Here is a 57,671-nt window from a genome sequence, read left to right as displayed (position 1 = left end):
GCGGTGTTGATCTGGTTGGGGATCACCTTCCTGCGGGTGGTGGAGCTGAACCCGGAGGCGCACCGGGATCTGTCCTGGACAGAGATGTTCTCCCCACCCCTGCTGGGATACTTCGTCGCGCCTGCGGACTCGTGGCTGTGGGGCGACCACTTCGCGGCCGCCCGCGCCCAGCTGTCCTGGCCTCCGGAGATGGCGCTGCTGCCGGGCGTCACGTTGATCGTGCTGGCCGTGGCCGGGCTGAGCTACTCGACGTTCCGGGTGCGCCACCGCGTCCTGCTCGGGCTCGGCGTGCTGGTCAGCGGCGCGCTCGGACTGGGCAGCAATCTCGTCGGTCAGGGCGACCCGGGATACCTGACCCTGTCCCGACTGCTGCCCGGATGGGACGCGCTACGAACCCCGGGTCGGCTGATGGTGTGGACGAGCCTGCTGCTCGCCATTCTCGCAGCAGGAGCGATTAGCGAATTCGGACGAAATCGCCCCAAGGTCGGGTGGCCGAAGCCGGTGAGCGCGGTCGTGCTCCTGCTGCCCCTGCTGCTGGTCCTGGTCGAAGGGGTCAACCGGACACCACATCCCACCGTGCCCACCGCCCCGCCAGCGTTCCAGGCGGCGGACGACCCGATGCTGGTCCTGCCCAGCAACGGCGTGGCCGAATCCGACATCATGCTCTGGTCCACCGAGGGATTTCCCCGCGTCGCCAACGGGTCGGTCACCTTCCTGCCGGCCAGTCAACAACAGATCCGCGCGGTGACCACGACCTTCCCCGATCCGGGCAGCATCGCCTTCCTCCGGCAGATCGGCATCCGGTCGGTGGTCGTCCTGCCGGACAGGCTCGCCGGAACGCCCTGGGACGGCCTGCCCGCCCGGCCGGTGGACGGCCTCGGCATCACCCGGGAGGAGATAGCCGGCGCGTGGGTCTACCGCCTCGACTGAGGCGGGCCCAAACTACTGCTTGTCACTCCCGGGTGGCGCCCATGGGCTCGCGGATCAGGGCGCCGTCGATGTAGCAGTACCGCCAGTCCTCGCCCTCCTCCAATGACCGGATCAACGGATGGCCGGTCTGCCGGTAGTGCTCCTCCGCGTGGTTGTTGACCGAGTCACTGCAACAGCCCACCGCGCCGCAGGTCAGACACATCCGCAGCTGCACCCAGTCGTCGCCGCTCTCCACACACTGCGGGCACGCGTCCGCGTCGGACTCGGTGATGTGGATCCGGTCGAGGTGCGTGCAGGCGGTGCTTATCGTCTCCTCACGCACGTACCGCCAACTGGAGTGCAGCAGCCGGTCCGGGATCATCCGAGCCAGGAAACGTGAATTCGCCGCGAGCAGCGGGCTCGCCACGGCCAGGATCAGCACGTACAGGGCGATGAACGGACCGAGTCGGTCGTCCAGGCCGGCGGCGATGGCGAGGGTGGCCAGGATCAGCGAGAACTCGCCCCGGCCCAGCACGGTCAGGCCGACGTTGGCGGCCCCGCGCTGGTTGAGCCCGAACAACCGGCCGGCGATCAGGCCAGCCACCACGTTGGTGACGATGCTCATCAGTACGGCGAGCAGCACCGGCAGCGCCACCGAGCCGAAGTCGCCGACGTCGATGCTCAGCCCGAACACCAGGAAGAAGACGGCCGCGAAGACGTCACGCAGCGGCAGCACCAGACGTTCGACCCGTTCGCGGATGGGAGTACGGGCCACCACGAGACCGATCATCAGCGCGCCGATCGCGTCGGAGACGCCGATCTCGGCCGACACCCCGGCGACGAGCACGACCAACCCGACCATCAGGATGGCCAGCAGTTCGTCCTCGTTGCTGTCGATCACCTTGCCGACCAGGCGGGCGCCGAAGCGGGCGACGGCGAAGAGCACCACCAGGTAGGCGAAGCTCAGGCCGATGCGCAGCACCAGTTCCCCGGCGGACCCGGCACCGGACAGCAGCGGCGAGAGCAGCGCCAGATACAGCGCGAGGAACAGGTCCTCGATCACGATGATGCCGAGAATGACAGGCGTCTCCGCGTTGGCCAGCCGCCGGAACTCGATGAGCAGTTTCGTCACGATCGCCGACGAGGAGATGCCGAGCGCACCGGCGATCACGAACGCCTCGTAGCCACCCCAACCGAGGGCGAAGCCGAAGAGCAGCCCCGCACCGACGTTGAGGCCGATGTACGAACCGGCGGCGACGAACAGTCGTTTACCGCTGCCGAGCACCTGGTCGACCGGGAACTCGACGCCCAGATGGAACAGCAGCAGGACCAGGCCGAGGGAGGCGAGCAGGCTCAGGTCCTCGGGATGAGCGATCAGCACCGGCCCCGGGGTACCGGGCCCGAGCAGGATGCCCGCCAGCATGAAGAACGGCACGGTGGGCAGGTTGATCCGACGACCCGCACGGGCCAGCAGGCCCGCGATCAGTACGAGGGCCCCAAAGCCCACGAGGTCAGCATGCACGGCGAGGACTCCTGGAGCGGACTGAGCGAGGGCGCAAGACGCGGAACGGCTACTCGGAGAAGTACGTGCCGGCCAGCAGGGCGCCCACCTTACGCGCCTGCTTCTCCGACATCTCGATCACGGCGACCGGATCATCCTGCCCGGCGGCGAAGACGTAGAGGTCACGGTTGCCGTCCCGGCGTACCACCACCGAGATCCGTTGGGTGTTGCTACCCAGGTCGACGTCGTACCGCTTGCCGATACCTGGCAGTTCCTGCACATAAATCCCTTTGCCCATGGCCCCTCCCGCTGCGCGGTCCACGATCTCTGCGCAATGGTACGAGGCAGCCGGCGCGGGCCGGCTGAATCACCACCTGCTTGGTCTGCGGCAGGGCGTCGATCAGGGGCTGGGACACGTTGATCGTGTCGGAGATGTGCCGGCGGTGCGTACCTGATGCGGGCCGGGGCCTGAGCCAGCATCCGGTGCTCGGAGCTGCGCGGCGCCCGGGACATTGCGTCGCAAACGGCGAGAGAGCCCGCGATCCGTCCGCTGGCGTACCCCGTTCATGGACACGGGTGAGGCAAGTCCCGGCCGATCAGCGCACCGGAGCACCCGCGAAGGCGGTTCGTCCCGATTCACCCGCACGTGGGCTTCGCGGTGATCGCCCCGGTGCCGATTCGCTGACGGAACCGTCGACGCGCACCCGTTGGCGAACGGTTACGAGGTGAGGCGGAACGTGGCGTCGGCGCGTGCCTGGGCGTCGTTGATCGGGTCGAGTCGCAGCTGGTAGTTGTAGTGCCGGACGTACCTGTCGGGGTAGTTGTACGACCGGAACGACGACCAGGACGTGTTGCCGAGGCCGGCGACCTGCCGGAAGGTGGCGTCGGCGGCGAAGACCGAGCTTCCGTCGTTGGCCGCCAACACGAAGTCGAAGCCGTAGTGCCGCAGGTAGTGGCCGGGATAGTTGACCGATTCGAACGACACGCCGGCGGCGTCGGCCAGCCCGGGCACCACCCGGAACTGGGCGTCCTGGGCCGGGCTGACGTTCGCGTCGATACGTACGTCGTAGTTGGCGTGCCGCACGTACCGGTCCTGGTGGGTGTACGCCTGGATCCGGTTGGCCGGGGTGGTGGCGCCCCAGCGTCCCAGCACCGCACTCTCCTCGGCGGCGGTCAGGTTCAGGATCGAGCCGTGTCGTTTACGGCTGGCACCCAGCTGGTAGTCGGTCCGGGTCCGGAAGTTCGTGACGCTGCCCAGGTTGGTGGAGGTGACCGGCATGTAACCACGCCCGGTGGCGTACTGGTCGAGCCAGAGCGCCCACTCGTTACGACCGTTGAACTGCATCCACATCGGCCCTTCGACCACGTTGCCGCCGCCGGTGCCGTTGGAGATGCCCAGGTGGGAGAGGTTGCCCAGCGTCGTCCACGAGCCGAGGATCGAGTTGCTGCCCTCGATGGTGATGTGCCCGTCGGCCGACGCCCGGTAGTAGCGGTACCCGCCGACGGACCCCGGTACCTCGACGATCTGGGTGTCGATGATGCCCTGCCCACCGCCGGGGCGTTCGATGTAGAGCTGGGGCGCGGTGAAGCTGCGGAAGTCGCTGGTGCGGACGTACCAGATGCGGTGCTTGGTCACGCCGTCGCGCAGGGAGTTCGTCGCCCAGTAGACGACGTAGTCACCGGTCGCCGCGTTGTAGATGGCCTCCGGCGCCCAGGCGTTGCCGGCGCCCGGGATGGCACCGGCGACGTTGATCAGCCAGGGTGCGGACCAGTTCACCAGGTCGCGGGACTCCCACACCACAAGCGACCTGCTGCCCCGGTTCGCCGCGTCGTTCCACGAGGTGCCGCTGGCGATCCGCAGATCGGTGGCGACGATCCAGTACCGGTCGCCGGCGGGCGAACGGACGATGGAGGGATCGCGCACCCCCCGGGTGCCGACCGTGGACAGCAGCACGGGTGCGCCGTTGTTCAGGTCGCGCCAGTTCAGCCCGTCCCGGCTGTGGGCGAAGTAGACCTGCTCGCCGGTGGCCGACTCGCCGGTGAAGTGCGCCATCAGGTAGCCGGCGAACGGGTCGAGCGCGGCGGCCTCGGCACGCGGTGCCTGTGCCGCCGGCAGCAACAGCAGACACAGGGCGGCGAGCAGAGCGCTCGCCCTGGTCAGGACTTTGGACATGCGACTCTCCGTCCGTCCGGCGCGGCCGACGTTAGCGCTAACATCACCCGCGCCCGGACGGCCCTGGTCACTGTTTCGGGGGTGTTACGCAGTCTCCGCTTGAAATCGACACCCGTCAAGACAGTGACCGCTTCCACGCCGTCGCCTACGCCAACGGCGACGGGCCGGCGGCGGCCGCCCGGTCTCGGCATCCGGCCGGTCTCGGCACCCGGCGCTGGCACGGAAACGTGGGTGACGGTACAGAACAGCACCGACAGAATGTTCCGGTGCAGATCCGAGAGGTGCGTCAGGACGAGCTACCCATCCTGCAGGACATCGAACGCGCCGCCGGACAATGCTTCCGCGACGTCGGTATGCCGCAGATAGCCGACGATGCACCGCTGCCGTTGGACATCCTCGGCCGCTACCGCGAGGCAGGCCGTGCCTGGGTTGCCACCGACACGACCGAAAGGCCGGTCGGCTACCTCATCGCCGACCTCGTCGACGGCAACTTCCACATCGAACAGGTCTCCGTACATCCCGACGCCGCCCGTCGCGGGATCGGACGTCAGCTCATCGACCACCTCGCCGACCATGCGATGGCCAGCGGCATCCCCGCCCTGACCCTCACCACGTTCACTCAGGTGCCGTGGAACGCCCCGTACTACGCCCGTTGCGGCTTCCACACCCTGGACCAGAGCGACCTCACCCCGGGTCTTCGGGCCATCCGCCAACGCGAGGCAGCGCACGGACTCGACCGCTGGCCCCGCGTCTGCATGCGCCGAACCCTGTGCCCGCCCTCGAACCAGACGTCGCCCCGAGCGCGGCCCTAACGAACACCCACCAGAAGATCATTTACCGGCGCCCTGCGAGCGAGAGGCTTGCCGTATCAGATCTCCATGTACTACACGAAGCACGCATGCCCGGTGCTCCAGCACTGTCAGCAGCAGGCCGGAGCCGCCACGATCCATGACGTCATGACGCTTTCCACCCAGCCGTCCTGCGGCGCAGATCGGTCACCTCAGCTGACGGCGTGAAGCCGGCCGAGGCGTAGGTAGCTACGGCGCCGACGTTGGAACTCTCCACGCACACACTCGCGCTGGACGAACCCATGTCGCGAAGGGCCGCAGCGGCGGCGAGCGTGATCGCCGTGCCGTAACCATGGCCTCGGTGACTTTGGTGGACGCCCATCGGTTCCAGCAATCCTGGCCGCCCCGGGCCGGCTGACCACACTGCCGCGACTGCCACGGCCTCGCCGCCCTGATCGAATGCGGCGAGGCAGCGTGCGTCAGCGTAGAACGGGCCACCGGCCATGGCGAGCCAACGCCCAACCGTGCGGTGCCGGTCGGCATCAGTGAAGGGCGACCCGCGAAACGCGAACCAGTGGACGCCGACCCACACCTCGGCGCGATCGGACTCGATGGTCTCGATACGCAGACCGCAGTCCTGCACCGGGTCTGAAAGACAGCGGTGGAACGTTGTCCACGGCTCATCCCGCTCCCAACCCCGTTCCAGCAGCAACTGGGTGAGACGCTGCGCACCTCGGGCTTCGACGGTCGCACCGTCGGGATCCAGCACACGCCCTGGGGCGTCCAGGTCAGCGGCGAGCCGGCGGGCCAGCGCCTCGTCATCACGCCAGTCGGGAGCGACGGCCATGCGCACCAGTTCGGGGCCGTCCAGCAGCCCGATCGCGTGAACCACCCCGTCGTGCAACCACATCCGGAGGTCAGCCGCCGTAGCCTCGGCACCACGTAACGAGTGCCAGCCGAGATCGCCGGAATGCAGTTGCAGCGGTCCCCCGTCGTGCTGCCACCGCTTGAGCGCGTCCACCGCTGGTGGCAGCTCATCAACGCTCGGGGTACTCAGAATGATGCTCATGGTGCACCCAAACCCAAAGAGCGGCCCGGCACCATCGATTATCGAAGCAGTCGACGTTCGTCACGGTTCGCCGAATGTCTGTATCCAGGTCTCGCGCGGCAGCCGCTGCAGCGACTGCCGAGTTGACTCGAAGCCCAGTCGCTCGTAGCCGGACACAGCTCAACTGGCTGCATCAAGCCTGCCTGCCTCGGCACCTCAGCGCCGGTAGATATCCGGAAACGCCGCCATGGCGGTCCGCAGGTCGGTCAAGGGGCCGCCGTCGATCGGGGTGCGGGTTGCCAGCAACCGCTCGGTGCCGTGCCAGACTGCCATCGCGTACTCGGCCTCGGAGGTATGGCAGAGCAACCTGCCGGCGGGCGTGCTGAGGTGCAGTCCGTGACGGCGGGTACGACGCAGGGCGAAACTCCAGGCGCTGGAGGCGCCGGTGAACACGTAACTGTCATCCCGGCGCGCCAACAGGGTCGCGACGCCGTGGAGCATGTCCGCTGCGGCGAGATACACCATCAACAGCCCGCGCGACCCGAACTGGCGGGAACTGTGGGCCCCACCGTCCCAACGCAGGCTGACGTGTCCCAACTCGAACCCGGTGACCTGCGCTGGCTCGTCAACGGGTGCGTCGAACGCCACGACGATCACACCATCATGTTCACATACCCGGCCCACGGGTACGGGTGATGGCTGGCGTGGCGCCACCGCGCCAAGGGCTGTCGGTCGAGCGGCTGGTCGTCTGCCTCGGCACAGATCGCGGCCATCTCACTCAGGTAGGTGGCCAGTGGCGCAAGGCCCGCCGTCGCCCGCCACTGGTCCACACCAGACTCGCCCCGAATCGGGGTCACGTGCACCCGCCCGTCCGCCCGCCCGTCCGCCCGTCCGCCCGCCCGCGTTGATCAAGAGGTTTTGGTCTCCGACACGCGCGAACGCAGACGCAAACTTCTTGATCAACGCGTCCGCCGGGGGCGGGCAACGCGTCCGCCGGGGGCGGGGGTAGGTGGGTGGGGTGGGTGGGGGGTTATAGGTGGGTGGGGGGTTATAGGTGGGTGGGGGTGGGGATGCCGAGGAGGTGTAGGCCGGTTCGGAGGGTGTCGCCGGTGAGGTGGCACAGGGCGAGGCGGTTGGCGCGCTGCGGTCCGGTGGCGCGTAGCACGGGGCAGTGCTCGTAGAACGCGGTGAAGGTCTGCGCCAGCCGGTACAGGTAGCCGCAGAGGCGGTGCGGCTCGTGACCGGCGACCACCTCGGCGAGGGTGTCGGCGAACGCGTCGAGATCGAGGATCAGCGCCCGCTCGGCCGGTTCCAGCGCCGCCGTCACGTCGACTGTGGCGTCGGCACCGTCAGCGTGGGCCAGGATGGAGCGGACGCGGGCGTGCGCGTACTGGAGGTAGACGCCGGTGTTGCCGACCAGCGCCAGCATCCGCTGCGGGTCGTACACGTAGTCCCGGGTCCGGTTGGTCGCCAGGTCGGCGTACTTCACCGCGCCGATGCCGACCTGTTGCGCCCGCTCGTCCAGGGCGGACCCGGTCAGCCCGGGATTCTTCGCCGCGACCACCTCCCGGGCCCGGTCGACCGCCTCGGTGAGCAGATCGACCAGGCGGACGGTGTCGCCAGCCCGGGTCTTGAACGGTCGCCCGTCCGGGCCGAGGACGGTACCGAAGGCGACGTGCACGGCGGCCACGGTCGACGGCAGCCAACCGGCCCGCCGCGCGGTGTCGAAGACCATCCGGAAGTGCAGGGCCTGCCGGACGTCGACCACGTACAGCAGCCGGTCGGCGTGCAGTTCGACGACGCGCTGCCGCAGCGCGGCCAGGTCGGTCGCGGCGTAGCCGAAACCGCCGTCCCGCTTGCGTACGATCAGCGGCGTCGGCTCGCCGTCCGGGCCGCGGAGGTCGTCGAAGAAGACGCAGAGCGCGCCGTCGCTGGTCACCGCGACCCCCCGGCGCTCAAGATCGTCGGCGACCTCGGGCAGCGCGGCGTTGTAGGCGCTCTCCCCCACCGTGTCGGCGTCGGTGAGCCGCACCCCGAGCCGGTCGTAGACGTGGGTGAAGTAGCGGGTCGACTCGGCGACGATGTCCCGCCAGGCGGCCACGGTGCTCGGATCGCCGGCCTGCAACGCCACCACCCGCCGCCGGGCCCGGTCGGCGAACGTGGAGTCGGTGTCGAACTCCCCCCGAGCCCGCCGGTAGAGCGTGGCCAGCCGGCCCATGGCCCCGGTGTCGTCCGGTGCCGGCGGGTCGGGGTGCTCGACCTGGTACTGGATGAGCATGCCGAACTGGGTTCCCCAGTCACCGATGTGGTTGCGCCGCACCACGGTGCCGCCGAGGTGTTCCAGGATGCGTACCAGCGCGTCGCCGATGATGGTGGAGCGCAGGTGCCCGACGTGCATCTCCTTGGCGATGTTCGGCTGCGAGTAGTCGATCACCGTGGTGACGCCGGACTCGGGCATGCCGATACCGAGCCGGACATCACCCAACCGGCTGGCGAGCTGCGCCAGCAGCGCCCGGTCGGTCAGCTCGATGTTGACGAAGCCCGGCCCGGCCACCCCCGCGCTGGCCAGCAGGCCGTCGTCGGGTAGGCCGGCGACCACGTCCGCCGCGACCTGCCGCGGGTTGCGGCGCAGCGTCCGCGCCGCCGCCAGCAGGCCGTCGGCCTGGAAGTCGGCGTGCTCGGAGCGGCGGATCTGCGGCGCGAGGTCCGCCATTCCCAGGCGGGCCGCGGCGGCGGTGACGGAGTCGGACAACGACGAGGCCAGCGAGGGCACGGTCACGGGGAACTCCCTGGGATGGGATGAACGGGATCGTCACGAGGCGGGCCGGCCGCACGGCAGGTGCGGGCACGGCGAAAGGAACGCGCGGGTGAGCGGGACGACTATCGTCGTCGCAGGCGCGAGCGGCGGACGGTGCCGAGCACCCGATCCATCTCCACCGCCTCGAACGCCGGGGCCGCGAACCGAGCGCGGCCAGATGCCGGAAGTGTACGCGTCGTGCGGTGCGGATGTGGACGTGATTGTCCCGCCGGTGCCGTCGAGGCGTGGGGAAATCCCTGATTCCCTCGCCGCCGGCGCTGTCTAGGGTCGACTCAGGGCCCGGCCCGGTACTCGCTGGTCTGACCGCGCCTGACGCCGCAGCTCCGGTGCCGTGGTGCCGGTGGGTGGCACCGTCCCGACCCCAATGAGGAGTACCGGTGCGCAAGGTTGTCTCGGCTGTCCTCACCGTGGTCCTCGCGCTGGCATCGACAGGGTGCGGCGGTCGGTCCTCGGGCGATCCAACCGCCGACGAGGACCCGTACAGCGAGTCCGCGCTGCGCTACGGCATGGCGCCGGTGCCGCATCCCGACCTGACGTACCAGCCGGATGTGGTGCTCGTCGGCGGTGGGGGCCGCTCGGTCCGGTCGGTCACCGCCGACGGGTTGACCTGGCGGATCGACGGCGACGCCTCCCGTGCCGAAGACCTGGCTCCCGGCAAGGTCATGTTCATCACCGGACGTGGTGTCGGCCGGGTGCTCGACGTGCAACGCGACGGGGGCGACCTGCTCGTCACGATCGGCCCGGTGTCCGTCACCGACGTGATCCGCGACGGCACTCTGGAGCAGCGCGGCATCGCGATCGAGAACCCGGTCGTCTACCAGGCCGGTGAGCCGATCTGGGCGATGTCCGAGGAGGAGGCCGACGCCCTGGGCGCCACGCCCACCGGCCGCGCCGGCCGGGCCGGGCCGCTGCGGCTCGCCCCGCCACCGCCCCGGCCGAACCAGCCGCCGCCGAGCCGTGGCGGTGGCGAGGTCAGGACGGTCGTCGCCAACTTCTCCACAGGCGTCAGCCTCAACGACGGCGCGGAGGTCAGCTTCCACTACCACCGCAACGGTACGAAATTGTCCGGGCGGGCCGCACTGACCTTCGCCAAGCCGGAAGCGGACTTCCACCTGAACATCAAAGGCGGTTCGGTGACCCGGGCGGAGCTGTCGATCAGCGGCGGCTTCGGCATCCGCTACTCGTTCGAGGCCGGTCTCCGGGACGGGCAGAACATCAGGACGGTGCTCCCCATCCCGGTGGATTTCAGCATCCCGATGGGCACGGTGCTCGGCGTACCGCTGGCGTTGACCGTCAGCCAGACGGTGAAGGTCACCACCGCCTTCGGCGCGAAGGTGGGCACCATCAAGGGCAAGGGTGAGTTCTCCCTCGCCGGCTCGCTCGGCTACGGCTACGCCAACGGCACGTTCGGCCCCCAGGTCAGCAAGAACTTCAAGCGCAAGGAGAGCCTGATCAACTCGCTGACTGGCGTTCCGGTCGGGGTGATGGGCCTGCTCATCGAGCATCAGGTCCGGTTCGACGTCGGTTTCAGCGCGTTCGTGCTCAAGGCCGGTCTGTTCTTCGAGGTGTCGACCGCCTACGGGACGACCATCGGATCGGCGCTTGGCGCGCCGCTGGCGGTCTGCCGGGGCGTGGGCATCGGCGTCCGAGCCTCGTACGGCGTCGGCTACACGATCCTGGCCCCGGTGGTGAACGTGATCAACAAGTTCCTCAGTCTGATCAACGTCAGGCCGATCGACCCGTCCGGCAAGCTGGGGCCGCCGCCGTACGTCATCCACAGCGACGAGGAGGTCATTCCGCCCGGCACCAGACTCTGCGGCACCCCGAAGCCGGCCGCCGACTGAGCACGGTGCCGGCGGCCCGGACGTCCGGTCACCGGCCCACGTCGTCGCCAGCGGGTGAGGAACCGGCCGCGTCGGTGCCGAATCCGTCGAGCGCAGCGCGCTCGTCGAGCGTACGCAGCTCCTGAAACACGGTGATGTGTAGGCCGGCCGGGGCGTCGAGGCGGGCGTTGACCGACTGCCACGGCGTGGTGGTGGGTGGTGCCACCTGCTCGGCGCCGGCCGCGACCAGCCGGTCGGTGATCGCGGCGGTGTCGTCCACCTCGAACGCCACCCGGATGCGCGGGGCGACCTGACGTCCCACCTCCACGTCGTCGATCATGCGTTTCTGCGCCGGATTGGCGATCTCCAGCGTGGCCCGTCCGGCGTCCAGGATCACCACCTGGGCATCGTCCGCGCCGGAGAACGCGGCCTGCTCGGGCAGACCGAGCACGTCGCGATAGAAACGCACCGCCGCGTCGTAGTCGTCGGCCTGCACCACGAGCCGCAACTGGCGGACCCTCGACGTGGACCTCTCGGATGAACTCACTGCTGCCACTCTCCCGCGCTGGTTTCCGTGGGTGCCGGCGCCGGCACCCACCGGCCATGGTGGTGCGCTCGGCCGCCGACCGCCACTCTGGGCGGCCGGGGCCGGTCGTCGCGCCGCCGGGCACCTCGCGGGCGCGGTCACCGCCCCGGTCACGTCGAGTCGCCGGAGTCAGTCGGGTAGGTCGGCGATCCGGGTCGAGAGCCTGCGCAGCATGGCGAGTTCGTCGGCGCTCACGTGCTCCAGGAAACGGGAGCGTACCGAGTCGACGTGGTGCGGGGCGGCCTGTTCGAGGACACCGAAGCCGTCATCGGTCAGGCGCAGGAGACAACCACGGGCGTCCTGCGGGTCCGGCTCCTTGTCGATGAGCCCTCGTACCTGCATCCGCGCGGAATGGTGGGACAGGCGGCTGCGCGACCACTCCATCTTGGCGGCCAGCTCACGCAGCGGCCACCGACGATCGGGCTTCTCCGACAGCGTGCTCAGCACCTCGTAGTCCGCGGCGGAGAGCCCCGAGTCGCGGGCCAGGTCACGGCCGATCCGGGCGGGTAGGGCGATGAGCAGCCGCCGGAAGGCCCGCCACGCCTGCTCCTCCTCCGCACTCAGCCAGACCGTCTCCATGTCCGCCACCCTACATGTCATTGACACGTCATTGAAAGTACGCCTATGGTCGTTGACATGTCATCGAATAGCTCGGGCGACCTTCGTGTCCTCGTCATCACCGCCAGCACCCGACCCGGCCGGCTCGGACCCGCGATCACCGACTGGTTCGTCCGGACCGTCCGCCCGGCTGCCGCGTCCGACGCGATCACGGTCGACGTCGCTGATCTGGCCGACGTCGCGCTGCCCCTGCTCGACGAGCCCGAACATCCCGCCCACGGCAGCTACCGGCACGAGCACACCCGCCGGTGGAGCCGCACCGTCGCCGCGGCCGACGCCTTCGTGGTGGTGACGCCCGAGTACAACTTCGGCATGCCTGCGGCGCTGAAGAACGCCTTCGATTTCCTCTACCACGAGTGGGCGTGGAAGCCGGTGGCCTTCGTCAGCTACGGCAACACCTCCGCCGGCACCCGATCCGCGCAGATGGCGAAGCAGGTCGTCACGACGCTGCGGATGATGCCGGTCGGCGCCACGGTGGCCCTGCGCATCGCGGACACCGTCCACGACGGTCAGGTGGCCGGGTCGGCCGCGCTCGACGCCGCCGCCCGCGCGGTGCTGGGCGAGCTGAGCCGGGTGGCCCGTGCGCTTCGTCCGCTGCGCGGCGGCACCGACCCGACGGTCGTCGACGCGCCGGTCACCGGTCTCACACTCCGCGAAGCCCAGGCCGGCGACCTGGCGGAGCTGCTGGTCCTGCAGCGGTGCTGCTGGGTCCAGGAGGCCATCGTCAACGACACCCTCGACCTGGTGCCGCTGCGGGAGACCATCGACGACCTGCGGGCGTCGCTGGAGACCTGGCGATGGTGGTGCGTACGCCGCGACGGCCGCCTCGTCGCTGCGGTGCGTGCCCGGGCGCAGGAGCGCGCCTGGCTCATCGGTCGCCTGATGGTGGCGCCCGACCAGGCAGGCAACGGCATCGGCTCCTGGCTGCTGTCGTACGCCGAAGGACAGGCGCCCGAGCAGACCACGCACTGCACCCTCTTCACCGGCCACCGCAGTATCCGCAACATCAGCCGGTACGAGCGCGCCGGTTACACCCGCACCGCCACCGGCGACATCCCACCGGACAGCGTCCGCCTGTCCAAGCCGCGCACCCTCCAGCTGACCGGTGCTGTCCAGCACGGTGTCCCTGTGGTGTGATCTCCAGGCATGAGGGTCCGGGTGGTCGGTGCCGGCGTCGTCGGTCTGACGAGTGCGCTGCGCCTGGCACGCGACGGCCATGACGTGGACGTGGTTGCCGCCCGGACGGGCGACGACACGACATCGGCGACCGCGGCGGCACTCTGGTATCCCTACCGCGCGTACCCGGCGGCGGAGGTGACCCGTTGGTCGGCGTCCACCTACACCACCCTGCGTGGCCTGGCCGCCGATCGGCGCACCGGCGTGCGGATGCGCCTGGGTCGGGAGCTGTTCCGTCGGCCCGCCGCCGAGCCGTGGTGGCGGGACGCGGTGTCGGACCTGGCCCGGGTCGCCGCCGAACGACTACCGACCGGCTACGCCGACGGTTTCGAGCTGACCGTCCCGGTGGCGGACATGGCGGTCCACCTGCCCTGGCTGCTCGGCGAGGCGACCGCCGCCGGGGTCACGGTCCGCGCCGGGCGGTACGAGAAGCTGGCCGACGCCTTCGTGGGCGTGGACGCCGTGGTCAACTGCACCGGGCTCGGGTCCAGGGAACTGGTCGGTGACGTACACCTCTCTCCGGTGCGGGGGCAGGTGGTCGTCGTCGCCCAGTTCGGCCTGCGCGAGTGGGTTCTCGACCAGTCCGATCCAGAGCAGCTGCGTTACGTCGTACCCCGGGGTGACACGGTGCTGCTCGGTGGCACCGCCGACGACGGCGACGAGGACCTGACCGTTCGGGCGGACACGGCCAGCGGCATCGTCGACCGCTGCGCCGAACTCGTACCCGCGCTGCGCGACGCGCGGATCCTCGGCCACCGGGTCGGACTACGACCCGGCCGTCCGAGCGTTCGGCTGGAGGTCGAGGTCACCGGTCGTGGTCCGGTGGTGCACTGCTACGGCCACGGCGGCGCCGGCGTGACGCTCTCCTACGGCTGCGCCGAGGACGTCGCCCGCCTGGTGTCCGGACTCCGCTGAGCGACGTCACCCGGCGAGCCGACGCGGCGACATCACCGTCACGGCGTGGACGACGGCAGTGTCACCGTCACGGTCAGGCCGCCGTCGGGGCGTGGTTCAGCCTCGGCGACGCCGCCGTGGGCCCGGGCCACCGCCCGCACGATCGACAGCCCGAGCCCGAAGCCCCGGGTGCCGGCGACCCGCTCCCGGCTGAGCCGCCGAAACGGCTGGAACATCGTCTCCACGTCGTAGCTCGGGATCACCGGCCCGGTGTTGACCACGACCAGCGTGGGACGCCCGGCCACCTGCCCGGTACGCACCCGCACCCAGCCGCCCGCCGGCACGTTGTGCCGCAGGGCATTCTCCACCAGGTTGAACACCAGCCGCTCCAGCAGCACCGGGTCGCCGACCGTGCGGACCGGTTCCAACGAGCGGTGCACCGCAACACCGGGATGCCCAGGCGTCACCTGCTCGACCACGTGGGCGGCGATCTCGGCGAGGTCGACCACCGCACGCTCGGTCACCTCGCTCTCCGAGTCGGCGAGGGTGAGCAGACCGTCGATCAGCCGCTCGTGCCGTTCGTTCACCGACAGCAACGCCTCGCCGAGCCGACGAACCTCGTCCGGAGCGTCCGGTCGGCTGACCGCCAGCTCCACAAGCGCCCGGTTCAACGCCAGCGGCGTACGCAACTCGTGGGAGGCGTTCGCCACGAACCGGCGTTGGCCGTCGAACGACCGGTCCAGCCGCTCCAGCATCTGGTCGAACGTGTCGGCCAACTCCCGCACCTCGTCGCGGGGGCCGGTCAACGCGATCCGTTCGTGCAAACCACGTCCGGCGGAGTCGGCCCCGGCGATCCGGCGGGCCGTCCCGGTGATCTGGTGCAATGGTTGCAGCGCCCGGCCGGCGACCAGCCAACCGATCACCACGGCCGCCGCCGAGACCACCACCAGCGCGAGGCCGCCCTGGGTGAGCAGCGACTCCAGGGCGGAGCGCTTGGCCTCGCTCTGCACGTCCTGGATCAACATGCGGATCTTGTCGAGGTCCTCCATCGACGTCGGCATCCGGGTCACCACGGTGGCGCTGTCCGGCAACTCGGCGCGCATCGGCTGCGGCATCCGCTGGTCCACCAGCACGTACGTGACGCCGAGCAGGACGATGCCGGCGAGCAGGAGAAGACCGCCGTAGACCAGGGTGAGGCGGGCCCGCAGAGTCAGTCGCTTCACCGGATCGTGTACCCCGTGCCGGGCACGGTCTCGATCACCGGAGGATCGCCGAGCTTGCGCCGCAGCTTCATCACGGTGACCCGGACCACGTTGGTGAACGGATCGATGTGCTCGTCCCACGCCCGCTCCAGCAGTTCCTCGGCGGAGACCACCGCACCGTCGGCACGCAGCAACTCGGCCAGCACCGCGAACTCCTTGCGCGACAGCGGCACGTAGCGACCGTCGCGGTACACCTCGCGGCGGCCCGGGTCCACCGCGATGCCCGCCCGGCGCAACGTCGGTGGCGCGGCGGGCCGGGCCCGCCGGGTCAGCGCGTGCACCCGGGCGGCCAACTCCACAAGCGCGAACGGCTTCACCAGGTAGTCATCGGCGCCCAGGGCGAGGCCGGCCACCCGGTCACGTACCGCCGCGGCCGCGGTGAGCATCAGCACCCGGGTGTCACCCCCGGAGTCCACGATCGCCCGGCACACGTCGTCGCCGTGCACCACCGGCAGGTCCCGGTCGAGCACCACCACCGCGTACTCGTTCACCCCGAGCCGTTCCAACGCGGCATCGCCGTCGTACGCGACATCGACCGCGAACGCCTCCCGGCGCAGCCACTCCGCGATGGCGTCGGCCAACACGTCCTCATCCTCGACCACCAGCACTCGCACCGGTCCATGGTGCCGCGACCGCAGATAACGCCGCCGTAAACGTGATCGGTTACGCCCGCGATACGTCACCGCGGATGCACTGGTCCGGTGTCCGGCGACCGTCGTCGGACACCGGAGAGGACACCGACGATGCGACGAAGCACACTCACGCTTCCCGTACTGCTGATCCTGGCGCTCGCCGGCTGCGCCGGCCAGGACGGCGACCGTACCGGGGTGGCCACCGCCGGCGGCGCCGCCGCGACCGCCTCCGCCTCGGCGACCGGCGCCGACGGCAGCGACGCCGAACGAAGACTGGAATTCGCCAGATGCATGCGGGAGAGCGGGGTGGAGATGCCCGACCCGGAGGCCGGCAACGGGCCGATGTTCCGGTTCGACGGCGACGTCGACCCGAAGCAGGTCGAGGCCGGCATGGAAAAGTGCCGCCACCTGTTGCCCAACGGTGGGCAGGCGGCGCAGCTCGACGCCGAACAGCTCGAACAGATGCGGGTGATGGCCCGGTGCATGCGCGAGAACGGGGTGCCGGACTTCCCGGACCCGGCAGCGGACGGCCGCATCCAGATCCAGCGGGACGCCCTGGGAATCGACCCGGACGACCCGGCGTTCCGCTCCGCCTTGGAGGCGTGCCGTCAGCACGCCCCGCAGTTCGGGGGCGGCCGGTGACCCGTCGCACCCGCCTGCCCGCCGCCGGTGGCGCGGCGCTGGTCCTCGTCGCCGGAGCCGGTGTGGCCGCGGCGGTCGGCTTCGGTGGTGGCTCCGGCGACGGCTCGGTCGAGGCCCGCACCGCCGCGCCCGGCAGCGCCGCCGTCACCCGACACACCCTCGCCGACGCCGAGACCATCGATGGGGAGCTGGGATACGGGCCCAGCCGAACCGCCACCAGCCGGCTGCCCGGCACGCTCACCGCACTGCCCGACACCGGCGCCACCGTGGCGCGCGGCAAAGCCCTCTACGCCGTCGACAACGACCCGGTGGTCCTGTTGTACGGACGGCTGCCCGCCTACCGGACGCTGCGACCCGGCGTCGAGGGTGCCGACGTCAAACAGTTGGAACGAAACCTGACGGCCCTCGGCTACTCCGGCTTCACCGTCGACGACGCGTACACCTGGGCCACCGCCAAGGCGGTCCGTGCCTGGCAGGACGACCTCGGCGTGCCGGAGACCGGCCGCGTCGAGCTGGGTCGCATCGTCTTCGCCGACGGTGCCGTCCGGGTGGAGGGTCACCAACTGGACGTGGGCGCGGCCATCCAGCCGGGGCAGGCGGTGCTCACCTACACCGGCACCAGCCGGCTGGTCACCGCCGAACTCGACGTCGACGACCAGCGTCTCGCCGAACGTGGCACGACGGTGCAGGTCACCCTGCCCGACGGCCGGCAGGTGGCCGGGAAGATCGACACCGTCGAGACGGTGATCCGCAACGGTTCTGCGGACGCCGGTGGCGACACCAGCGCCGAGACGAAGATCGAGGTGACGATCGCGGTCGAGGATCAGTCGGCACTGGCCGAATTCGACCGTGCGTCCGCCGAGGTCACCTTCACGGTCAGCGAGCGTGCGGACGTGCTGACCGTGCCGGTGGCCGCGCTGCTGGCGCTCGCCGAGGGCGGTTACGGCCTGGAGGTTCTCGAAGACGGAACCAGCCGGATCGTCGCGGTCACCACCGGACTGTTCGCCGACGGTCGGGTCGAGATCACCGGCGACGGAATCGTCGAGGGCACCACCGTCGGGATGCCCCGGTGAGCGGGGACGTGGTCGTGCTCGACCAGGTCGGCAAGCGGTACGGCGACGATGTGGTCGCGCTCGCCGAGGTGTCGCTGCGCGTCGGGTACGGCGAGTTGGTGGCCATCGTCGGCCCGTCCGGTTCCGGCAAGTCGACGATGCTCAACGTGATCGGCACGCTGGACGAGCCGACCTCGGGCACGGTGGTGATCGACGGTCACGAGGTGGCGCAGCTGTCCGACCGGCAACTCTCCACGTTGCGCGCCACCCGCATCGGCTTCGTGTTCCAGCAGTTCCACCTGGCCCCGGGCGTACCGGTGGTGGACAACGTGGCGGACGGACTGCTCTATGCCGGCGTACCCCGCCGGGAGCGGCGGCGGCGGGCGGAGGCCGCGCTGGATCGGGTCGGTCTCGGGCACCGGCTCGGGCACCGGCCGCACGAACTCTCCGGCGGCGAACGGCAACGGGTCGCGGTGGCCCGTGCGGTCGTCGGTGAGCCCGCCGTGCTGCTCGCCGACGAACCGACCGGCAACCTCGACACCGGCTCCGGCGCGGCCGTGCTCGACCTGCTGCACGAGCTGCACCGGGCCGGGACCACAGTTGTCGTGATCACCCACGACCGGGAGATCGCCGCCGCCCTGCCGCGGCAGGTGCGGATGCGCGACGGACGGATCTGCGCGGATTCGCGGCTCGTGTCGAGCGGGGTGAGCTGACATGTCGGTGACCTTGCAGAACCGGCCGGGCGCGCAGCTCACCCCGGCCCGGATGCCCGCCGCCGACGTGGTGCGGGTAGGCGGCGTCGGGCTCCGGACCCGCCCGCTGCGGGCCTTCCTCTCCGCGCTGGGCATCGCCATCGGTATCGCCGCGATGATCTCCGTGGTCGGCATCTCGTCGTCCTCGCGCGCCGAACTGGACCGTACCCTGGCCGCGCTCGGCACCAACCTGCTCACCGTGTCACCGGGCCGGACCCTCTTCGGTGCGGACGCCCAACTACCTGCGGACTCGATGGCGATGATCGGCCGGATCGGTCCGGTGACGCAGGTGGCGGCCACCGGTCAGATCGCCGACGCCAAGGTCTACCGCACCGACCGCATCCCGCAGGCGGAGACCGGCGGCATCGCGGTACGGGCGACCCAGCTCGGGCTCCTGGACACCGTCGGCGGCGAGGTGGCCAGCGGCACCTGGCTGAACGAGGCCACCGCCCGGTACCCGGCGGTGGTGCTCGGCGCGACCACCGCCGAGCGGCTCGGGCTGGGTGCCGCCGGCCCGGACGTGCAGGTGTGGCTCGGTGATCGCTGGTTCACCGTGGTGGGCATCCTCGCTCCGGCACCGCTGGCACCGGAGCTGGACAGCTCGGCCCTGGTCGGCTGGGCCGTCGCCGCGAACCACCTGCGCTTCGACGGTCACCCGACCACCGTCTACACCCGTACCGAAGCCGACCAGGTCGAGGCGGTCCGCGCGGTGCTCGGGGCGACCGCCAATCCGGAGGCACCCAACGAGGTCGATGTCTCCCGCCCCTCGGACGCGTTGGCCGCCGCCCAGGCCACTGACGAGACGTTCACCGCGCTGCTGCTGGGGCTGGGCGCGGTGGCCCTGCTCGTCGGTGGCGTCGGAGTGGCCAACACCATGGTCATTTCGGTGCTGGAGCGGCGCTCGGAGATCGGGCTGCGCCGCTCGCTGGGTGCCACCCGGGGGCAGATCCGCACCCAGTTCCTCGCCGAATCGCTGCTGCTGTCAGCCCTCGGCGGAGCTGGCGGGGTGCTGCTGGGCATCCTGGTGACCTCCGGGTACGCGCTCTCCCAGGGCTGGCCGACAGTGGTCCCGGCCTGGGCGACGATCGGGGGTGTGCTCGCGACGCTGCTCATCGGCGGCTTGGCCGGCCTGTATCCGGCGATCCGTGCCTCCCGCCTCTCCCCCACCGAGGCCCTGGCGACCACGTGAGGCGGCCGGCAACCGGCCGCCACGGTGATGCCGGCAGGGGCACCGGGTGCCCCTGCCGGCGTCACGTCACAGGGTGATGCCCAGCACCTGGCGCAGCCGGTCGGCCATGGCCCGGTAGCCGCGGGCGTTGGGGTGGAAGGAATCCTCCGGGTCGGCGACCACGAACCCGTTCGACCACGGATCACCGCTGCACACGCGGTGGCCCTGGAACACGTCGTAGGCATCCACGAAGACGATCCGCCCGTCACCTGTCGCCCGGACGGCTGCGGCGATCATGTCACGGGCCTGGGCCGTGGCCTCGGCGATGCGGGTGAGTTCGGCGGTGTCGATGGTGGCGTTCGTACCGAAGCATCCGCTACTCGTGGGCAGTGGATCCACCCCCGGCACCGGCAGGAAGGCCGGGTAGCTCAGCACCGCCAGCACGGCGTCGGACCGCATCCGGGAGAGGATGTTCTGGTAGAGCGAGACCAGCCGGGTCTGGGTGGCCTGTAGCTCCGCCGGGGTGACCAGTGGGGCACCGCCGCAGTCCGACAGCGCGCAGTCGCGCAGCTTCGCGGCGAAGCCGAGGTCGTTGCCACCGATCGTGACCGTCACCAGCCTCGTGTACGGCTTCACGTAGTCGACCTGGGCGAACTCCTCCAGGCTCTGCCGGTTGGTCAGGTCGTTGATCCGCGCGCCGTGACACGCCTTGAGGTTCGTCCGGTCGATCGGCAGACCCCGGAAGCGGTCGCCCTGGACCTGCATCGAGTAGGTGGCGTTGGCGCGACGGCAGATCCCCGGGTTCGGCGGGCCCAGGTACGGCGGCGCCCCCGTGCCGGCGGAGTACGAGTCACCCAGCGCGGTAAAGCGGATCACCGGCGCCGCCAGTCCACTGTCGAACGTTCCAGTGCCCAAGACGATGTGCAGCAGATCCGTGCCGAGCCCCTCGCAGAGCAGGTAGCGCAGGCCCGGCAGCGGGCCGCAGGCGCCCCAGGCGGAACCGACCGGCGCCAGCAGGTAGAGCTCGAAGAGGATCTCCACCTGGCGGCCACCGTCGTAGAAGTCACCGGGGATCCGGACGCCGCCGCTGGTGGCCCCGTAGTAGTACCGGTTGAAGGCGAACGGCGAGCCCACGTACAGCAACGTGCCGTCGTAGCCGGGGGTGCGGTCGACGACACCGGCGACACCGTACGCGTAGTCGAGGTAGAAGTTGCAGCTCAGCTCGGCGAGATACTCGACGGTCGCGGAGTAGTTGTCGGCGTCGGCGTTGACCGACGTCCGGCGCGCCACCTGCTCCTGGCAGTACCAGTCCGCGTCCTGACCGGCACCGGCGGTCCGGCTGCGGACCGCGGACCCGGCGTCGGCCCGCAGCCCGTTCCCGGTCGCCTTCTCCTGCCCCGGCAGGGCCTTGGGACTGACCGGTGCGGTCCGGCTGGTGAACGGCGCCGGCCGGGTGCCCTTACGCGGCACCACCACCGGTCCGGGCAGCGTGGGTCGTGGCTCCCAGGCCTCGCTCGACCCGGTTTCCGGCCCCGCAGCCGACACCGCCGAACCGGTCGGCGCGGCCATCGCCGGTTGGACCGCGCCCAGCAACCCGACCACCATCAGCATCGGCACGCCCATCCAGGAACGTCGCCGTAGCGACCACCACGCGATGGCGGTCCGGTGCCGGGACCGGCGTTTTCCGTCCACGATCATCACCCCTCACGTCCTGCGGAATCGGGTACCGGCAGGGTGGCAAAGCGCGCCAGCGGAGCGGATCCGTGAAACTACGCAAGCGGCTACGCAGGTGGCCCGTGGTCGCCGAGAGCCTCGGTGAGCCGGCGGGCCATCGCGGTGCGGGAGTGGACCTGGAGCTTGGCGAAGACCCGGTTCAGGTGGGACTCGATGGTCCGTGGGCTGAGGTAGAGCCGCGCGGCGATCTCCTTGTTGCTCAGGCCGGTCGTCGCCAGGCCGGCGATCTCCCGCTCCCGGGCGGTGAGGACGGCATCACCGCCCGGTCGTCCGGCACGGGCCGGGCCGGCGGCACGATGTCCGGCGAGCACGGATGCGGCCCAGCCGGCGCCGCAGGCCCGGTAACCGGTCTCGGCGCGGTCGAGTGCCGCGGCGCCGGGGCCGGGCCGGCCCGCGACGAGGTACGCGGCACCGGCGAGGTGGCAGGACAACGCTGCCTCCATCGGCGTTCCGGCCGCCGCGAAGCAGGCCGCCGCGCTCTCCGCCAGCGTCGTCGCCCGTTCCGGGTCCGCCATCCGGTACGCGGTGAAGGCCCGGGCGAACCGGGCCAGTCCGATCTCGTACGGCAGACCGGCGGCCGTCGCCCGGCGTTCCGCCTGCTCACCGACCTGCCTGGCGGTGGTGTGGTCACCTCGCCCGACGGCGGCGACGGCCGCGACCAGGTCCCGCGCCACCAGCACCGGTGGATGTCTCGACGGCGGTGCCGCCGGTTCGATGAGCAGGTCGGCGCCGCCACCCCAGTCGCCCGCGACCGCCTTGGCCAGCGCCAGCTCCACCCGGTTTATCCGCCACCACGCCCGGGACCGTGGCTGCCCGACCGCCACCTCGGGCCCGGCACCGCTCAGGTCGGCGTCGAGGTGAGCCGAGGCGGGGCCGGCGGTGTCGAGGGCCGCAGCCGGGCCGGCGGTCCACAACACCGGGCGTAGCCGGACCGCCGCCGCCATCGCGGCCATCTCCGTGCTGCCCACCCGCTCGGCAGCGGCCCGCGCCTCCTCCGCGGCCCGCACCGCACGGGCGAGCCGGCCAGCGCGGGTGTGCACAAGCGACTCCATGACGAGCAGGTACGGCGAGGCACTGCTCGGCCCAAGGCCGTCCAGGATCCGTCTCGCCCGGGCGAGATGTCGGTCGGCGTCGGCGAGGTTGCCCAACTGGATCTCCACCAGCGCCAGCGGTGAGACGATCTCGACGTACGGGCGCAGGTCCGCGTCGCCGGTGGCGTCCACGGCGACGACGGCGGCAGCGAGCTGCTCGCGCGCCGACCTGGCGCAGCCGAGGTACAGGGTGGCCAGCGCCCGCAACGTCAGCGCCGCCGCCACGAGCACCGACCGGCGCTCGTCCAGCAGTTCAAGGGCCCGCTGCGCGTGGTGCACCGCCGAGGTCGGCTCCTCCCGGAACGCGTCCACGGCCGCCAGCTCCACGTGCAGCTTCGCCTCCTCGACCGGGTCGAGCCCGCCCCGCCCGAGCTGCGTGCCGAGCGTCGCGGCCGCCTCGGCGAAGTCGCCGAGCTGCCGGGCCACCGCCACACTGAACGTCTCGGCCCGCCTCTGCACCGGCCCCTCGGCGCGACGCAGCCGCTGGAGCACCTCGCGACTGCGGGCCAACTCGCCGCTGCGGCCGAGGGCCCGGGCGTACCACATCGCCACCTCGGCACGCCGCTCGTCGTGCGCACCCATGTCCGGCATGATGCGCAGCGCGGTGCCGAGCCAGCGGGCCGCCTGGGCGGGGGCCTCGTGCGCGAACGCGACACCCGCGTCGACAAGCGTGGCCACGGCGGTCTCGTCACCGTGGCGGGCGGACCGTTCCGTGTGGTGGGCCACCAACTGCCGGGACGCCCGCCGGCCGCGCAGATAGCCGGCGGTGCGGGTGTGCGCCTCGAACCGCCAGGCCGCACCGGTCAAGGCGTACGCCGAGGCCCGCATCAACGGATGCCGGTAGCGCAGCCGACCGCCGTCCGCGTCGAGCAACCCGAGCCGCCCGAGCTGGTCGACCGCAGCGGTGACCACGGGCATCGGCAGGCCGGCGACGTGCCCGACGAGGTCGATCGTGGTGTGGTCCCCGACCACCGCGGCGATGTGGGCGACCCGCTGCACCGACGGCTGCTGGGCGGTGATCTCGGCGGCGAGCCCGGCCAGCACGGACCGTCGCGATCCGGCGAGGCAGTCGGCGTCGACCGGGTCCTGCCGCCGAGCCAGGGACACCAGACCGTCCAGTTCAGTGTCGTCGAGCCGGGACAGCGCCTGGATGTACAGCGGGTTGCCGAGACTGGCCCGCAGGATCAGCTCCCGGCGGCGACGTGGCACGCCGGCCAGCAGAATGTCCAGGCTTGCCACGTCCAACGGCGGAAGGTCGATGAGGGTGGCCGCAGGGCCGAGCCGCGCGATGGCGTTGACCAGCCGCGCCGGCGGGCAGGCGCTGCGAAACGTCACGGCGAGCAGCATCGGCACCGGCGGAGGGTTGCCGATCAGATGCTCGGTCAGCTCCAGCGACGCCGAGTCGGCCCAGTGCACGTCGTCGAGCAGCAGTGCGGCACCCGGCTCCGGCGCCCGGGTGAGCATCCGCCGCACCGCCGCCGGCACCGACGGCTGCGCCGCGTCGTCCGGCCCGCTGCCGGCCGCCTCCACCATCTCGGCGTAGAGCCCGAACGGCACCCCCTGCTCGTACTGGGTGGCCCGGCCGAGGCGGACCAGCAGCCCGGCGTCGGTGGCCCGCCGGGCCAGCTCGCGGAGGATGCGGGTCTTGCCCAGGCCCGCCTCGCCGCACACCTCGACCGCCACGGATCGCCCGGCGCGCACGGTGGCCACCGCGCTGTCCAGCGACTCCAGCTCGGCTGCCCGGCCCACCAGCACCGGATCGGGCCCGAATCCCACCTCTCGGCTGGCTGTCATCTCGCCTCCCCACGGGGAGTGTCACAGCGACAGCCATCGGTGACCATCAACTATCGGCCCGATCGTTGTCGGCGGCGTCGGTGCGGTGCCGCCGTCGACTCATCGGCGTCGCCGGTGCCGGATCGTCGCCGGTTCACCCGATGTCGACCTCGATCTCGGGCGCGTTAAGCAGGGTGTTGTGCACCGTGCAGTGGCTCGCCACGGCACGCAACGCGGGCCACTTCTCCGGCGGCAGGTCGGTCGGCGGTCGTACGGTGATCCGGATGGCCGCGACCCGGGCCGGCCGGTCGGTGGCCATCTCGAACGACGCGCTCACCGCCAGGCCGGCACGACCGTGCCCGTGCCGGGTCAGGTAACGCCCGGCGTAGAACGCGACGCAGGCGGCGAGCGAGGCGGCGAAGAGCTCCGTGGGGCTGGGCGCGGTGTCCGCACCACCCGCGTCGACCGGTTGGTCGGCGAGCAACCGGTGATCGCGTACCCGGATCTCGTACGCCTCTCCGGCACGAAACCGTACGTCGATCGGGTCCAGGTCGACTCTGGTGTCCATAGGTGTCATAGCCCCTCCTCGGGTACGTCCGCTCTCATCTGATCCCCGGGAGAGGCTGCGTGGCAGGGCCGTTCGGCCTGCCGAAGCCGGGACAACTCGGTCAGGCGTTGCCCCACCGGCCACGGTGGATGACCGTGCCGGCGGCGCGGCGACGCGCGGCGACGGCGGCGCTGTCGCCACTGGTGGTCGAGGTTCGGCCGCCCGTACGATCGGGTGGTGCGGGAGCTGCTGCGAGCGTGGTGGCACGAGCCGCGCCCGGCGGGTCCGCCGCGCGGATGGCGGGACTGGCTGCTGGTCGGCATGTTCATGGCGACGGCCCTGCTGGAGGGGCTCGTACGCGCGAATCTGCCGGCGCCGACGTTCGTGCCGGTCCTGATCGGTGTCGGCCTCGCCCCGGTGTTGCTCTGGCGACGGACCAGGCCGTTGCTCATGGCCGCGGTCGCCTTCCCGGTCTGCGCCGTCGGCGAGGCCGTGGTCGGCGGCGATCTCGGCCTGCACACGCTGGCCTACCTGCTGATCCTGGTGTACTCGCTGTCGCGGTGGGGCTCGGGGCGTGCGGCGGCCCTCGGAGCGGCAATCGTCGCCGCGAAGATCGCGCTGTCGGCGGCGGCCGGTCACCTCGGTCCGGGCGACGCGCTGGCCGGGGCCGGGGTGGTCTCGGCCGCGCTCGCGCTCGGCGCCGCGCTGCGTTACCGGGCCCGTGCCCGCCAACGCGAGTTCGAGCAGGTGAAGCTGCTGGAGCGGGAGCGACTGGCCCGCGATCTGCACGACACCGTCGCCCATCACGTGTCCGCGATGGCGATCCGGGCCCAGGCCGGGCTGGCCGTGCTCGACACGCAACCGGCCGCTGCCGCCGACGCGTTGCGGATCATCGAGGCCGAGGCGACCCGGGCGCTTGTCGAGATGCGCGCGATGGTGCGGGTGTTACGCCGCGACGAGCCGGCCGACCGGACGCCAGCCCCACGCATCGCCGACCTCGAACACCTGGCCGGCCGCTCCGCTCAGGGCCCGGCAGTCGAGGTGGAGTTCTCCGGTGACCTCGACGGGTTGCCCGCGCCGGTGGCCACCGCGATCTACCGGCTGGCCCAGGAATCGGTCACCAACGCCCGCCGGCACGCCCGGCACGCGACACGCATCGTGGTGCGCGTCGCCTGCGACGATGAGGTGGTGCAGCTACGGGTCAGCGACGACGGAGAGGTTCCTGGTCCACGGGCCTTCGGGCCCACCGGCTTCGGGCTGATCGGAATGCGCGAACGGGCCCAACTGCTCGGCGGCTCGGTCGACGCCGGGCCGAACCTCGATCGAGGCTGGACGGTCACCGCGACGCTGCCGCGCGTCGCGGCGGCATGAGCCGCAGCGCGCGACGCCCGCCGGCCTGACGGTCGGGTCCTGGCCACCGGCTCGTCAGGTCAGCTCTGCCGGGGCGCGCGCGGTCAACTCGTCGCAGTGGGCGGCCGGGTCCGGGCTCTGCCACCCGCCGTCCTGCCCGGCTTCAGCCGGGCCGACACCGGCGTCGTCACGCACTCCGGCGATCAGGTCGGCGGTGGTGTGGGCCCGGATGCCGAGCGGCGCGCTGTCGGTGAATCGCCCGACGACCGCTCGGACGTGCTGCTCGGCGGGGCGCGCGAGACCGTCGTACACGGCCGCGAACAGCTCCCGCGCCGGCTGCCTGAGCCAGCCGGGCGGCAGCAGTTCCACCGGTAGCTGGGGGTCGAGGGTGGGAAAGCGGCGGAAGGTGTCCATCACCTCGGTACGCGCTCGGACCGCCGCGGCGCCGTCGACCTGCCCGGAGCTGACCAGTGGCAGCAGCGATGTCCAACGGTCCAGGAACTCCGCGTAGTGCCGGGTGATGGCGTCGATGTCCCATGCCTCGATGGGGGCACGATCGCTTATCGAACCCAGCACGTTCTGGCGGCCCCGAAACACCGTGACGGTGCCGAGGGTCAGCTGTTCGAGCTGTGCCCGCGCCCGCGTCGTCAGTTCGTACGGCGAGATCCACAGGCCGTCGTAGAGCGGCGCGTATCCGAGCCAGCGGAGTTGGCTGCGCAGCGCCCGCCGCTGGGCGTTGCGATCCTGAGGCAGCGAGAAGGCAACGATCGTCCAGCACCCGTCCCAGGGCGCCGCGACGGTGGTGGAGGTGAGGATCCAGTTGCCTCCGCTCGAGAGGTTGGCGGCGGCCGCCCGGCTGAGCCGGTACGAGCTGCGGCGTCCGTGCCGACTGCCTTCGAGCACCCCACGGCGGGCCAGCCGGCTGATCGCGGTACGGGCACCGGCGGTGGTCACCCCGGACTCGGTGAGCAGCGCGACGATGGCGGCGGAGGGCAGCGCGGCGCGGGTCCGCAGGGTGTAGTCCGCCAACAGCGTCATCGCGAAGCCCTGGGGCGAGTTGCCCACCTGTCGCCGCGGCATCCGGAGCGAGTTGCTCCCGTCGTCGGAATAGATCTCCTCGATGTGGAACGGGCTAGTCACAGGCGCTCCGGACTCGACTCGGGTACGGGGTATCGACTGTAGATGGACGCCGATGCGTCAGTCCGGCGGCCCGGCCGAGGAGCGGAGCCACAGTTGATCGAGCTGCGTCGATTGACACTTCCTGGGCCCAGGAGAACAATATCTGCTACACGACGCCACACGGAGCCGGGCAGGGCAAGCCAGAGGTGGACACGCCGTGATCACTGCGGGGAGTTGGGCGCACCCGCGAGCACAAACGTGCAGATCGATCCCAGCCTGCGAGCAGGCGTTCGAAGGAGTCGTCCGTGAAAATCAGAAGGAAATTACTGCTCGGCATGGCCGTGTCGCTGGTCGCGGCCGGCCTGGTGGCCCCCACGTTCAGTCCGGCGTACGCTGCCTCGCTGACCGAGGTGACCAGCTTCGGCGACAACCCCGGCCGGATGCGCATGCACATCTACGTACCGGACAACCGCCCGGCCAGGCCGGCGACGGTGGTGGCAATGCACGGCTGCGGCGGCTCAGGCCCCGGCTTCTACTCCGGTAGCGAGTTCGCCAGCCAGGCCGACCGGTACGGCTTCATCGTGATCTACCCGTCCGCCACCCAGCAGGCCGGCTTCGGCAACTGCTTCGACGTCTGGTCGGACGCCGCCAAGCGCCGCGGCGGCGGCAGCGACCCGGTCTCCATCATGTCGATGATCCGGTACGCGCAACAGCAGCACAACGCCGACCCCGACCGGGTCTACGCGACGGGCAGTTCGTCCGGCGGGATGATGACCAACCACATGTTGGCCCTCTACCCCGACGTGTTCAAGGCCGGTGCCGCGTTCATGGGGGTGCCGTTCAACTGCTTCGCCAACGCTGCGGACTACCCACCCGGCAGCAGCCAGTGCACCGGCGGCAACATGAACCGGACCCCACAGCAGTGGGGCGACGCGGTGCGCCAGGCATACCCGGGTTACTCCGGTCCGCGCCCCCGGGTGCAGCTGTGGCACGGCACCAACGACACGCTCGTGCCGTTCTCACTGCTGCAGGAAGCCGTCGAGCAGTGGACCAACGTGTTCGGGCTCAGCCAGACGCCCACCTCCACCGACACGCCGCAGGCCAACTGGAACCGCCGTCGATTCGCCGACACCAGCGGCACCGTCCAGGTCGAGGCGTACAGCATCCAGGGCGCCGGCCACAGCCTGCCCTCCGGCGGCATGGCCGCGGCAGCCGTGCAGTTCTTCGGCCTGACCAACCCGAACCCGACCACCCCGCCGCCGAACCCGACCACGCCACCGCCGAACCCCACCACCCCACCGCCGAACCCCACCACGCCACCGCCGAACCCGACCACCCCGCCGCCGGGCCCGGCCGCCTGCCGGGTTGCCGTCGCCGTCAACGCGTGGAACAACGGGCTCACCGAGAACATCACCATCACCAACACCGGCACCAGCGCGATCAACGGCTGGTCACTGGTGTTCACCCTGCCCGGTGGTCAGAACATCACCGGCGGCTGGAACGCCACCTACTCCCCCACCTCGGGACAGGTGACGGCGAGGAACGTCTCGTACAACGCCAGCATCCCCGCCAACGGATCGTTGACGATCGGCTTCCAGGCCACCCACACCGGTAACGCCGCAAGGCCCAGTTCGTTCACCCTCAACGGGGCGTCCTGCACGGTCGCCTGACACCGCCGGCACTCCGGGGAGGGCACGTTCGCGTACCTCCCCGGGGTGCCCGCCGGATCGGCGGGCCGTGACGCCCAACCCGACGCGGCTACGACTCGGCCTGGACCCCTTGGGCGAGCAGCCCGTCGACGAGGGCGCGGAGGCCGTCGACATAGGTGTCGCGCGGCGCCAGCACCGCCCAGCGGTCACCGAGCGCCGCGAGATGCGGCAGTTTCTCGGGGTCGATGTTGCCGAAGAACGCGCCTCGGTGGTTCCCCCCGTCGCCGCCACCCCGGCGCGCGGTGTGTGATCGGACGAGAATCTCCCCGACCGTGTAGTACCAGATGCTGCGGAAGACGTAGACGGCGTGGTCGGGGGTGCAGCCGTAGTCGATGGCGCCGGCCACGACCGCCTCGACCAACCCCAGGGGCGAGTCGCCCAGCCGGGCGATGAATCCGTCGGTGGTGAGGACCTCGGCGGCCCACGGCCAGGCCGCCAGCGCGTCGTGGATCGTGGCGGCCGCGGCGATGACGCGTTCCTGCGGCTCCTCCGGCAGACCGGGGTGGGAGACCTGCTCTCCGTACTCGTTGATCAAGAGGAACAGAAGGTCCTCTTTGTCCTGTACGTGATGGTAGAGGGTCGTCGCCCCCACGCCGATCTCGGCGGCCAGCTTGCGGATGGTCAGTCTCTCCCACCCGTTGCGATCGATGAGGCCACGCGCGGCGGCCAGGATCTGGGCGCGAGATGTCGTCGGCGGTCTGCCTGCTTTGAGTCGCGGCGCATTGACTTGGGGCACCGCCCCATCATGCCTTCTCCACCAACCGGGTTGCTTCCACGTGACGCGCTAGACAGCGGCCCACGGCCGATGTTAATTTCAGAACGCGTTCGAAAAGTCGGACGCTACCCGTCACTACGACAGAGGACCGGTTTTGCGGTGACGAACAAGGCATTAGTCAACGGACAATCAGCACTCGACCGGGGTGCCCGGCCAGGGCTCACCCTGGCCGCGGTGGCCGTCGTGCAGTTCATGGTTTCGCTGGACCTGTCAGTCGTGAACCTCGGTCTCCCGGAGATCGCCGAGAGCCTCGGCTTCAGCGAACTGGGCCTGACCTGGGTGATCCACGCCTACGCCCTGGCCTTCGGTGGGCTGCTCCTGCTCGGCGGCAAGATCGCCGACCGGTACGGCCACAAGCGGATCCTGCTCATCGGGCTTGTCGTCTTCGGCATCGCCTCCCTCGCGGGCGGTTTCGCCGACGTACCGGGTCACCTGGTGGCTGCCCGCGTCGCACAGGGTGTCGGGGCCGCCATGCTGGCGCCCGCCGCGCTGGCGTTGCTGACCGCGACCTTCCCGAGCGGCAAGGCCCGGGTGAAGGCGTTCGGCGTGTGGGCAGCGATGAATGCCGCGGGCGGCGCCCTCGGCGTTCTGATCGGCGGCGTGCTCACCGAGTACGCCGGCTGGGAGTGGGTGATGTGGGTCAGCGCTCCGATGGCCGCGCTCGCCATGGTCCTGACCTGGCGTGGCATCGCCAGGGATCTGCCGGTCGCGCCCGAAGGCCGGCCGGACGTGCTGGGCGCTCTCCTGGCCACCGGCGGCATGACGCTGCTGGTGCTCGGCATCGTCCGTACGGACCGGTACGCGTGGAGTTCGATGGTCACCCTCAGCACCCTGGCGGCGGCCATCGTGCTGCTCGTCGCGTTCGTCTACGTCGAACGGACCACCACCCGTGATCCCCTGGTCCGGGTCGGGCTGTTGGCCAACCGCTCGGTCGCGGGCGCCAACACCTACAACCTCATCTTCGGCGCCACCATGGCCTCGGCCTTCTACTTCGTCTCGCTCTATCTACAGCGGGTGCTCGGCACCAGCCCGGCGGAGACCGGGCTGAAGTTCCTGCCACTGGCGATCGGCGTGGTCGTCGGCTCCGTCATCGCCATCAAGCTCGGCTACAAGGTGCCCGCCCGCACCCTGATGATCGCCGGCGCGCTGGTCAGCGCGGTCGGATTCGCCGGGTTCGGCATGATCGACTCCGACGGCTCGTTCCTCGCTGACGTCCTCGTCCCGTCGGTGATCGCCAGTGTCGGCTTCGGGCTCTGCCTCGGGCCGATGGTCTCCACCGCCACGCACGGGGTCGCTCAGCACGAGACCGGCACGGCGTCCAGCCTGTTGAACAGCTCCCGTCAGATCGGTGCCGCGCTCGGGCTCGCCGCGCTCAGCACCGCCGCCTTCGAGTACTCCGGCAAGGAGGGCACGCCCAGCGCGCTCAGCGACGGGTACGCCTTCGCCCTGACCCTCGGCGCCGGGCTCTGGATCGTCGCCGCCGTCATCGCGCTCGTCGTGCTTCCCCGCGTCAGCCCGGCGACCCAGGCCGAGCAGGACGACCGCGAGCTGGTCGACGTGCCGGAAAAGGCGGTCTGACCGACGGCCGGTACGTCATGAGCGGCCCACTCGGTGACGGCCAGGGGCGGCACGCGACAACACACGTGTCGGGTGCCGCCCCTGGCCGGACAACACACCGTCGCCGGACTCGCGTGCCCGCACACGGTCGTCCCACCGGCCCCGGAAGTCCGGCCCGGGCCCGGTCCCGCGACCCGGCGGCCGCCCTGCAACGTGGAGGGTGCCGCAGCTGAAGGATGGGAAAATGCCCGCAAATGTACCCCGCAGCCGGCGCGTCGGTCGACCACCACGCCTGTCTCTGGAAGCGATCATCGACGCGGCGACCCGGATCCTGCAGGACGAAGGACTAGAGCGGCTGTCGATGCGCCGCCTGGCGAACGAACTGGGCAGCGCCCCGATGGCCCTCTACCACCACATCCGCGACAAGGACGAACTGCTGGTCCAGGTGATGGAGTCGCAGGCCCGGGACATCTCCCGGCCGGCCCTGCCCGCCGATCCCCGGGAACGGCTGATCGCCGCTTCGGTCCTGCTCTACGACCTCCTCGCCGAACGTCCCTGGATCGTCGAGGTGTTGACCAGCGACAACCTGATCGGCCCCTCGGCACTGTGGATCGTGGAGGAGATGCTGGACGCCGCGATCGACTACGGCCATTCCGCCGACGAGGCACACCACGTCTACCGCACGATCTGGTACTACATCGTCGGAAACCTGATCATCCGGGTGGCCAACTCCCGCCGCCGCGCTCACCCCGGCACCGCCCACCAGGACGAGGTCATCGCCCAACTGACCGCCGACACACACCCACGGTTGGCGACGATCGCCGACCGATGGGGCGAACTCAACGCCCGGGAGACCCACCAACGGGCACTGGCAGCGATGATCGACGGCCTGCTACCGGCGCGCACCGCAGTCAAACCGCAGCGCACCGGAGTGCACACCGCCCCCGTGGCCACCACGAAGAGGCCGGACCGGCAGGACACCGTCGATCCGAGCCAGTTGGAGCTGTTCATCTCGTTGTGCATCCCGCCCTACGGTTCGCCGGCGGAGTTCAGCGTCAGCTGGTACCCGGCCCTGCGAACCTGATAGCGGCCCGGGCGGCGCGGTGGCCCAGGAATGTCGGCCGTCAGCTGGCTGCCGGCGACACAGATATGTCAGTGAGACATGATCATGTCTCACTGACATACCGCGCACACCGGAATGCGCCCCCGGCCCAGCCGCCGCGCCGCGGACAGCTTGCCCGGTCGGCCTCTGGCGAGCGCCTAGAGCCGCAGCTGAGGCGAGTGCAGATCCAACCAGGTGTGCAGGTCGAGCACCCGCTCCAGGGCACCACGCATCGCCACCGGCATCCCCGTCGGGTCCTGCGCCACGGCCTGTTGGGCCCAGTTCCGATCGATCAACGCGAACACCTTCGCTTCCCGGTCGGCCACCAGTTCCTTCACCTGCTGTTGGAGGATTCCCGCGTACGCCGGGTTCTGAGTCGACGGGTACGGGCTCTTGACCCGCTCCACCACCGACCGGGGCAGTACGTGGGCGGCGGCCTGACGCAGCAGGCTCTTCTCCCGGCCGTCGGAGACCTTCATCGACCAGGGCGTGTTGTAGACGTACTCGACGAGACGGTGGTCGCAGAACGGCACCCGCACCTCGAGCCCCACCGCCATCGACAGCCGGTCCTTGCGGTCGAGAAGGGCACGCACGAACCGCGTCAGGTGCAGGTGACAGGCGATCCGCATGCGTCGCTCCGCTGCGGACTCCCCGTCCAGGTGCTCCACCTCTGCGAGCGCCGCAGCGTACTGATCCGCCGTGTAGGTGCCGACGTCGAGCCGCTCACGCAGGCCCGCCTCGATGTGATCAGTACGGCCCGGCAGGGTCAGCGGCGGGATCACGGTCATCCACGGGAACGTGCCGGCGTTCAGGGCCGCCTCGTGATGGAACCACGGGTACCCGGCGAACACCTCGTCCGCCGCCTCCCCGGACAACGCCACAGTGGAGTGCTGCCGGATCGCCTTGAACAGCAGGTACAACGACAGGTCGAGATCGCCGAAGCCGTTCGGGATGTCGCGGGCGGCCACGGCAGCGCGCCGCACCGCGGGGTCGGACAGCTCGGCCGGGTCGAGCACCACGTCCCGGTGTGCCGACCCGACGTGGGCCACCACGTCCCGCACGAACGGCGAATCCGGGGTGTCGCGCATCTCGTCGGGTACGAAGTTGTCCTCCTGGCCGACGAAGTCCACCGAGAAGCTGCGCACCTGCTCGCCCCGCAAACCGAGGCGCTGCGCGGCGATGGAGGTGATCGCGCTGGAGTCCAGGCCGCCGGAGAGCAGGACGCACTGCGGCACGTCGGAGATCAGCTGGTGGTCGATCACGTCGGTGAGCAGGTCACGTATCCGGGCCACGGTGTCGTCGAGGCTGTCGGTGTGCTCGACCGCACGCAGGCGCCAGTAGACGCGCTGCCTGATCCCGGCGCGGTCCACCGTGACCAACGCCCCGGGCAGTACCTCGTGCATGCCCTTCCACAGCGCCCACCCGGGTGCCTTCGTCTGGGCGAACAGCTCACGCAGCCCGTCGGTGTCCACCACCTTGGGCGCCAGCGGGTTCGCCAGAATCGCCTTGGGCTCGGAACCGAACAGGACCCCGTCCGGCGTCGGGTAGTAGAACAGTGGCTTGATCCCCATCCGGTCACGCACGAGGAGCAGCTTCTGGTCCCGCTCGTCCCAGACCGCGAAGGCGTACATGCCCTCCAGGTGGTCCACGACGCTCTCCGCCCACTGCAGGTACCCGTGGAGCACGACCTCGGTGTCGCTCTCGGTCCGGAAGGTGTGCCCGAGCGCCGTGAGCCGTTCGCGTAGCTCCCGGAAGTTGTAGACCTCTCCCGAGTAGACCAGAGCCACCTCACCGGCGGGCGTACCCACGCTCATCGGCTGCACGCCGCCAGGCAGATCGATGACCGCGAGGCGCCGGTGTCCCAGCGCGGCGTGCGTACGCACGAACGTCCCTCGGTCGTCCGGCCCGCGGCAGGCCATGGTCTCGGTCATCGCGTCGAGCGTTTCCCGCTGGCGCGTCAGATCGGCGTCGAACGATACCCAGCCGGCAATACCACACATATCGTCCTCATTCCACTCGTGTCGTGCGCGATGCTCGTCGGTCCGGGTCAGGGGGTGGACGGCCACGGCACCGCCGACGTGGCGGAGATCGCGCGGGCACGGGCCGTGAGAAGCTCGACCACCGCGTCACGGTGCTCGTCCAGGTAGAAGTGACCGCCAGGGAAGACGTGGAGCTCACACGCGCCGTCGGTGGCGTCGTGCCAGCCGGTGGCCTCGGCGACGGTGACCTCCGGATCCCGGTCGCCGTAGAGCACGGTGACCGGTGCCCGCAGCCGCACACCGGGCAGCGGCCGGTAGGTCTCGCTCAGGCGATAGTCGGACCGGATGACCGGAAGAAACGCCTGAATGAGCACCGGGTCGTCGAGGATGTCCAGATGGGTCGCCTCGGTGCGGCGCAACTCCTCGATCAGCTCGTCGTCGCTGCCGAGATGCACCTGACCCGGTCTGGCCAGGTGCGGCGCGGGATGCCCGGACACCACAAGCGCCGCCGGCGGGTCACCCGCCGCCGTGAGACGGCGGGCCACTTCGTACGCGACGACCGCGCCCATGCTGTGCCCGAACAGAACGGTCGGTGTCGGCGGCCCGGCCAACGGCAGGTCCACCGCGAGGGTGTCGACCAGACCACGCATGTCCGCAGGGACCGGTTCGGCAAACCGGTCCTCCCGACCTGGGTACTGCACGGCGAGGAACTCGACGTCCCAGGGCGCTGCTGTGAGCCACGGGCGGTAGTAGCTCGCGCTGCCCCCACCGTGCGGAAACAGCACCACGCGGGCACGGGCGTAGGGCCGGGGAGCGAGCCTGCGGAAGGCCCCCGCGACCAGCTCACCGGCCGACATCAGGGCAACTCATTCGCTCGCGCCGGAGACCATGGAAAGACTCCAGAAGTCGGCGTACCGGCCGCCGCGACGCAGCAACTCGTCGTGGCTGCCCTCCTCGGCGAGCTGTCCGTCATCGATGAAGACGACGCGATCGGCGCGTTGGACGGTCCGCATCCGATGCGCGACCATGACCACCGTCCGACCTGCCATCAGACGTTCGATGCCATCGTGGACGGCCGCCTCGTTCACCGGATCGAGCGCCGAGGTCACCTCGTCGAGCAGCACGATCGGTGCGTCCTTCAGCAGTGCCCGCGCGATCGAGACCCGCTGACGCTCTCCGCCGGATAGCGACGCGCCGCCCTCGCCGACATTCGCGGCCCATCCACCGGGCAGCCGCTCGACGACCTCGTCGAGCCGCGCGGCGGTCGCCGCCGCCCGCACCTCGGCGTCGCTGGCGTCGGGCCGACCGAGTCGTACGTTCTCCTCGATCGTGCCGTCGAAGAGGTAGACGTCCTGGAAGACGATGGCGATCTGTGCCATCAACACGGCCGGGTCGATCTGTCGGACGTCGACACCGCCCACCCGCACCGCCCCCGACTCCGCGTCGTAGAACCGGGCGATCAGCTGGAGCAGCGTGCTCTTGCCTGCGCCGGACGGACCGACGACGGCCAACCGCTGCCCCTGCGGCACCGACAGCGACACCTCGTCGAACACGGTGCGATCGCCGTGGCGGAACGTGACCGCGTCGAACTCCAGGTCGAACCGCTGTGGCCGGACCGGCTGGTCCGCTTCGGGCAGCGGCTCGGTACGCAGCACCTTGTCGAGCCGGTCCAGCTCGGCGCGGGCGGTACGCAGCTTGCCGCCGATGTCGGACAGGGACAGCAGCGGGTCGGCGCTTCGGGCCGCGAGCACCAGAATGGACAGCACCTCCGCGGCACCGAGGTCGCCGTCGAGCGCGAGATAGGTCCCCAGGACCAGCACGGTGGTGAAGACGGCCTGCACGATGACCGTCAGACCCACCGCGCCGGGCAGCACCGACATCGTCTGCCGGCGGGAGGCCCGCTCCACGCCCTGCAACGCGTCGTCGAGCAAGCCGAACCGCTCGCCACTGCGCCCACCGGCCCGCAGCACCGGCTGGGCCTGGAGGTACTCGATGACCCGGGCGCTGGCCTCGTTGTTGCGCGCGGCGTTGTCGGCGTCGTTGGCGGCCATCAACCGCGCGGTCCATCGCTGGGTCAGCACCACGAGCGGCGCGGCCACCAGCGCGGCCAGCCCGAGCTGCCAGTTGAACACCGTGATCACGGCAACGATCGTCAGCGGCGTCACGCAGGCGGAGATGAACGGCCCGAGCAGGTGCGCCGACACGCCCATCGCCGCGAGCAGACCGCGGCTGGCCATGACCGACACCTCCCCCACCCGGGCGGCGTTGTACCAGCCGATGGGCAACCGGGCCAGGTGTTCGCCCAGGCCGTGGTACATGCCCCGCAGCATCGTGGTCCCGACGCGCATGCCGGACAGATCGCTGACGTACCGCAGCACCGCGTAGACCGCGACGGAGACTCCGAACGCGATCAGCCACGGCCAGGCGTCCGACGGGGTGTCCCCGAATAGGGCCCGCAGCACGGGCAGCAGCAACGCGTAGAGCAGACCCTCCAGCACGGCGGTCACCGTCATCAGGGCGACCGTACGACGCATCGGCTTGGCGTACTCGTCGCCGAGCACCCGCAACAACATTCTGATCATCGGGAAAGGTCTCCTTGCAGTGCACCAGCGCGGGCTTCGCTGTCGTCGGCGACGGCCGACTGCTGGGTCCGCCAGAAGGCGGCGAACTTTCCGTCCCGGGCGAGCAGGTCGGTCGGTCTGCCCTGCTCGACGACCGCTCCGTCCTCCAGCATCACGACGAGGTCGGCGTCGGCGATGGTCTCCAGACGGTGGGCGATGACCAGAACGGTCCGGTCGCGCAGCGTCGCCAGGGTCTGTCGTACCGCCTGGTCTGTCTGCGGGTCCGCGAAGGCGGTCGCCTCGTCCAGTACCAGCACGGGCGTGTCGGCAGCCAGGGCACGCGCGATGGCGATGCGTTGCGCCTCACCACCGGAGAGCTTGACCTCCTCGCCGATCACGGTCTCGTAACCGCGGGGCAACGCGAGTACGCGGTCGTGGATGTGCGCCAGCTGGGCGGCGCGCATCACGTCCTCGGTGGTCGCGTGCGGAACCGCCAGCGCGATGTTGTCCGCGACCGACGCACGCAGCAGCCGGACGTCCTGGAGGACGAAGGAAACTCGACGGTAGAGCTCTCGACTGTCGATGTCGCGCAGGTCGACGCCACCGAGGCGCACCGAGCCGTCCGTCGGGTCGAAGAACCGGGGCAGCAGTTGCACAAGCGTGGACTTTCCGCTGCCGGACGGCCCGACCACCGCGGTGAGCGTGCCCGGTTCCAGTGTCAGGTCGATCCCGCGCAGCACCTCTGGGCCGTCGTCGTCGTAGCTGAACCGGACGTCCCGCAGCTCCACCCGATTGTCCTGTGGGGTGGCCGGACGCGCGGGCTGCGGCAGCGTCCCCACCCCGAGGACCTCCCGGATGCGGCTCACCGCACGGCCGGCTGCCTGCATGTCGTCGAAGCCGTGGCCGAGGGCCGCGACCGGAGCGGTCAGCCCCAGCCCGAGCAGCAGGAAAGGGAGCAGGTCCACCGCGGCCATGTCGCCGGCGGTGATCCGCACCGTGCCGCCGATCAGGACCACCAGCAGCACGAAGGGCGGCGACAGCGCCAACTGCATGCCGGCGGCGACGGCGGAGACGCCGCGTACCCAGCGGGTGAAGATGTCGACGAACTCGTCGGCGGCGGTGAGGAACTTGCGGTGCGCACGCTCGGAGCCGCCGAACGCCTTGACCACGGCGATGCCCTGCACGAACTCGACGACGGAGGTGGCGATGCGGCCCATCGCCGCGTCGAAGTTCTGCTGCTCGCGGGTACGCGCCGGAGTCATCAGCAACGGAACGTGCGCGATGGCCAGCACCACGGGGATCAGGGTGATAAGGGTGAGCCGCCAGTCGACGGTCAGCAGGTAGACCAGCGACACCAACGGCACGACGAAGGCGGAGACCAGTTCGCCGGGAGCGTGGGCGATGAACGGGTGCACGGCGGCGACGTCGTCACCGACCACCTTCGCCAGCTCGCCGCTGCGGCGGCGGGAGAGCCAACCGATGGGCGCCTGACCGAGGCTGCGGGCCAACGCCCGGCGCAGCGACAGCTGCACCTTGCCGTCGAGGACGTGACCGAGCCCCGACGACGCGCCGGTGAAGACCAGTCGGACGAACAGACCGATCGCGCCGAGGATCACGAAGGTCCATACCCGGTCGGTGTCAACCGGACCGGGCGACAGCAGGGCGCGCCCCAGCTCGATCACCGCGAACAGCGGTGCCAGACCGGCGACGGCGCCGATGACCTGCAGGACCACGACGACCGCGAAGCTCGGGGCATGGGCGCGCAGCAACGGCCCCGTGTTCACCGGCTGCCGTCCCGTGGGAGTGCCTCCCGATGACGGCGTGGACTGCTCTCCTGCCTCAACGGAGTGGGTCGCACTCATCGCTCTCCCGTCCCTATTTTCAAACACGTTCGAGAATTACTCTACCCCGAACCCATCCACCGAGCTACCGTGAACCGGCATGCCGCGAATGAACAGGTTGTGGCGCGCCGCGGAGATCGGTGACCACCAGCGGGTCACCCGGATCCGGGGCAGCCACCTCGGGATAGCCGAGTGCCTCGGTCAGCTCCTTCCAGGCGGTCGCGACGGCCAGGTGTCGCTGGCCGCCCCGCAACGGGTCCACGCCCGCGTCGATCCGGTCGCGCAGGTCGTCGAGGGCGGTCAGCACACCGTCCCCCCACAGCTCACGCACCACGCCCGACCAGGTGGGTGTCTCTGCCGGGCCCACGTAGTCCGCGGTGGGTCCGAGCACGTCCGACCACCGCGTGTCGGTGGCCGCCGCGCCCGTGAGGAAGACGCCCGCCGGATCCGCCGGGGTACGCAGCACCGGATTCCACAGCACCGGACCATGGGTGTTGGCCAGCATCAGGTTGCCGGCGTCGGTGCCGACGGTGACCCGGTGCAGCAGCAAACTCGTGCTGTCGTCGCCCGCCTGCAACCGGTTCTCCACCCGCAGCGTCAGCGGTACCCCGGCGACCTGCCCGTCCACGCTGGTCAGCGGCCGGCCGGTCCGGCTGCCGACAGCCGCCAACGACCACGGCCGCAGCCCGTCGAAGACCTCGGCGAGGATGTCCAGCAGGTCGAAGCAGACCTGCACCGCACACACCGCGTCGACGAAGACCGGCTTGCGCAGCCGGACCAGCGTGCGGGCAGCGGCGATGAACTGTCGGACCGGCTGCACATGCGGGTAGAAGGTGTTGACCACGTACTGGGCCCCGGCGCGGCGCGCCGCCCGCAGGCAGTCCGCCAGCTCCGCCGGGTGCACCGGATGTTCCTGAAGAACGTGGATGCCCCGGTCGAGCAGTGCCTTGGCCAGCTCGACACCCGGCCCACCGCCGACCGCGGTCGACACCACGACGCAGGCGGCGTCGATGTCGCGGGGCAGGTGGGCGACCGAGGAGTACAGCGGGACGCCGTACTCCTTCGCCAACGCCACCGACCGGGTGCTGCCCCGGGCCAGGATGCCGGCGAGTTCGAACCGCGCCGGGGCGCGGGCAATTGCCGACAGGTAGACCTGGCCGAACCGCGTTCCGCACACGACGACGCGCATCGGGCCCAACGCAGGGCCGCTCACCGGCGAGCCTCCAACGCCGCGAGCACCGTCGCCACCTGCGACGGCTGGAGACAACTGAAATGGTCACCAGGGACGTCGACGACCGTCAGTTCACCGAGACAGACCTCCGGCCAGAAGCGGGTCGCCTCGGCGCCGGCCCCCGGCAGCAGATCCCCGACCACCGTGGGCCGCAGGAGGGTGACGTCTGCGGCGTAGGGCTCGGGTTCGTGCCGCGCCACCGCCCGGAGGGTCCGCACGAAAAGGGTGTGGGCCGCCGCCACCCGCTCCGGGCCACCCCACGACGGGTCCCGGTCGGCGACAGCCTGATGCAGCTGGGCACGCCTTTCGGCGGTGGGGCGCCGCCCGAGGGCGCAGAACCGCTCGGCGACCGCGGTCAACTGCTCGTCACCGGTCAGTCGTCCGAGCGCACCCGCCGGCACCACTCCCGGCGAGTCCGCCAGCACGGTCATGATCGCCCGGTCGACGACCGCCTCGTCGACGGCCCAGCCGAGGGCCGCCGGGTCGACGCCGGCCGCCCGCGCGAAGGCGTAGTCCTGTATGAGTTCGTCGTCCACCCGGTACGGAACGCGGTGTCCGGACAGGACCGTCAGTCGCACCGTCGTCCCGGCCTCGCTCAACGCCCTGGCCAGTTCCAGGGCGATCGAGGCACCGAGGCAGTAGCCGATCAGCTCGACGTCGTCGAATCCGGCGGCCCGGATCTCACCCGCGTAGCGTACCGCCAGGTCCTCGACCAGGGTGGCGTCGTCGATCTCGCCGGTCGCGCCGCTGTCCGGCGCGACGAGGCCGAACACCGGCCCGCCCGCGCCGAGCCCGCCGGCCACCGCCCGCAGCGCCGTGAGGGTGCCCGTGCCGTCGTGCACGAGCAGCCGCACCGGCCCCTGGGCCGCGCCGCCGAGCGGGACCAGTGACGACCGTCGCGCCGTGGCGGCCGCCACCGGCTCCGGCGCCGGCTCCGACGCCAACCGCGCCGCCAGGCCCGCGACCGTCGGCTCGTCGAGCAGGGCGCGCAGCAGTACGTCGAACGGGAACCGGGCGGCCTCGGGCAGCTGTTCACGCAGTTGCCCGACGAACCGCGCCGCCAGCAACGAGTTGCCGCCCGCGTCGAAGAACCCCAGCTCCCGGCTCGGCGGCGGACCGCCGAGCACCTCACCCCACAACTGGGCGAGGTGCTGCTCGACGCCCGGACGTGGCGGTTCGGTCCGCCCGGCGGGCACGGCGGTCGGCGTGGGCGTCGACTCCAGCAGCCGCTTGCGGTCGACCTTCCCGTTCGCGGTCAACGGCAACGCCTCGACGACACGTACCCGCGCGGGAACCATGTACGCGGGCAGCCGCTCGGCCACCCACGCGACGACCTCGGCGGGCTCGACCGTGCCGGGCGGTCGCTGCGGCACCACGAACGCGACGAGCGCGCGTTCGAGCGTGTCGTCGCCGGACGCCAGGACCACGCAGGTGCTGACCGAGGGGTGCTCGCCGAGCACCGCCTCGATCTCGCCCAGCTCTATCCGGTGGCCACGGATCTTGACCTGCTGGTCGGCCCGGCCGAGGAACTCGATCTCTCCGTCGGGAAGGTACCGACCCAGGTCACCGGTGCGGTACAGCCGCTCCCCCGTCTCCGGGTGGCGGATGAAGCGCTCGGCGGTGCGCGCCGGGTCGTTGAGGTAGCCGTCCGCCAGGCCGACACCCGCGATGAACAGTTCACCGGCGACCAGATCGGGGCGGTCGCGCAGCGCGGCGTCGAGCACGTGGAAGCGTTGGTTCGCCAACGGCAGTCCGTACGGGATGCTGCGCCAGTGTGGATCGACCGTCCGGATGCGGTGGTAGTTCGACCAGATCGCCGCCTCCGTGGCCCCGCCCAGGCTGACCAGTTCGGCGTCGGGCACGTGCCGTGCGGCGTGTCCCGGCAGCGACAGCGGGATCCAGTCTCCGGACAACAGCGCCAGACGCAGGCTGGACAGGGCCGTGGGTTCCACGTCCAGGTAGTGCATCAGCATCTGCAACTGCGCGGGAACCGAGTTCCACAGCGTGACACCGTGGGCGGCCACCATCGCCGCCCAGTGTGACGGGTCGCCACGCCGCGCCGGGTCGGGCAGCACCAGCGCGGCGCCACGGGCGGGCGGGCCGAACAGGTCGTAGACGGACAGGTCGAAACTCAACGCGGCGAGCCCGAGAACCCGGTCGGAACCGGTGACGTCGAAGCGCTCGTTGATGTCGTGCACCGTGTTGGTGGCGGCCCGGTGGCTGATCATCACACCCTTGGGCGTCCCGGTCGAACCCGAGGTGTGCATGACGTAGGCCAGTCCGGTCTGCTCCGGCCCGGAGTCGGTCGGGATCTCCGACAGCGGCACCGGCGGCGCGCCGGTCACATCGACGCCGGCGACCTCGGCCGGCAGCGTACCGACCGACGCGCCCGCGACGACCGCGAACCGGGCGCCGCTGTCGACGAGGATGCGGTCCCGGCGCACAGCGGGCTGACCGATGTCCACGGGTACGTAGACGCCGCCGGCGAGGAGCACGCCGAGCACACCCACGACCTGCTCGCACGACTTGTCGATCAGGACGCCGACGAGGTCGCCGGGCCGGCATCCCGCGACGCGCAACCGTTCGGCGACCCCGGCCGCGCGGGCCAGCCAGTCACCGTAGGTCATCGACCCGGCGGCGTCGATGACCGCCACCCGGTCCGGATGCTCGCGCGCGTAGGCGACCAGCGGCTCGTGCAGCAGGCCAGCCGGCACGGGCGCGTCGGTCGCGTTCGCGGCGGTCCGGCGGGCTCGTTGCGGGCTCGGCAGCGGCTGCGGATCGACCGCAGCCCACGTGGTGTCGTCGGCGGCCAACTGGTGCAGCAGGTGCACGAACGCGGCGAACATCTCGTCCACCACGTGTTCGGGGAAGACTCCCTCCCGGACATCCCAGTTCATGTCGAGGCCACCGAACTGGTCGCCCACCTGGCAGTCGATCCACACCTGCGGGGTCTGGCTGACCCCGTACACCGGCCTCGGCTTGCGGCCGGCCACCGACGGTTCGCCGCCGCCGACCCCGATCGCGCCGGTGAACACCACCGGCAGCACCGCCGCGGCGTCGCGGCCGCGACGCCGGGCGAGCTCGCGCAGCACCTCCACGCCGCTGAACAGCCGGTGGTCGAGGTCGTCGAAGACCCGCTCGCCGAGGGCACGCGCCCGGTCGGCGAAGCTCGTACGCCCCGGGCAGTCCACGGCGAGCACGCTCAGCGAGGTGAAGTCGCCGAGCAGGTGGTCGACGTGCGGATGCAGCGGCATCCGGTTGAGTACCGGCAGCCCTACGCAGAAGCGGTCGTTGCCGCTCCAGCGACCGATCGTCTCCGTGTAGGCGGCCAGCACGGCGTTTGCGGGGGTGATGCCGTGTCCGGCGGCGCGCGCCTTCAGTGACCGCCACACCCGGTCGTCGACGGTGGCCGCCAGGCGGCGGAACCGCGCCGGTGCGGTGACCGGGTCATGGTCGTCGCGCAGCGGGAGCGCCGGGGCACCGGGCAGTTCGTCGACGCGCGCGAGCCAGTACGCGCGGTCCCGGCTGTACCGGGAGGTGTCCCGCAGCCGACGTTCGGCGAGGACGTAGTCCCGGAAGGTGGCCTCCAGCGGAGGCAGGACGCAGTCCGGCTGCCGGTAACGGCGGTCGAGTTCGGCCAGCACACGTTGCAGGCTGAGCCAGTCCAACGCCATGAAGTCCACGGAAACGTGCAGCACGCTACGGTCGGCGGCCAGGGTGAGGCGCAGCTCGTACATCGGCCGCTCGCCGGTGGGGTGCACCCGGTGCGACAGCTCGTCGCGCACCCCGACGATCGTCTGTCGTACGGCGTCGGCCGGCGCCCCGCGCAGGTCGGTCACCGTGAGGCCGGTGCGCGGTGGCGCGGGCAGCACCCGCTGGGAGCCGTCCTCCTGGATGACCGTCCGCAGGGCGTCGTGGCGGCGTACCAGGCCGTCCCACGCCTGCCGCATCCGCTCCGGGTCGATGTCCGCCGGGTACTCGAACTCCTGGTAGAGATGGCAGGAGACGCCGCCGTAGGCGAAGGCCGGGTTGCGTCCGAAGAGATAGGCCGACTGGATGTCGGTCAGCGGAAAGGGCTCGTCCCGCGCCTCCGGTTGGTCCCGCCACACCGGGTCGAGCTGCTCGGCGGCGTTGCCGGTGGTGTCGGACATGCTGGCCAGCAGCTCGGCCTTGCTCTGCCGCAGCCGGGTGAGCAGTTCGTCGGTCATGCTGCCGCGGGGAGCACGGAACCGCAGCTGCTGGCCCTCCCGCCAGACCCGGATGCCGGCGCTGGCGAACTCGTCGAGCAGGTCGCTGGCGTTCACACCGCACCCTCTTCGAAGTCCTCGGTGGTGTCCCAGCCGGCGGGGCTCGTGCCACCCGTCGCCTCGCGCAGCTCGTCGATGAGCGCGCTCAGGCCGGCGACCGTCGCGGCCCGCATGACGTCGCGCATGGGCAGCTCGACGCCCCACGCCCCCCGTACCTCGGCGACGAAGCGGGTGGCGAGCAGGCTGTCGCCGCCGAGCCGGAAGAAGTTCTCGTCGCGACCCACGGCGTCCAGACCGAGCAGCTTGGCCCAACGGTCGGCGACGAACGCCTCGGTGCCGCCCCTCGGCGGGGCGCCCACGTCGCGTGGACGGTCGACCGCCTGTTCGAGGACCACCTGGATCCGTCGCCGGTCGACCTTGCCGTTGGCGCTGAGCGGCAGCGCGGGCAGCACGGCGACGTGGGCGGGCACCATGTGCTCGGGCAGCCGCTCCTCGGCCCACCGGCGCAACCGGTCCGGGTCCACGCCGCCGGTGGTGGCGGCGGGCCGGTCCGCGGTCAGCAGGATCTCGCCGGTGGCCTCGGTGCGCAGTACCCGTACGTCACTCAGCCCCGCCGCGCTCAGGGCGCGCGTCCAACGCTCTGGGCCGTGGAGCCAGCCGGCCGGCCCGTCACCGTCGAACCGGCCGGCCCGCGCCTCGAGCGGCAGCGCGGTCACCAGGGCCAGCGGCGTCGGGTGGGCGCGTTCGAGCAGGTACAGCCGGCCGCCGGCGGCGAGCAGGAGACCCATGGTCACCGCCGCCGTCTCCGGGTCGGACATCCGGTGCAGGACGTTGTTCGCCACGACGGCGTCGAAGGTGTGTACGTGTGGTGCGGCGATGGCGTCTGTACCCTGCACCGCGACCCGGACGCGGTGCCCGCGCTCACGCAGCGACGCCTCCGCCTTGGCCAGGGTCGGCCGGGCGGCCCCGAGCAGCGTGTACTCGGCCGCGTCTCCGGGCAGTGCCGCCAGCAGCCGAGCCGTGCCGCGGCCGCTGTCGGGCTGCCACTCGGCCACCACGCGCGGCGCCGTGCCGCCACGTCCCGTCAGGTCGTGCGCGATGGCGGCGAGACACTCGGCGGTGGCGGGCATCAGGTCGTTGAGCGCCTCCGGGGCCAGTACCGGGTCGTCCAGCAACGCGGTGGCCTCGGCGGCACCGGACAGGATGGCCGAGTAGAGCGGCGCGGCCCACTCCAGGGCGGTCGTGACCGGTGCGAGACGGGTGCCGATCGTGTTGTCCCGGATCCGCTTGACCCACCGCGCGTCCGTGACCTCGGCCCACCTCGGCCCAGGCGCGTACCCGTCGGGTGTGTCGGACAGGACGTCACGGTGCGCCAGATAGTCGAGCCAGACGTCCACCACCGGCCGTTGCACGGCGCAGACCGTGGACGGTGGGTCCGCCGGCTCGATCAGCGGCGCGACGACCTCGGCCAGCAGGACCTCGACCAGCTGATGTTCGAGCAGCAGCGGGTCTTCCTCGGCCGCGCCGATGACAGGTGGCAGGAATTCGTCGCCCGGTCGCCCGCTGCCGCGCTCGACGACCGGGAGACCGGAATCCGGCGCGGGCCCGCGCTCGACCACGGCGGCGACCACCTCGCGTCGGCCTTCGGTGACCACGACGGCGACGGCCTGAGCGACCTCGGGGTGCGCCTGAAGGCAGGACTCGATCTCGCCCAGCTCCACCCGGAAGCCGTTGATCTTCACCTGGTGGTCGAGGCGGCCCAGGAACTCCAGGTTGCCGTCGGGCCAGTACCGGCCCAGGTCACCGGTGCGGTACCAGCGCTCGCCATCCACCACCGGGAAGCGGGCCGCGCTCAACTCGGTGTCGCCCCGGTAGCCAAGCGCCACCCCGGCGCCGCCGATCCACAACTCGCCGGGCACCCAGTCGGGGCAGTCCCGTCCGCGGCTGTCCACCACGCGGAACTTCTGGTTCCGCAGCGGCGTGCCGTAGGGGATCGAGCGCCAGCCGGCCGGCACCTCGACGACCTCGAAGGAGTTCGACCAGATCGCCGCCTCCGTGGCACCACCGAGCGAGATGAAGCGGCACCGTCCGTCGGTCGCGCCGGCCAGTCTGCCGGGCAGGTCGAGCCCGATCCAGTCACCGGAGAGCAGAGCGAGGCGCAGCGTGTCCGGAAGGTGGGCGTCGTCAGCGGCGGTGAGCAACATGTCCAGCAGGGCGGGGACCGTGTTCCAGATGGTCACGCCGTGCCGGCGACACAACCCCAGCCACTCGGTGGCGTCGCGCCGGCCCGACTCGGGTACCAGCACCGCGGCGCCGCCCACCGCGAGCAGCCCGAAGATGTCCCACACCGAGAGGTCGAAGTCCAGCGCGGACACCGCCAGGACCCGGTCTGCCGGGCCAAGGTCGAACCGCTCGTTGATGTCCTCGACGGTGTTGACCGCCGCGCGGTGGGTGAGCTCGACTCCCTTGGGCAGGCCGGTCGAGCCCGACGTGAAGATCACGTACGCGGGGTCTTCGGGGTCGGCGGGCACCGGAGCGTCCAGCGGGTCGGCCCGCTCGGCGGCGTCGATGGTGAGGATCTCGGCAGCCACGTCGGCCGGGCCCAGCAGCCCGCTGCCGTCGAGGACGATCCGGGCACCGCTGAGTTCGAGGATGCGGGCCCGTCGCTCGGCGGGCTGGTCCACGCCGATCGGGACGTACGCCGCGCCGGCGGCGAGCACGCCGAGCACGGCCACGATCTGCGGTACGCCCTTGGGCGCCAGGACGGCCACGTACGACCCGCGGCCCACTCCGCGCCGGGCCAACGCCCCGGCGACGCGCAGGGCACGCGCGGCGAGTTCGTCGTGCGCCAGCGCCCCCTGCTCCCCCCACAGCAGCGCGGGCCGCCCGGCCCGGTCACCCGCCTCGGCGAAGAACCGCGTGTGCAGGAGGTTCTCGGTCATCGCCCGGGTCGACGAGTTGACCGCCGCGCGCGTGCGCCGCGATGCCGCCGGCAGAGCGATCTCCGGCAGCGCGCCCGTCCAGGCACCTGCGGCCAGCGCACGGACCAGCGTCTCGTACGCCGACATCATCTCGTCCAGCATGCCCTCGGGAAAGAGCGACTCGACGGCGTCCCACACCAGGCGTACGGTGCCGTCGCTGGTGCGGTAGATCTGGTGGTCGAGCCAGATCTGCGGAGTCTGGGAGATCATCCATGTCGGTTCGCCGAACCGGGCGGCGAACTCCTCGGGGATCAGCGGCGCGGACAGGTCCACGGAGAACACCACGGGCGCCGTGCGGGGCGACTCCGGGTCAGCGCGGGTGAACTCGCGCAGCACATCGACGCCGGTGTACGCGGCGTGCCCGATGTCCTCGTGCATCTGCTTCTGGAGGGTGCGCGCGCGGTCGGCGAAACTGTCGCCGGAGAGGTCGACCTCCAGCAGCACCAGGCCGGAGAAGTCGCCCACCAGCCGGGGCATCTCGGGATGCACGTCGAGGTCACGGTCGAACAGGGGAAGACTGAGCAGGAAGTGCTCGTCCCCACTCCAGCGGCTCAGGACCGTGGCGTACGCGGTGGCCAGCACCGCCGCGGGGGTCAGTCCCGCCTCGCCGGCCCGGCGCTCCAACTCCTGCCACTGGTCCACGGTGAGGTCGAAGAACCGACGGGCGAAGCGCTGCACGGTGACCGCGTCCGGATCGACCGCGAGGGGCAGCTTCGGCCCGCCGGGCAGCGCCGGCAGCCGCCGCTGCCAGTACGGGCGGGCGCGATCCCGTTCGGTGGCCCGGTTGCCGGCCTGCTCGGCGAGGTACCGGCCGAAGGTGTAGCCGACCTCGCCGAGGGCCTCCGGGTCGTCGTAGAGGACGACCAGCTCCGACAGGATCACTCGGAAACTGGCCAGGTCCACGGCCAGCAGATCCACGTTGAAGTGCAGCCGGTCCACCCCGTCGGGTAGCCGGGTGAGCTGCACGTCGATCACCTCACCGCGGCCGACCTCCAGGATGCGGTGCGAGAGCCGGTCGCGCAGATCCAGCGCCGCGGCCGCCGCGTCGCCGGCGGGACGGTCGCGGAAGTCGTGCACGGTCAGGCCGGGCCACACCGGCTCGGGCAGGATCTGCTGGGTCGCATCGTCGGCGAACCGTGCCCGCAGCATCGGATGGCGGGCCAGCAACGCCCGGACCGCCCGTTCGAGGCGCCGCGCGTCCACTCCGGTCGACTCGAACTCGAGGTAGTTGTGGCAACCGACGCCGCCGAGCGCATGGTCACCCGAGCGGCCGAACAGGTACGCCTGCTGCACCGGGGTCAGCGGGAAGGCCCGGTCCGGGTCGTGGCGGGTGACGTCGGCGGGTCGCGGGGGCGCTGCCGACTCGGTCGCGGTCACGGTGGGACCGACCAGGCCGACCCAGGCCGACAGCCGCGGGTCCGTGGCCAGCTGGGTGAACGTGACCTCGGCACCGGCGCCGTTGAGCCGGCTGGTCAGTCGCATCAGGTGCAGCGACTGCAGGCCCAGTTCGAACAGGTTGCTGTCATCGTCCGCCGTGGTCAGTTCCATGCCGAGCAGTTCGGACACCGCAGCGCGCAGGGCGTCCCGATCCGTCCCGGTGCCGCAGTCGGTGTTTTCCGCCACCATTCTCAAGCTCCCTTGCGCGCTATCGACTCCGCTGCGGATTGTTCGGTTCGAAAGTGTCGACGGGCGGGATGTGAGATTGATGTCAGGCGAACCGGCGACATCAGCGCCGACACCTGGCCCCGACCCTAACAGCAGCCCGCAGCACCGAGCAATCTGTTGCCACCCGGCGGGTGGCCGTGAATATCGTGGTCTCCGTCATGAGAAATGCACACCGGATCGACTACCGGTCCGCGCCGATCAGCTCGGTAAGCGAGTCACCCAGCATTGTGCCGCGGACGCCGAGATCGAAAGCCAGGTCGAAGTGGTTCCGCGACGGCACGACGAGGTCGACCACCTGACCGCCGCCGGCCCGGACGGCGTCGACGAACTCCGCATGCTGCCTGCCGAACTCGTCGGTCTCGTGCTCCCCCCTCGCGACGACCAGCGGCGGCAGCGGCGCCGGCAGTCGATGGATCGGGCTGTAGGCGTGGGCCGTCTCCGGGTCCAGCCCCAACGCCTCGTTCACGTATGTCCGACGGACCGGCTCCAGGTCGTAGACGCCGCTGAGCAGGACCGCACCCGCCACCGTCCGATCGGGACGGTCTCCGTACCGTCGCCAGCCGGGCCCGTCGAGCAGCGACATGGCGGCCAGGTGCGCCCCGGCGGAGCACCCGCTCAGGTAGATCGATCCGGGGCTCGACGGCAACTGGTCGGCGTTTCGGCAGATCCAGCGGACTCCCTCGGCGACCATGTCGACGATCTCCGGAAGCCGGTACGCGGGCGCCAGGCCGTAGCCCAACGCCGCGACGGAGATTCCTCGCGGCACCAGGTCCAGCGCCATGAAGGCCGATTCGAGTCGGCTCAACTCCTGCCAGTAACCACCATGGATGAACACCAGCAGCGGACCGCCCGGTCCGGCCGCCGGGAAATAGTCGAACAATTGCTCTTGTCGCGGCCCGTAACGCACACCGGAACGCACTTCGAGTCGGTTCCGGGCCAACGCGCTGCGTTCGGCGTACTCACGCAGGAAGACATTGATGTCCGCGACGCAGGAACTCGGCGAGTACTGAATGTCCAGGGTTCGTTGGTCGTAGGTCAGATACACGTCTTTTTCGCTTCCGGGCCGAAACGGTCGCTGCTGAACCTTCACCACCTTCCCCTGCGGTCGACCGACCGCAGGGGAAGGTGTGCGTACGACGCGGTCGGAAGGTTCACTGGTTGGCGCGCATGGCGGCGAAGTACTCGTTCTGGGTGGGCAGCTCCTGGACCAGTTTCTCGGCCTTCACCCGGATGCGCTCGAACTCCGCCAGGGCCGCCCGCTCGTCGGCCAGCTCGACGGCCGGCGAGTGCCGCACGTCGATTCCGCCCGTGCCCAGCAGGATGCAGTTGTACGAGTAGGGCGGCAGACCGTGGTAGTACGGGTAGATCGACTCCGAGTCCGGCACCTTGTGCTGCCAGATCTCGATCCGCTCCGCGAGCGCGTCGGGGATCACCCGGGTCTTGGTGTCCTTCCAGTACTGGTTGTCCACCCGCTTCGCCCCCCGGTAGTGCAGGCAGAGGAACTCCCGCACGCCGTCCATGACGTGGGTGATGGACCTGTTGTACTGCTCGCGCAGCAGATCGTCGCCGAGCCCGGACGGGAAGTACTTGACCATCTGTTCGATGGCGTGGTGGATGAAGAAGATGCCGGTCGACTCCAGCGGCTCGACGAAGCCGCTGGACAGGCCGACCGCGACGCAGTTCTTCACCCACGACCGCTGGCTGCGTCCGATACGCATCCGGATGTGGTTCGCGGGCACGTCGGCCGTCTCGGGGCCGACGAACTCGCGCAGTACCCGCTCGGCCTCCTCCGGGGTCGCGTAGTCGCTGGCGTAGACGTACCCGGTGCCGATCCGGCTGATCAGCGGGATCGTCCAGATCCATCCGGCGTCCTGCGCGGTCGCGGTCGTGCACGGCCGCAGCGGCTTGCTCTCCATGTCCAGCGGCACCTGGAGAGCGACAGCGCTGTCGTTGGGCAGGGTGTCCTGGTAGGACACGAACGGTTCGCCGAGGGCCTTGTTCAGCAGCAGCGCCCGGAAGCCGGTGCAGTCGACGAACAGGTCGCCGGCGATCTCGCCGTGCTCGGCGGTACGCACGTGTGAGATGAACCCCTGATCGTCGAGCGCCACGTCGACGACGTTGTCGACGACGTGCTTGACACCCCGCTGGGTGGAGTAGCCGGTCAGGAACTTCGCCAACAGGTGCGCCTCGAAGTGGTACGCGTAGGGGATCTGCGCGCCCTGGTACTCCGCGATCGTCGACCGGGCCGACGTCTCGTCGCGGGTCTGCTCGACGAAGCCCTGGTCCACCAGGCTGCCGTCGAGATACCGGGGCGAACGCTCGGCATCACACAGCGACGCCATGACGAAGCAGTCCTTGTCGAACCGCGAGGTCGTCGGGTAGCGCAGCCACCAGTCACTGAGGGGGAACCCGTCGACCGAGGCCATCTGCTCGAACGGGTGGTAGAAGTGATGGCCCGGCTCGCGCCAGTTCTCGAACCGGACGGCCAGCTTGTACGTGGCGTTACAGGCGGGCATCCATTCGGACTCCTCCAACCGCAGGAACTCGAAGAAGTGCCGGATGTCGCTGAAGGTGGCCTCGCCGACCCCGATCGTGCCGACGGTGGCCGACTCGACCACCGTCACGTCGATCCGGTCACCGAAGGCTGCCGCCAGGTACGACGCCGTCATCCAGCCGGCCGTACCGCCACCGACGATGACGACTCGCTGTGTCCTGCCGGGGTCGCGCGTGCTCTTGGCGGCGGCACCACTGACAGTCATTGCGGTTCCTCCTTGTACCCGATAACCCGGGACTCGACGAATGTGTCTGCTTCGGCTCAGTTCTTCACGACTCCGCCGTTGAGCCCCGGCGCGAAGACCTCCGGGAACAACGTCCGCTCGGTCGACCGCCACAGGTAGGCGGCACCGGCTGATCCGGCCGTACCTCGGGCCGCGCCGAGAAACTGCTCGGCCAGCTGGGCGTGCCGCGCACGCCATGACCGCACCGCGTCGTCGAAGTCCGCCAGCGCGGCGCGGACCCGCTCGGCCGCCCTCAGGCCACCGTCGGTCCGGACGCGGTCGCGGTACTCGACGAAGGCGCGCGACAGGGACTGTTCCTCGGACCGGGCGACGAGCCGGGCCCGCTCCCCCGGGGTGAACCCGGGTGTGTTGAGAAATCGCGGATCCCGGGCCCCGCAGAGGAACTCGATCTCCCGATACTGTGCGGACTGGAAGCCGCTCGACGAGCCGAGGGTCGCTCGGATCTCGTCGAACGACTCGGGTGTCAACGTGCTCAGCACGTCGAAGTGTCCGCTGAGCACCCGCATCGCCGCCGGCAGTCGGTCGATGTGCGCGGCGGCGACGTCCGCCCGGTCGCGGGTCAGCGCGTCCCGGGCGGACTCGACGTGTCGCAGGATGACCGCGAACCACAACTCGCATGCCTGGTGGGCGGCGAAGAAGAGGGTGCGGTCCGGCTCGTCGCGTACGCAGGCGATGTCGAGCAGCTCGTCCAGTCTGAGGATCTCCCCGTACGCGCGGTCGCGCCGGGTGTCCGTCGGATTGGTCATCGGTGTGCAGGCCCTCCTCAGCAAGGTGCCGGGACGGTGGCTCAGCGGTGCTGAAGCTCCCGCCGCCCCGCGCGCAGGGCACTCTTGTCGATCTTGCCGACGGGCGTACGGGGCAGTTCCGGCACCACGACCAGTTCGTCGGGCAGCTTGTACGGCGCCAACCCACGGTCGCGGATGTGCTCCCGGATCGTGCGCAGCGACAGCGTCATCGCCGCCGCCTCCGCCTCGGCGGTGAGCACCACGAACACGCAGATTCGTTCATCGATGGCGTCGTCGGGGATGCCGACGACCGCAGCGTCCCGCACCGACGGGTACGTCAGCACATGGCCCTCCACCTCCTCGGCGGAGACCTTCTCGCCAACGTGGTGGATGATGTCCTTGAGCCGGCCCTCGATGACGATGCGCCCGTCCTCGGTGAGCTTGGCCAGGTCACCGGTCCGGTAGAAGCCGTCGGTGGTGAACGCCCGGCGGTTGTGCTCCGGCGCGGCGAAGTAGCCACGGATCGTGTACGGGCCGCGGGTGAGCAACTCACCGGTCACCCCGGCCGGAAGCTCGCGATCCTCGGGGTCGACGATCTTGACCTCGTCGTCCGGACAGATGGGCGTGCCCTCGGTGGTGTAGACCACCTCCAGCGGATCGTCGAGGCGGGTGTGGGTGATCAGCCCCTCGCCGATGCCGTAGACGTTCATGATGCGGCACCGCAGGCCCGACCTGACGCGTTCGACCGCTGCTGGGCTGAACTTCGAACTGCCGACCTGAAGGGTCATGCCGCTCATGTCCACCGGCATGGTCTGTGCCGCCTCGGTCCACAGTAGGGCGAGTGCGGGCACCAACGCGGTGTGGGTGACGCCCTCCCGAGCGATCAACGGAAAGACATGGTCCGGGCTGGGGTTGGCAGCCAGGACGGCCTTGCCGCCGACGAGCAACGCGCCCAGTACGCCGGGACAGCCGAGCGCGGCGTTGTGCGGCACCGGGTTGGCCGCCAGGTAGACGCTGTCCGCGCCGAAACCGGTGACCTCGGCGCACGCGAAGATGTTGTAGGCGTAGTCGTCGTGGGTACGGGGAATCAACTTCGGCACGCCCGTGGTCCCGCCGGAGAGCAGCAACAGGGCGACCTCGGCAGCGTCGACAGGTGGCAGTTGCCTCGGCTCGGCGCTGGCCAGTTCGGCCAGCGAGGTGAACTCGGCGCTGTCGCCGGCGATCACGACGTGCCGCACGCTCGGCACCTCGGCGCGGACCTCGCGGGCCAGCTCACGGTGGTCGAACCCCTGGAACCGGTCCGGGCCCAGGTATGCCACAGCATTCGCGGCACGAGCCAGGTGAGTGATCTCGTCGCGGCGATGGCCGGGCAGGGCCAGCACCGGTATCGCGCCGATGCTGAACACCGCCAGCAGGACCGACAGGAATTCGTTGACGTTGGGCAGGTGCAGGACCAGGCGGTCACGACTGCCGATGCCAAGGTCGAGCAGCCCCGCGGCGATCCGGTCGGCCTCGTCCGCCAGCTCCGCGTAGGTAACGCGACGGGTGACATCCACCGCGGCCACCTTGTCCGGATGGCGGCGGACGCTGTCGTCGAAGAGCTGCCGAAGGGAGAAACCCCGCCAGTAACCCGCCTGTCGATAGCGTTCGGCGACGTCAGGCGGCCAGGGCACGAACCCGTCCAGCATCTGTCTGTCCTCCTTTGGTGCGGCGCTAACAGATTCCGGTAGCAGCCCAGAGCCCGCGTCGCACCCGACAGAGCCTTGACAGATTGTCGGGATGGACGGGCCGACTCGGTGACGCTCGATGTCGTGAGCCGAACACGGAGATCCGACCGTCGGTGGGTACGGACGCTCACCGGCGTCGACGAGCCCACCACGCGGCTGGTCTGCTTCCCGCACTCCGGAGGCACGGCTGCCGTCTACCGCCCCTGGTCCCCGCTGGTGCCAGCCGGCGTGACCCTGCACGCCGTGCAGTACCCGGGCCACGCCGATCGGCTTGCCGAGGAACCCGCCGGCAGCATCGCCGAGATGGCCACGCAGGTGGCCGCGGAGCTGCTGCGGATGCCGCCCGCCCGGTGTGCGCTGATCGGACACAGCCTGGGCGCGCTGGTCGCCTACGAGACAGCGCGGGTGCTGCGGGACAACGGCAGCCCCGTGCACCACTTGTTCGTCTCCGGCGCGGCCGGGCCGCGGCTGGCGGGCGGCGGCACCATTCACCAACTCGGTGACGAGGAGCTGTGGTCGGCGATCGTAAAGCTCGGCGGGATCGAGCCGGAGCTCGCCGACCAACCCGAACTACGCGACCTGCTGCTGCCAGTGCTCCGATCGGACATCACCCTGCACGAGACCTACCGGCCCGCGCCGGACGCCGACCCACTGGACTGCCCGGTCCGCAGCTACTACAACACGGAGGACCCGCTGGTCGACGCCGACCAGGTCGCCGCGTGGGCCGCGGTCAACGAGCGCGAGTTCAGCATGCGCGCCTGGCCCGGCGGCCACTTCCGGTTGCACACCCATCCGGAGGAGCTGGTCGCCGACGTGGTGGCGACCCTGCTGGGAAGCGGTGTGCGGCGGTGACCCTCGACGGCAGGTCGGTCGTCGTCACCGGCGCCGCCACCGGTATCGGTCTGGGCATCACCGAGTGCCTCGTGAAGTCGGGCGCGCACGTGACGATCGTCGGCCGTCGCGAGCAGCCGTTGCGGGACCTGGCGGAGCGGTACCCCGCCGCCGTGACTGTGGTGGCGGCGGACGTGTGCGCGCCGGGCACCGCCGACCGGGTCGTCACCGTCGCCGCGGAGACCTACGGTGGGCTCGACGCGGTGGTCAACAACGCCGGACTGGCCCGGTTCGGCCCGATCGACGCACTCGATACGGCGTACCTCGACGAGATGTTCGCGGTGAACGTCCGCGCGCCAGCCGACCTGATCCGGTGCGCGCTGCCGCTGTTGCGGGTCAGCAGAGGCAGCGTGGTAAACGTCTCCTCGGTCGGCGGCGTCCTGTCGATGCCGGGACGTGCCTACTACGGCGCGACCAAGGCGGCCCTCAACAGCCTCACCCGGTCCCTGGCCCGCGAACTCGCACCGGACGTACGCGTCAACGCCATCCTTCCCGGGCCGGTGGACACCCCGATGTGGACCGACACGGGGCTGGACGACACCGGCATCGAACGGCTGCGGACCGACCTGGTCGCGTCGACCCCGATGGGACGTTTCGGCGACCGCGCGGAGATCGGCCAATGGGTCTGCACGCTGCTCGACCCGGCGCTGTCGGGCTGGGTGACCGGCGCGCTGATACCCGTCGACGGCGGTCGCACCGCATGAGACCCGCCCAGTCAGCACCAACCCTTCACTGAACAGAGGTGGTCAGAGCGTGAGCCCCGAGATCTCGTCCGCTGCCAGCTTCATCCCCTCCTCGTGTCTGCACACCATCTTCCGCGCCGCGCAGGAGTCCGAGCGGCGAACCGGCGCCGAGGTGGTGAAGCTGCACGTCGGGGACCCGTACTTCCATCCTGCGGGGAATGTCGCCGACGCGTTCGTCGACGCGGTGCGGCGCGGCGACACCAAGTACACCGGCCCCGATGGGCTGCCCGAGCTGCGCGAGGCGGTGGTCGAGAAATTGCGTACGGACAACTGTGTGGACACCGTGGTCGACCGGGTACTCGTCACACCGGGCTCCTGCGAGGGGCTCGCCGCCCTGTTCCAGACCCTCACCGAGCCCGGGGCCGAGATTCTCCTGCCAGAGCTGCACTGGCCGGTCCACCTGCAGCAGAGCCTGCTCGCCGGACTCCGGCCGGTGCTCTACCCGCTGGGGCCGGGTTTCCGACCCGAGGTCGAGCGGATCGCGGCCGCCGCCAGCCCCCGGACCAAGGTGTTGCTGATCAACTCGCCCGCCAACCCCACAGGTGTGGTGCTGGACCCCGGTGAGATCACCGCCCTGCTCGACCTGGCCCGCGCGCGGGGCTGGCACGTGGTCAGCGACGAAGCGTACGAGCACTTCTGCTACGAGCGCGAGCACCTCTCCGTCGCCTCGCTGGAACGCGACGTCCCGGTCGAGGAGCGCATCGTGCACAGCGTCTTCAGCTTCTCCAAGAGCTTCGCGATGACCGGCTACCGGCTGGGGTACGTCGCGTTGGCCAACGATCGTGCCGCCGACGTCATGCGGGTGGTCCAGGAGGCGAACATCATCGGCACCAACACCCCGGTGCAGCACGCCGGGGTGGCCGCGCTGGCCAGCCGGTCCGACGCCGCCGCCACCAACCGCAAGCTGGTGCAGCGTAACCGCGACGTGGCCCTGCCACCGCTGGTCAAGGCCGGACTGCTCAACGAGCTGCCGGCCGGCGGCTGGTACGCGATGCTGGACGTGGCCCGGACCGGACTGGACGCCGAGACGTTCGCCCTGCGACTGCTGGAGCGCAAGGGCGTCGCCGTGGTCGCCGGCAACGGGTTCGCCATGCGTCCCCAGCTCGACGACCAGGGCCACATCCGCGCCCACGACTACGCCCCCTGGGCACGGCACCTGGTCCGCGTGGCGTTCTGCGTCGATCCCGGGTGGCTGGAGACCGGGGTACGCAAGATCCTGGAGTTTGTCGACGAGTGCGGCGACGACGGTCACCACTCCGCCGAATGAGCCGGTGCCCTGCCGTCGGGCCAGCACCTGGCCGGCAGGTACGGCAGTCCGGAAGACTCCCTGTGCGTTCGAGCGAGGAGGTGGGCACGCCATGCCGGAGCCCGTGACAGGCACCGTCGCGCAGCCACTGGTCGACCCGGCGCAGTTCCGTTCCCTCATGGCCACGCACCCCGCCGGGGTCGCCGTCGTGACGACCACGGCGACGGACGGTGCGCCATGGGGTATGACCTGTTCGTCGGTGTGCAGTGTCGCGCTCCAGCCGCCGACCCTGCTGGTGTGTCTACGCGCCGCGAGCCCGACGCTGGCGGCACTGCTCGACGTGTCAGCCTTCGCGGTCAATCTGCTGCGCGACCACGCCGAGCCGGTCGCGCAGCTGTTCGCCTCCGGCGCCCCGGACCGGTTCGAGAAAGTCTCGT

General features: G+C 70.8%; 44 protein-coding genes (2 of these 44 only partly in view). 17 read left to right on the top strand and 27 right to left on the bottom strand.

Translation table 11 applies throughout. The features are described 5' to 3' along the window. Nucleotides 1-930: the 3' portion of a hypothetical protein gene (locus Vse01_RS09270; RefSeq protein WP_232511325.1), read on the top strand. 777 nt of this gene lie to the left of the window's left edge; 930 of the gene's 1,707 nt are visible here — the last part of the coding sequence; its start codon lies beyond the left edge, outside the window; it ends in the stop codon at nucleotides 928-930. Between the two features lie 22 nt (nucleotides 931-952). Here Vse01_RS09270 and Vse01_RS09265 read toward each other — a convergent pair whose 3' ends face one another. The 3 genes from Vse01_RS09265 to Vse01_RS09255 form a co-directional block, all read right to left on the bottom strand. Next, nucleotides 953-2,416 carry a cation:proton antiporter domain-containing protein gene (locus tag Vse01_RS09265; protein ID WP_232511312.1) on the bottom strand — a complete coding sequence of 488 codons (1,464 nt, stop codon included), beginning with the start codon at nucleotides 2,414-2,416 and terminating at the stop codon, nucleotides 953-955. Between the two features lie 64 nt (nucleotides 2,417-2,480). Beyond that, entirely contained in the window at nucleotides 2,481-2,708 is a 228-nt protein-coding gene (locus Vse01_RS09260; protein ID WP_093406727.1) for a cation:proton antiporter regulatory subunit, read from the bottom strand. Nucleotides 2,709-3,128: 420 nt separating this feature from the next. Continuing rightward, a complete protein-coding gene (locus Vse01_RS09255) occupies nucleotides 3,129-4,583 on the bottom strand; it encodes a glycoside hydrolase family 43 protein (RefSeq protein WP_093406731.1) in 1,455 nt (484 codons plus the stop codon). 266 nt (nucleotides 4,584-4,849) lie between these two features. Between Vse01_RS09255 and Vse01_RS09250 the strand changes: the two genes are divergently transcribed. Then, nucleotides 4,850-5,395 carry a GNAT family N-acetyltransferase gene (locus Vse01_RS09250; RefSeq protein WP_093406733.1) on the top strand — a complete coding sequence of 182 codons (546 nt, stop codon included), beginning with the start codon at nucleotides 4,850-4,852 and terminating at the stop codon, nucleotides 5,393-5,395. 142 nt (nucleotides 5,396-5,537) lie between these two features. Here Vse01_RS09250 and Vse01_RS09245 read toward each other — a convergent pair whose 3' ends face one another. From Vse01_RS09245 to argS, 4 genes are all read right to left on the bottom strand, one after another. Beyond that, a complete protein-coding gene (locus tag Vse01_RS09245) occupies nucleotides 5,538-6,440 on the bottom strand; it encodes a GNAT family N-acetyltransferase (protein WP_093406736.1) in 903 nt (300 codons plus the stop codon). A gap of 195 nt (nucleotides 6,441-6,635) precedes the next feature. Further along, a complete protein-coding gene (locus Vse01_RS09240; protein WP_093406738.1) occupies nucleotides 6,636-7,076 on the bottom strand; it encodes a hypothetical protein in 441 nt (146 codons plus the stop codon). Further along, complete coding sequence (locus Vse01_RS09235) at nucleotides 7,073-7,282, bottom strand: hypothetical protein (protein ID WP_139233167.1); 210 nt, start codon at nucleotides 7,280-7,282, stop codon at nucleotides 7,073-7,075. Before Vse01_RS09235 ends, Vse01_RS09240 begins: the two co-directional genes overlap by 4 nt. A gap of 185 nt (nucleotides 7,283-7,467) precedes the next feature. Continuing rightward, nucleotides 7,468-9,192, bottom strand: a complete 1,725-nt coding sequence (gene argS / locus Vse01_RS09230; protein ID WP_373870660.1) for an arginine--tRNA ligase — start codon at nucleotides 9,190-9,192, stop codon at nucleotides 7,468-7,470. A gap of 422 nt (nucleotides 9,193-9,614) precedes the next feature. On the opposite strand from argS, the gene Vse01_RS09225 reads away from it, so the two are divergent. Further along, nucleotides 9,615-11,081 (top strand): hypothetical protein, encoded by a 1,467-nt coding sequence (locus Vse01_RS09225; protein WP_093406747.1) that lies wholly within the window; start codon nucleotides 9,615-9,617, stop codon nucleotides 11,079-11,081. A 28-nt stretch (nucleotides 11,082-11,109) separates the two neighbouring features. Here the strand turns inward: Vse01_RS09225 and Vse01_RS09220 are convergent, their stop codons facing one another. After that, nucleotides 11,110-11,607, bottom strand: a complete 498-nt coding sequence (locus Vse01_RS09220) for a VOC family protein (RefSeq protein WP_232511313.1) — start codon at nucleotides 11,605-11,607, stop codon at nucleotides 11,110-11,112. Nucleotides 11,608-11,775: 168 nt separating this feature from the next. Further along, nucleotides 11,776-12,225 (bottom strand): MarR family winged helix-turn-helix transcriptional regulator, encoded by a 450-nt coding sequence (locus Vse01_RS09215; protein ID WP_093406752.1) that lies wholly within the window; start codon nucleotides 12,223-12,225, stop codon nucleotides 11,776-11,778. 57 nt (nucleotides 12,226-12,282) lie between these two features. On the opposite strand from Vse01_RS09215, the gene Vse01_RS09210 reads away from it, so the two are divergent. Beyond that, nucleotides 12,283-13,401 (top strand): bifunctional NAD(P)H-dependent oxidoreductase/GNAT family N-acetyltransferase, encoded by a 1,119-nt coding sequence (locus Vse01_RS09210; protein ID WP_093407132.1) that lies wholly within the window; start codon nucleotides 12,283-12,285, stop codon nucleotides 13,399-13,401. Nucleotides 13,402-13,410: 9 nt separating this feature from the next. Next, a complete protein-coding gene (locus tag Vse01_RS09205) occupies nucleotides 13,411-14,355 on the top strand; it encodes an FAD-dependent oxidoreductase (protein ID WP_093406755.1) in 945 nt (314 codons plus the stop codon). Between the two features lie 38 nt (nucleotides 14,356-14,393). Here Vse01_RS09205 and Vse01_RS09200 read toward each other — a convergent pair whose 3' ends face one another. Both Vse01_RS09200 and Vse01_RS09195 read right to left on the bottom strand, forming a co-directional pair. Beyond that, nucleotides 14,394-15,557 carry a sensor histidine kinase gene (locus Vse01_RS09200; RefSeq protein ID WP_093406757.1) on the bottom strand — a complete coding sequence of 388 codons (1,164 nt, stop codon included), beginning with the start codon at nucleotides 15,555-15,557 and terminating at the stop codon, nucleotides 14,394-14,396. Further along, nucleotides 15,554-16,210, bottom strand: a complete 657-nt coding sequence (locus Vse01_RS09195) for a response regulator transcription factor (RefSeq protein ID WP_170863489.1) — start codon at nucleotides 16,208-16,210, stop codon at nucleotides 15,554-15,556. Before Vse01_RS09195 ends, Vse01_RS09200 begins: the two co-directional genes overlap by 4 nt. 129 nt (nucleotides 16,211-16,339) lie before the next feature. Between Vse01_RS09195 and Vse01_RS09190 the strand changes: the two genes are divergently transcribed. Genes Vse01_RS09190 through Vse01_RS09175 form a run of 4 tightly spaced genes read left to right on the top strand, consistent with a single transcriptional unit; the run spans nucleotide 16,340 to nucleotide 19,863 of the window. After that, nucleotides 16,340-16,870 carry a hypothetical protein gene (locus Vse01_RS09190; protein WP_139233168.1) on the top strand — a complete coding sequence of 177 codons (531 nt, stop codon included), beginning with the start codon at nucleotides 16,340-16,342 and terminating at the stop codon, nucleotides 16,868-16,870. Further along, on the top strand, nucleotides 16,867-17,943 hold the full coding sequence (locus Vse01_RS09185) for a peptidoglycan-binding protein (protein ID WP_139233169.1): 1,077 nt from the start codon (nucleotides 16,867-16,869) through the stop codon (nucleotides 17,941-17,943). Before Vse01_RS09190 ends, Vse01_RS09185 begins: the two co-directional genes overlap by 4 nt. After that, nucleotides 17,940-18,635: an ABC transporter ATP-binding protein gene (locus Vse01_RS09180; RefSeq protein WP_093406765.1), complete on the top strand. Its 696-nt coding sequence runs from the start codon at nucleotides 17,940-17,942 to the stop codon at nucleotides 18,633-18,635. The genes Vse01_RS09185 and Vse01_RS09180 overlap by 4 nt, the downstream gene beginning before the upstream one ends. A gap of 1 nt (nucleotide 18,636) precedes the next feature. Further along, nucleotides 18,637-19,863, top strand: coding sequence for an ABC transporter permease (locus Vse01_RS09175; protein WP_093406768.1), 1,227 nt, complete (start codon nucleotides 18,637-18,639; stop codon nucleotides 19,861-19,863). A 66-nt stretch (nucleotides 19,864-19,929) separates the two neighbouring features. Here the strand turns inward: Vse01_RS09175 and Vse01_RS09170 are convergent, their stop codons facing one another. From Vse01_RS09170 to Vse01_RS09160, 3 genes are all read right to left on the bottom strand, one after another. Then, on the bottom strand, nucleotides 19,930-21,534 hold the full coding sequence (locus tag Vse01_RS09170) for a GDSL-type esterase/lipase family protein (RefSeq protein WP_139233170.1): 1,605 nt from the start codon (nucleotides 21,532-21,534) through the stop codon (nucleotides 19,930-19,932). An 89-nt stretch (nucleotides 21,535-21,623) separates the two neighbouring features. Further along, nucleotides 21,624-24,461 (bottom strand): helix-turn-helix transcriptional regulator, encoded by a 2,838-nt coding sequence (locus tag Vse01_RS09165; protein WP_093406773.1) that lies wholly within the window; start codon nucleotides 24,459-24,461, stop codon nucleotides 21,624-21,626. 133 nt (nucleotides 24,462-24,594) lie between these two features. After that, the gene (locus tag Vse01_RS09160) at nucleotides 24,595-25,017 is read right to left on the bottom strand and encodes an OsmC family protein (protein WP_232511314.1); all 423 of its coding nucleotides are present in this window, start codon (nucleotides 25,015-25,017) and stop codon (nucleotides 24,595-24,597) included. A gap of 207 nt (nucleotides 25,018-25,224) precedes the next feature. On the opposite strand from Vse01_RS09160, the gene Vse01_RS09155 reads away from it, so the two are divergent. Then, a complete protein-coding gene (locus Vse01_RS09155) occupies nucleotides 25,225-26,358 on the top strand; it encodes a sensor histidine kinase (RefSeq protein WP_093407135.1) in 1,134 nt (377 codons plus the stop codon). A gap of 54 nt (nucleotides 26,359-26,412) precedes the next feature. Here Vse01_RS09155 and Vse01_RS09150 read toward each other — a convergent pair whose 3' ends face one another. Next, nucleotides 26,413-27,477: a PaaX family transcriptional regulator gene (locus Vse01_RS09150; protein ID WP_093406778.1), complete on the bottom strand. Its 1,065-nt coding sequence runs from the start codon at nucleotides 27,475-27,477 to the stop codon at nucleotides 26,413-26,415. A 284-nt stretch (nucleotides 27,478-27,761) separates the two neighbouring features. On the opposite strand from Vse01_RS09150, the gene Vse01_RS09145 reads away from it, so the two are divergent. Beyond that, nucleotides 27,762-29,126 (top strand): extracellular catalytic domain type 1 short-chain-length polyhydroxyalkanoate depolymerase, encoded by a 1,365-nt coding sequence (locus tag Vse01_RS09145; RefSeq protein ID WP_170863490.1) that lies wholly within the window; start codon nucleotides 27,762-27,764, stop codon nucleotides 29,124-29,126. Nucleotides 29,127-29,214: 88 nt separating this feature from the next. Here Vse01_RS09145 and Vse01_RS09140 read toward each other — a convergent pair whose 3' ends face one another. Then, on the bottom strand, nucleotides 29,215-29,901 hold the full coding sequence (locus Vse01_RS09140; protein ID WP_093406783.1) for a TetR/AcrR family transcriptional regulator: 687 nt from the start codon (nucleotides 29,899-29,901) through the stop codon (nucleotides 29,215-29,217). Nucleotides 29,902-30,114: 213 nt separating this feature from the next. Between Vse01_RS09140 and Vse01_RS09135 the strand changes: the two genes are divergently transcribed. Together Vse01_RS09135 and Vse01_RS09130 are read left to right on the top strand one after the other, a co-directional pair. Next, the gene (locus Vse01_RS09135; RefSeq protein ID WP_198413194.1) at nucleotides 30,115-31,518 is read left to right on the top strand and encodes an MFS transporter; all 1,404 of its coding nucleotides are present in this window, start codon (nucleotides 30,115-30,117) and stop codon (nucleotides 31,516-31,518) included. A 223-nt stretch (nucleotides 31,519-31,741) separates the two neighbouring features. Continuing rightward, nucleotides 31,742-32,581, top strand: a complete 840-nt coding sequence (locus Vse01_RS09130; protein ID WP_093407137.1) for a TetR/AcrR family transcriptional regulator — start codon at nucleotides 31,742-31,744, stop codon at nucleotides 32,579-32,581. A gap of 176 nt (nucleotides 32,582-32,757) precedes the next feature. Here Vse01_RS09130 and asnB read toward each other — a convergent pair whose 3' ends face one another. The 11 genes from asnB to Vse01_RS09075 all read right to left on the bottom strand — a co-directional run bounded on the left by asnB (nucleotide 32,758) and on the right by Vse01_RS09075 (nucleotide 54,315). After that, nucleotides 32,758-34,599, bottom strand: a complete 1,842-nt coding sequence (gene asnB / locus Vse01_RS09125; protein ID WP_093406786.1) for an asparagine synthase (glutamine-hydrolyzing) — start codon at nucleotides 34,597-34,599, stop codon at nucleotides 32,758-32,760. 47 nt (nucleotides 34,600-34,646) lie between these two features. Next, nucleotides 34,647-35,435: a thioesterase II family protein gene (locus Vse01_RS09120; protein WP_093406788.1), complete on the bottom strand. Its 789-nt coding sequence runs from the start codon at nucleotides 35,433-35,435 to the stop codon at nucleotides 34,647-34,649. Nucleotides 35,436-35,444: 9 nt separating this feature from the next. Continuing rightward, nucleotides 35,445-37,160, bottom strand: coding sequence for an ABC transporter ATP-binding protein (locus tag Vse01_RS09115; RefSeq protein WP_093406791.1), 1,716 nt, complete (start codon nucleotides 37,158-37,160; stop codon nucleotides 35,445-35,447). Next, complete coding sequence (locus Vse01_RS09110; protein WP_204019240.1) at nucleotides 37,157-38,923, bottom strand: ABC transporter ATP-binding protein; 1,767 nt, start codon at nucleotides 38,921-38,923, stop codon at nucleotides 37,157-37,159. The genes Vse01_RS09115 and Vse01_RS09110 overlap by 4 nt, the downstream gene beginning before the upstream one ends. 142 nt (nucleotides 38,924-39,065) lie before the next feature. Further along, nucleotides 39,066-40,169 carry a Gfo/Idh/MocA family oxidoreductase gene (locus Vse01_RS09105; protein WP_093406796.1) on the bottom strand — a complete coding sequence of 368 codons (1,104 nt, stop codon included), beginning with the start codon at nucleotides 40,167-40,169 and terminating at the stop codon, nucleotides 39,066-39,068. A 20-nt stretch (nucleotides 40,170-40,189) separates the two neighbouring features. After that, the gene (locus tag Vse01_RS09100; protein WP_093406798.1) at nucleotides 40,190-44,515 is read right to left on the bottom strand and encodes a non-ribosomal peptide synthetase; all 4,326 of its coding nucleotides are present in this window, start codon (nucleotides 44,513-44,515) and stop codon (nucleotides 40,190-40,192) included. Further along, complete coding sequence (locus tag Vse01_RS09095) at nucleotides 44,512-49,062, bottom strand: non-ribosomal peptide synthetase (protein ID WP_204019239.1); 4,551 nt, start codon at nucleotides 49,060-49,062, stop codon at nucleotides 44,512-44,514. Before Vse01_RS09095 ends, Vse01_RS09100 begins: the two co-directional genes overlap by 4 nt. A gap of 223 nt (nucleotides 49,063-49,285) precedes the next feature. Further along, a complete protein-coding gene (locus Vse01_RS09090; RefSeq protein ID WP_093406803.1) occupies nucleotides 49,286-50,149 on the bottom strand; it encodes an alpha/beta hydrolase in 864 nt (287 codons plus the stop codon). Nucleotides 50,150-50,255: 106 nt separating this feature from the next. Further along, nucleotides 50,256-51,863, bottom strand: coding sequence for a tryptophan halogenase family protein (locus Vse01_RS09085; RefSeq protein WP_093406806.1), 1,608 nt, complete (start codon nucleotides 51,861-51,863; stop codon nucleotides 50,256-50,258). 56 nt (nucleotides 51,864-51,919) lie between these two features. Further along, entirely contained in the window at nucleotides 51,920-52,648 is a 729-nt protein-coding gene (locus Vse01_RS09080) for a tryptophan 2,3-dioxygenase family protein (protein ID WP_093406808.1), read from the bottom strand. 41 nt (nucleotides 52,649-52,689) lie between these two features. Then, nucleotides 52,690-54,315, bottom strand: coding sequence for a (2,3-dihydroxybenzoyl)adenylate synthase (locus Vse01_RS09075; RefSeq protein ID WP_093406811.1), 1,626 nt, complete (start codon nucleotides 54,313-54,315; stop codon nucleotides 52,690-52,692). Nucleotides 54,316-54,438: 123 nt separating this feature from the next. Between Vse01_RS09075 and Vse01_RS09070 the strand changes: the two genes are divergently transcribed. From Vse01_RS09070 to Vse01_RS09055, 4 genes are all read left to right on the top strand, one after another. Next, nucleotides 54,439-55,206, top strand: coding sequence for a thioesterase II family protein (locus Vse01_RS09070; protein WP_170863491.1), 768 nt, complete (start codon nucleotides 54,439-54,441; stop codon nucleotides 55,204-55,206). Then, entirely contained in the window at nucleotides 55,203-55,949 is a 747-nt protein-coding gene (locus Vse01_RS09065; protein ID WP_093406816.1) for an SDR family NAD(P)-dependent oxidoreductase, read from the top strand. The genes Vse01_RS09070 and Vse01_RS09065 overlap by 4 nt, the downstream gene beginning before the upstream one ends. A 49-nt stretch (nucleotides 55,950-55,998) precedes the next feature. Next, entirely contained in the window at nucleotides 55,999-57,255 is a 1,257-nt protein-coding gene (locus Vse01_RS09060; protein ID WP_232511315.1) for a pyridoxal phosphate-dependent aminotransferase, read from the top strand. A gap of 91 nt (nucleotides 57,256-57,346) precedes the next feature. Beyond that, nucleotides 57,347-57,671, top strand: partial view of a flavin reductase family protein gene (locus tag Vse01_RS09055; RefSeq protein WP_093406821.1) — the 5' portion only. It continues 245 nt past the right edge of the window; the window shows 325 of its 570 coding nt (coding positions 1-325); the start codon lies at nucleotides 57,347-57,349; its stop codon lies beyond the right edge, outside the window.

The sequence above is a fragment of the Micromonospora sediminimaris genome (assembly GCF_016863575.1).
GTDB classification, from domain to species: Bacteria; Actinomycetota; Actinomycetes; order Mycobacteriales; family Micromonosporaceae; genus Micromonospora; species Micromonospora sediminimaris.
This window is presented reverse-complemented; position numbering and strand designations above follow the sequence as displayed.

Excerpts from the sequence above, each read along its gene's own strand:
- Vse01_RS09260 (WP_093406727.1), bottom strand. The coding sequence starts at position 2,708 with ATGGGCAAAGGGATTTATGTGCAGGAACTGCCAGGTATCGGCAAGCGG.
- Vse01_RS09255 (WP_093406731.1), bottom strand. The coding sequence starts at position 4,583 with ATGTCCAAAGTCCTGACCAGGGCGAGCGCTCTGCTCGCCGCCCTGTGT.
- Vse01_RS09245 (WP_093406736.1), bottom strand. The coding sequence starts at position 6,440 with ATGAGCATCATTCTGAGTACCCCGAGCGTTGATGAGCTGCCACCAGCG.
- Vse01_RS09215 (WP_093406752.1), bottom strand. The coding sequence starts at position 12,225 with ATGGAGACGGTCTGGCTGAGTGCGGAGGAGGAGCAGGCGTGGCGGGCC.
- Vse01_RS09210 (WP_093407132.1), top strand. The coding sequence starts at position 12,283 with ATGTCATCGAATAGCTCGGGCGACCTTCGTGTCCTCGTCATCACCGCC.
- Vse01_RS09205 (WP_093406755.1), top strand. The coding sequence starts at position 13,411 with ATGAGGGTCCGGGTGGTCGGTGCCGGCGTCGTCGGTCTGACGAGTGCG.
- Vse01_RS09190 (WP_139233168.1), top strand. The coding sequence starts at position 16,340 with ATGCGACGAAGCACACTCACGCTTCCCGTACTGCTGATCCTGGCGCTC.
- Vse01_RS09175 (WP_093406768.1), top strand. The coding sequence starts at position 18,637 with ATGTCGGTGACCTTGCAGAACCGGCCGGGCGCGCAGCTCACCCCGGCC.
- Vse01_RS09165 (WP_093406773.1), bottom strand. The coding sequence starts at position 24,461 with ATGACAGCCAGCCGAGAGGTGGGATTCGGGCCCGATCCGGTGCTGGTG.
- Vse01_RS09160 (WP_232511314.1), bottom strand. The coding sequence starts at position 25,017 with ATGACACCTATGGACACCAGAGTCGACCTGGACCCGATCGACGTACGG.
- Vse01_RS09130 (WP_093407137.1), top strand. The coding sequence starts at position 31,742 with ATGCCCGCAAATGTACCCCGCAGCCGGCGCGTCGGTCGACCACCACGC.
- asnB (WP_093406786.1), bottom strand. The coding sequence starts at position 34,599 with ATGTGTGGTATTGCCGGCTGGGTATCGTTCGACGCCGATCTGACGCGC.
- Vse01_RS09120 (WP_093406788.1), bottom strand. The coding sequence starts at position 35,435 with ATGTCGGCCGGTGAGCTGGTCGCGGGGGCCTTCCGCAGGCTCGCTCCC.
- Vse01_RS09115 (WP_093406791.1), bottom strand. The coding sequence starts at position 37,160 with ATGATCAGAATGTTGTTGCGGGTGCTCGGCGACGAGTACGCCAAGCCG.
- Vse01_RS09105 (WP_093406796.1), bottom strand. The coding sequence starts at position 40,169 with ATGCGCGTCGTCGTGTGCGGAACGCGGTTCGGCCAGGTCTACCTGTCG.
- Vse01_RS09085 (WP_093406806.1), bottom strand. The coding sequence starts at position 51,863 with ATGACTGTCAGTGGTGCCGCCGCCAAGAGCACGCGCGACCCCGGCAGG.
- Vse01_RS09080 (WP_093406808.1), bottom strand. The coding sequence starts at position 52,648 with ATGACCAATCCGACGGACACCCGGCGCGACCGCGCGTACGGGGAGATC.
- Vse01_RS09075 (WP_093406811.1), bottom strand. The coding sequence starts at position 54,315 with ATGCTGGACGGGTTCGTGCCCTGGCCGCCTGACGTCGCCGAACGCTAT.